This is a genomic window from Lentzea kristufekii, from assembly GCF_033949925.1.
Taxonomy (GTDB): Bacteria; Actinomycetota; Actinomycetes; order Mycobacteriales; family Pseudonocardiaceae; genus Lentzea; species Lentzea kristufekii.
The window spans coordinates 113,357-171,027 of sequence record NZ_JAXAVV010000017.1 but is presented as its reverse complement, the minus strand read 5'-3'; the positions used below and the strand labels follow the sequence as shown (position 1 = coordinate 171,027).

The following is a 57,671-nucleotide window of genomic DNA, read 5'->3' as shown; positions in this document are numbered from 1 at the left end:
TTTGGGCGGTGTCCAACGAGCTGTCCAGCGCTCTGCAACCGCTCAGTCCAATCAGGCCAGCACTCTTCGATCCAGAGGGGACAACCAGGGGGTCAAGGGGGCGCAATGGGAGAAGCAGACTGGGTCAGGGTGCCGATAGGTGTCGGCGCGGAACGCTGGGTCACCCTGGCTGGGTTGCGCACGGTGCTCGTCGTCGTGCACACCCTGCCGAGCGGCCAGCGGCTGCTCGACGTAGTCGAACACATCGAAACCGATCAACGCATTCAGGTGGTCTTCACACCGGCGCCGGACGTGTTCGACTCCGGCGTCATCGACTGGCTGAGGTCACTGGGAGCCCTTGTCGTTCCGTGGCAGCAAGCTACCCGGCAACGCTTCGACCTCGCCATCACCGCGTCCTACGGCGGGCTCAGTGAGATCCACGCGCCGCGGATCGTGCTTCCGCACGGCGCCGGCTACGGCAAGCTCGCACCACAAGCGACTGGAAAGGGTTCGCGTGCCCGTCGCCAGGTGTACGGATTGGACGCTCAGCGCCTCACGCGAGACGGCCGCGTACTCGCCGATGTCCTTGTCCTGTCTACTAATGCGCACAAGTCGATCCTTCGAGCCCAGTGCCCGGAAGCTCTGAGCTCGGCCCTTGTCGCCGGGGATCCTTGCTACGACAAGCTTCTCGCGAGCATGCATCTGCGCAAGCTGTACCGCGAGGCGCTGTGCGTCGAGGACGACCAGCGACTCGTGCTCATCGCCTCTACGTGGGGAGCGCAGTCATTGTTCGCGCATAGCGCCGAACTGATGCCGCGACTGTTGCAGCAACTGGACAATCGCAAGTTTCGCATCGCAGCTTTGCTGCATCCTGGCGTGTGGTTCGGGCACGGCAAACGCCAAGTCCTGGCCTGGCTGTCGGAGTACCGGCGAGCCGGGCTGACAGTGCTGACACCCGAGGTCGATTGGCGTGCCGCCGTGATCGGCGCCGACATCGTGATCGGGGACCACGGCTCCATCCCGGTCTACGCGGCATGCGCTCGCGTGCCCGTTCTCACCGTCGACGGCCTGGACACGGACGTAGCGCCGTTGTCCGCCAACGCTCTGCTCGCGGACCGCGCTCCACGGCTGCGGCTCACAGACCCCATCGAGCCGCAGCTCCACTCTGCGGCCGATCACTTCGACGACGACGACTACGCCGCGATCACGGCAGCGGTGACCTCGAAACCAGATCAAGCGGTCCGCCTGCTCCGCGACGCGATCTACTGCCAGCTCGACCTCCCCGAGCCGGGACGGCATCGCCAGCTCGAACCTGTCGCGATGCCGCAGAGGCAAGTCTGAGGATCGCGGTTCGGCTCGTCACCCGACGGCCCACCTCCGTCCTCATCTTGCTGGCCGTCTTGCCGGCGTGACAACGCCGTCACGCCACCACATTCGCCTTCATCCATCTCGTGCGCACGGTCACCACGGCCAGTGCGGTACGCACCGTCGACACCACAGGAGTTGATGCCATGCCCCGCATCGCCGTCGCAGGCATCGTGAACGTCCGCCTCGCCGTCCCCGTGGACGAGTTTCCGATTCCGCTCACATCGAGCCGCCGCCTTCCCGGACAGATCGCGTTGCGCTTGTCCGGTGTCGGCTGGACCATCGCCAACACATTGCAGGCCTTGGGAAGCGACGTTCTGTTCGCCACCTACATCGGCCGCGACCCCGCGGGGCAGCTAGCCGAAGCAGGACTACGCAGCGCAGGACTTCTCGGGCCTGCCACCCAGGTGTGCGACGCTCAACCGCGCGCCGTCGTGCACTACGACCGCGCCGGTACGCGCAGCGGAGCCACCGACCTACGCGACGCCGTGAACCGCCGCTACCCAGCTGAGGTCTTTATCCACGCGCTGGATGCGGCCGGGGGCGCCGACCTCGCGATACTGTCTAACATCAACTTCACCCGGTCGCTGATCAGCGCCGCGGCCGATCGAGCGATACCGATCATCACCGATCTGCACGTCATCGACACCGTCCAGTCCCGGCACAACGAGGAGTGGATGCGAGCCGCGCACGTGCTCTCGTGCTCACACGAGAAACTACCGTGTCCGCCTAGCGACTGGATCCGGCGACTGTGGTCGCTCTACCGCACGCCGGTCGTCATCGTCGGCATGGGCGCCGCAGGAGCACTTGTCGGGCTCCGCTACCACCGTGCTGTGTGGCACGTGCCTGCTACCACGCCCCGGCTGGTCCGCTATACCAGCGGTGCTGGTGACACGCTGCTCGCCACGTTCGCCCACCACTACGCGCTCAGTGGCAATCCGGTAGACGCCCTGCGTCACGGATGCCTCGCCGCGGGCTGGAAGGTTGGAGCCGGGCCCGACGAAGATGTCCGCGACGCCGGAACCATGCTTCCCCGCCTTGTTCGCAGCCATGGGTTGCCGACCGTGCACAGGGTCTAGAAGCGTTGTTCTGTATGAAGATCAGCCGTCCATACTCTCGATCTTGTCTGTGATGCGGTCCGCCTGCACGGACCCCAAGGTGCGCAAGAGAGTGGCTGCCGTCGTCAGATGCTGACGCGCCCCCAGGACGTCGTCGCGAGCCAGATCCAGGTCGGCCAGCGCGTCGTGGACCAGCGCCTGTTCAAACCGCGAGCCGAGCCTCGCCAGCACGGCGAGCGCCGCTGCCAGAAGCGGCGCCGCGACCTCAAGATCGCCGAGGGCGGCACGTGCCTGGCCAAGCTGTGCGCGCGCCCGCGCCAGGTTGTACTCGTCGGGCGGATCAAGATCGCTCAGCAACTCGACCGATGACTCCAGAAACGGCACCGCCTCAGCAGGTTTGCGCAACGCCAGCAGCACCGAGCCCAAGGTGATCTCAGTCGTGGCGCGGCTGCGAATCCTCCCCAGCCCACGATAGGAGTCCACGATTTCCCGCAGCCGGCTCTCCGCCTCGGCATACTGGCCCTGATCGACCAGAAGCAGCGTCAACGCCTTGCGGGCGCTCGTGGTCCCGCGTGAGTCCTGATCGGCTTCGGCAAGCCGCAACGCCTCCCGCGCGTACCTGTCTGCCTGCGCGTAGTCACCAAGCTCGCTGTAGGACCGGGCGAGCCGTTTGAGCATGCTCCGCTCAGCATGCCCCTCACCCCACGCCCGTGCCGCGGCCAAGCCCTCGCGCTCCACCTCTTGAGCGAGCTGGAAATCCTTGCGGACGCGCAGGAACGGCCGCGTCACATCCGCGAGATGCCAGGCCAGCTCGGGGCGCCCTGCGCTGCTCGCCGACTTCATCGAGGCCACGATGTTGCCCTGTTCCACATCGAGCCACGCCCAACTTCCGTCTACCGACTCCAACTCCCTGGGCAGTGCGAACGCGGGCGCCGTCGTGGTGAACGTGTACTTCTTGCGACGCCGCGACCCTGTCGCGGTCAACACCGCCGCTCGGGCCGCTCGCAGGTACCACTCGCAAATCCGTGTTCGCACCGTCGAACCGGAATCGGCCTCGCCCGCTGCCTCGGCCTGTTCGTGAGCGTGCTGCCGAACAAGATCATGAAACTGATAGCGGTCTTCGCTCGTTTCCTGCAGCAGGTTCGCATCCACCAGGACATCGATTAGCCGCGTCACCACGGGGAGCGGAGTGTCGGTCAGGACCGCCGCCGCGTGAGAGCTGAAGGCGTCCCCAGGGTGCAGGCTGGCCAGCCGGTACAACCGAGCCGGCTCGGCGGGCAGGTCGTGGTAGGACGAGTCGAAAACCGCGCGCACCGAGAGCTCCTCACCTCGCGAAAGCGCGGTCAGCGTCGAGCCCCGCCGTGACAGGTCGCGTACCGCCCCCTGGATCGACCGCACCGGTCGCGACGACAGCTGCGCAGCCGCGACGCACACCGCGATCGGCAGACCACCGCACAAACTCACCAACCGCCGAGCCTGATCAGGCTCACGTTCAACGCGAGGTCCCCCGATCGACCGACGCAGCAACTCAAGTCCTGACCGCAAATCCAGCGGCACCACCTCGATAGTCCGCGCACCACATTGCGCCAGGCCCGCCAATCGTTTCCTGCTGGTCACCAGCACCACACTCGCAGCCGAACCGGGGATCAACCCACGCACCTGCGCCGCAGAGTGGGCATTGTCGAGAACCACCAACACCGCCCGCTGAGCTGTCCACGAACGCCACAACGCCGCGCGCTCCGACTCATCGGTCGGGATCTGATGCGGCGGGAAGCCCGCCGACCGCAGGAACGCGCCGAGCGTGCGTGACACCGACGCCGGTTCCACCACGACGACACTCGCCAGATCGGCGAACAGCTGTCCACCTGTGAACCGATCGCGATGCGCCGCGGCCCACCGCAACGTCAACGCCGTCTTGCCGACACCGGCAGAACCCGTCACCACGACAACCTCAGGCGCCCACCGCGCTGCAACCGGATCCAGTATCGAATCCAGCGCCGTCAACTCGGCTTCCCTGTTGGTGAAGTGGGTAGGTGGCGGCGGAAGCTGCTGCGGCACAGGAGGTTCAAAGCCAGGGCCAGCGTCGAGATTGATGTCTCCATGGATGATGCCGGCCTGGACGACGCCCCCGCTGACAGATGATCCCGCCAGCTCGTTGCCTACCTTGACCTTTGGTGATCGCCCGGACTGGTCACCCGACTCGACATCCGCCATTTGCGTCTTCACCGCCCCGCACAGCGCTCTGCGGTACGACCGTACGGTATTCCTGCTCGTCGAAGCACTCATTTGGATACGTCTCACCCGGCTGACCTATCAGCCTCAGGCATCGTGAGCTGGTGTTAGTCCACGGAGCCACAGCCAGTAGGTGCTACTCGCGGATCCGCGCGAGCATCCAGGTGCGATCCGGGCCCACCGTTCGGCCAGCCGTGCGCCGTGAAGCAGCGCATCGCCCAGCTAGCGGCTGAGCCGGGCTTGTTGGTGGGCTGAAGGCGCATCAGTTGCGCGCTTGCAGACAGTCGGACACTGCGCGGAGACCAGGGGCTCTCGCCGCTCACGAAGGCTCTCGACGGCACCGCCTATCTCCGCGGCCGGAGAGCCCGAAAGTGACAAGTAGTGCTCATCAGAGCCGCGACTCGGACCCGTGGTCGTACGCGGCAGCCAAGTTGATCACGGTCTCGGCGGCCAGAGTCACGGCCAGCGCGTTCGGATCGTCGTCGAGCAGTCCAGGTTCGCCATACCTGCTCAGGTCTCGATCGCCGATGACTTCCTTGGTCTTGTGCAAGGTCATGCGGTCTGTGGTCGTCCGCCGCACCGCGTAGACCGGTGCGTTCCACGCTGCGAACCTGGCGTGCCCCGCACTTCGAAACTCGCCGATCTGCACGCCGTCGACCACCACGTGATGATCAACGGCCTTCCACATGATCGGCGTCGCTTCTTCCGCCGCGCGTTCAGTCAGCACGATCGCCGTGTAGATCTCGCCGATCAACGCGTGAATGTCATGCACCGTCAACGGGTCTCACCATCGCTAGAGGACAACTTCTGGCACGTAAGCCATGCCAGACTCTGACGTGCACCTTTGCGCTGCTTGGGGGACGAGCGCTGCTGAATGCCTATCGCGCACTCGGTGACGAGGCTCCCACACCGCCGCGCCGGACCGGCAGGCGACATCAGCCAGCACCCTTGGCTTGCTCAGGCCGGGTGACGCTCCTCCAAGGCCCTACGGGCGCCGCGACCGCGCTCTGGTTCGGCAGAGCGGCGTTCGGTCTGGTGTGTTCACAACCGCATGACTGGTTGTTCAGGTTGGCGCAGCGATACGCAAAGTGCCTGGGCGGAGACCCGCGTCGAGTCGAGCAGGCTCTGCCGTAGAGATCCCGGTATCGCTCCAGTTCCCAGGCCGGAGGCGGTCAGCAGGTCGGTGAGCGCTACGCGCTGACCCTCGGGCACTGCGGCTCGTATGTCGTGGTGTCGCAAAACTTCCCGAGCGGCGTAGCCGTCGCCTGACGCGATCGCCTCGTCGGCCACCTGGACGAGCACCCGGCTGGATGCCTCGGGGTAGACCGTGTCGGCGAGAGCGGCCACGCAGAGCCCGAGTTGCACGCGGAAGAAGGCGTAGCCAGGCATCGGCTGATGTTCGATGAACCGCATGATCATCGCGGTGACGTCATGCGGCTTTGACGTGCTGTCCGGATTGGCGCACATCACCTTCAGACAGGACGTGACCTGGAGTTCCCAGGGCTGCGTCGGGGTGCATTCAGCCAGTGCCGCCTGCGCTTTCGGCAAGTTGCCGCTGATGAGGTGGGCCATGATCGCGGCTTGGCGTCCCTCCATGAGGTGCAAGCCGATCCCACGGTGGGCTTGGGCGTGGACGACCGCGTCGTCCCATCGTCCGGCGAGTGTCAGGGCGCGGACGCCGTCGCTGATCAGGTGTAGCCAAACCCATTCGTGTAGCTTGTGCCGCTCGTCGCGGTCTCCGGTGAGTCCGGTCAGTGGCAGGGTGCGCTCCTCGATGACGAGATCTGTTCCAGAGCGGACGGCGCGGTGGATCGCTGTGAGCATCCGCAGTGCCTCGTCGCCGTCATGGGCGCGCAGTTGCAGGCGAACGAGGTTGATGACGGGTTCGAGCATGTAGCGCGCGTGGAGCACGGTGAGCGGGCGGGTGGCGAGGTAGAGGTCGATGTGCTGCCAGCACAGTTCGCGGGCCAGGTCTGGCAGGCCGCAGTCGCTGGCGATCAGCGCCGCCTTGTTCAGGGCGTGGGCGCCTTCGGACAACTGGTCGGCACCGTCGTGCCCGGCGGCGCGGGCGATGTCGGCGATCTGCTCGACGCGTTGGGGCAAGGACGGGCAGGAGGGTCGGGGACGGCCCACCAGCGGGAAGCGGCGGACCACAGCGGACAGCGTGGCCGAATTCGGCGTAGTGGTCATGGTCAGCTCCGGGGAAGCAGGGCGGTGGCCGCCGCGCGGGCGAGGATGCCCTGGCTGGTGGCTGATAGGCCGAACCGGTTCCAGTGGAAGATCACCACGTGGGTGAGGATTGCCCGCAGGCCGCGGTTCAGGAGGCCCTTTCCGGCGTCATGACCGAGTTGCTGGCCAGCTGACCGCAGCGCCGCGAGCCACGGTGCGGCGTGCGCTACCGGCCCACCAGATGTGAACAGGTCGCTGTCGATCAGGTTGGGGATCGACAAGAGCACTCGCACGTTGTCGACCAGATTGCCGATGCGGGCTGTGTCGGTGTCTGCGGTTGCGGGGCGCATCTGGGCGACCCGGTCGAACACGTCGCCGCACTCGAAGGTGTCGAGCCCGGCGGCGCGCATGAGCCCGGTCAGCAGCAGGACGGATAGTTCCCGACGGCCGAGTCCAGGGCTGTCCTGGCACAGGTAGTCGAGAACGCCCGCGCTGTCGGCGCAGAACAGATCGTGGACGGTGTCCATGCCGATCGTGCCGGCGAAGGCGGCGGTCTCCGGCTCGTACACCGTCGACCACCAACGTTCGATGGCTCCGGCGCAAACCAGTTCGTCGAGAACGTGGTCGACTGCCGTGGTGTCCGCGTGGGACAGCCGCAGTCGCCAGCAGGGGTATTTGCGCAGAAACCACCATCCGGCCATCGTTCCTTCGGCACGGAGGCGGTCCAGGGCCGGTTTGAGTGCCGTGGTTGCTATCGCCTCGGCGGCCGACCAGTCGGCGAACTGGATGCGCACTTGGTACCAGGAGTTTTCGTGCTGCCGTTCCAGCGCCGCGAGTCCGGCAGCCTGGTAGACGCGTGTGGCGTCGTCGAGGTCGTCTGGGTTCAGATCGTGCTGTGCCGTGACTGTTTGCGGGTCGGCACCGGCGAGAACCGCCAGCACGGCGGTCACGAACACTGCGGGCCCTGGGGTCGGGCTGGTGGTGTTCAGGCGATCAGCAGGCATGCGTCCCATCCCGTGTGAGGCGGCGTGCCACGCCGCGCGGTCTCGAGTGCCAGTTCCACTCCGGCGCGTCCGGTCAGCAGCCCACCTGCGTCTGCCTGGTCGTCGTTCTGGTCGCCGGCCGGTGGTGCGAACTGGGTGAGCCGATCGGCCAGCGCGGGGAGCCGTCTGGCGAGGCCGGGACCGGAGGCGTCGAGGGAGGCGCGGTAGGTGGTCTGGTAGATCCCGGCGATGCCGTGGCACAGGCCCGGCTCGGTGATCCGGTCGAGCTGGGTGTCGGTCAGGCTCGCGGCCAGCGCGTCTTCTGCGGCGTGCTGGCGTTGCGGATCGTCGGTGGCAAGGGCGGCCAGTTGCAGGGCGCGGGCGATGCCGACGGTGCCGTAGCACCAGGAAGAGCGACCGGAATGCGTGCGGGCCGGGCGGCCCGCACGTAGTTCTTCGCGGGTGATCCACTGCGGCCACCACGGTCCGTCCGGACCGTCTTGGCGCCACCGGTCGAACCACTGCGTCAGCTCGGTGATTGCCTCGCGCTGCCCGTCGACTACACGACCGTCCACAGTGGCCAGAGCCAGGAAGGACAGCAACCCGGCCGTGCCGTGGGCCATGCCGAAGTTCGCGTGCCCGCCGGGAGTGGGCACGATCTTGTCTGGGTCGTGCGCCGCCCACCAGCCCGGCAGTTCGACGCCGTCCTCATTGTGTGGCTGGGTGACCAGCGTGACCAGGTACCGCAGGATTGCGACCAGTTCGTCGCTGCGCGGGTGGTAGCGCAGCAGCAAAGCGCCGATGCCGGTGAGCCCGCGGAACAGGTCGTACTCGGCGAACGCGGCAGGCTTGCCGCGTTCGATCCGGGCGGTGGCACTGTCCAAGCGACGTCGGATCAGGCGCAGCACGTGCTCGTCCATTGTCTGGCTGGCCGCGCGGTAACGAGGATGGCGGTCGGCGGCGGCCTGCAGGAGGAATGCCACGGCGGGCGCCCCGTAGTACAGGCCGGTGTCGTCGTCGGCATCGACGTTGCCGGAGGCGACACGGCGGAGGTGGGCCTGCGCAGTTGACCAGTCGCCGCACCCGGTCCAGGCGCGCTCGATGTGCAGCAGCGCGGTCCCGGCTGCGCCTCGGGCCAGGGACTGGCGGGCCACGTCGTCGGCGGTCAGCGTCACCGCGGCGCCCAGGGGACCGGGGTTCGTGCCCGGCGTCACCGGTCACCGGCCGTGGCGAGCAGGCGCAGTGCGACCGCGCGGGCGAGGCGTCCGGTCTCTTTCTCGAACATCGGATCGACGCCGACTGCGCGAACGTGATGTTCGTGCAGCAGCGTGCGCAGCACCCCAGCCGGCTCTCGCCCCTGCTGGCGCAGAACATCGCGATAGGTGCTCAGCGCGGTGTCTCGGGCCCGCCAGGCGGCGGCGACCGCGTCACCGCCTGGTAGTGCGCGAACGCCCCGGTGCTGCTGGTCGGGGTCGGCGAGGGTGAGAGCGTGGTCGCGCAGCGTCCGGTCCAGCGGGCCGTGTTCCTGCGGCAGGCAGTCCAGCAGCGTCCGGTAGCCGGCCGCCGGATCGGATACGAAGGCCGCAGCCAGATGCGCCATCGAGGCTGCGGCCAAGGCCTGGGAGGGAATCCCGGTCTCCTGCGCGGCGGTGAGCTGGGCGATGGCGGCCGCAGTGTCGGTGGTGAACACCCGCTCGGCCGCCGTCAGCGCGGGACCGTCGCCGTAGCGGGCGGGATGCTGCGGTGAGGGCGCGAGGGTGAGGTGTCCGGGAAATCCTCGCGCGTCCAGATCGGTCGCGAACCTGGCCAGCCTGGCGGCGATGGCTCCGTAGTGCTGCGTGTTGTTCATGCGCAGGAACACGGCGAGGTGTTGATCGGTCTCGGGCCGGAGCATGTCGCGGTGCCGCCGAACCCACCAGGCCTCGACCTGGTTGTCCGGGTCGTGTGGGTCGTGTAGTTCGGCGAGGAACCGGGGCAGGTGCGCGGTGAGGATCTCGTCGAATCGGGCCGGGTTGCCCACCAGTTGCGCGTGCAGCACAGCGGAATCGCCAGGCTGAAGGGCCGGACCGGGTGCCGCGGTTGCGGGCAGAGGCCGTGCGGCCGGGGTGATCGCGGTCATCGGGATCAGCAGCTCCGCCGGTCGCCCGATCCAGCCTTGTCCGTCGGGCGGGCCGTCCTCGTGCAGTTCGACCCGGTCGGCTCGCCGCAGGCCGGCGTGTAGCAGGGCTCGGTCGAGTTCTTGGTCGAGGTCCAGCGGCAGGCGCAGCTCGCCGTGGACCAGCACGACCCGTGCCGGTATCCGCGATCGCTGCTGCCAGGCCCGCAACGCCTTCTGCTCGTCGTGGGCTCCGGGCCGGACGGCGAGGTCTGCGGCGGTGAGGATCCAGCGGGCGGCGCAGAGCACCGTGCGCCCGTAACGAATGCGTGGCACATAGGGCAGGACGCGTGCGGCGCCGAGGTCGAAGCCGCGGTACACCGCGCTGCGCGCGTCGGCGACCTCGGCGAGGAACCGGGCCAGCGGCGGGCTCTGCACGGCGGTGTCCAGCGCGTGCGGAATCCGGGGGATCACTCGCCGGCCGGTGGAGACCTGTACCAGGTACATCTGTTCGGCATCGGCGGTGACCGCCAGGTCGTCCACCCCGACGACGGTGAGGTCCTGGCGCGCTGGGTCGGGATGCTCGGCCAGCAAGACGACGTTGCCGAGCAGCGGCGGCACCCGCATCACGTTCTCGTTGTGGGGACGGCGCGGCGGGAAGGACAGCTGGACCGCCATCACGTCCGCTACCGCTGTGCCCGCCCTGTTATGGCTGGACGCGGGCTGCGCGGATCCTGCGGCGTAGGTTGCGGCCAGCCGAGCCTGGTCGTGCTCGTCGAGCAGGTGGGCGAACCGTCCGGCCATGCTGGTGCAGGACCGTGGCGAGGCGGTGACCCGCAGGCCGAACTCACCGCGGTCGATAGCGGCGACCGACGCGGCGTGCACCTCGACGCCCAGCTCGACCCGTTGGGGTGCAACGACATCGGCGGGCTCCCCCACCGTCAGCGCCTCGACATCGGTGTCGGTCAGCTCGATCTCTGGCGCCCCGGTCATCGTGGCGTGCTGGATCAACGCCAGCAGGGCCGCGTCGCGATCGGTCAGCACCCGCCACACGGGCCGGGCGCGGGGCGCGCCGAGGAAGCCGGTGGGATAGCCGAGACCGGAGTCGGCGACCAGGTCCTGCACCGGCACCAGCGCGCCGGGACCGTAGCGGGCGCGGAACCGGGCGTGATAGTCCAGCCACGCCGCCGTTCCGAAGGGTTGCGTGGTGGTGCGCAACAGCACGGAGGCGGCACGCGCCGCCTCGTCGAGCACCCGCTCGGGAACGGTGATCGTCGCGTCGATGCGCACGTCGGTAGCCAGCGCGTAGCTGGCTGCGGGGACAAGAGCGTTCATCCGGTCGGCGAGCGCCGCCCGGATCTCCCTCGCCTGATCGGGGTCGGCGATGTCGTTGTGCCGGGCGAGGTCGGTGGCGATCGCGTCGAGCTCGCGCAGGTAGTCAGCGACATCGTCGAGGGTGTCCGCTCCGGCCGCACGCAGGAGGCCGACCACGTGGGCCAGGCCGTCACCGTTGGTCATCGACGGCCGCAGGCTCGTGATCAGCACACCGGCGTCGATCAGGCCGTGCAGCAGCGCTTCGATCTTGGCTGGGGGCGTGGACGGGAACGCGGCGGCCAACTCGCCGGCCAGCACGTCGAAGTGGACCGGCGAACCCGCGCTGTCCAGAACGAGCCGCACAGGCCGGGTGAGCCGCACCGAGGACTCCCGTAGCGGTCCGGGAGTGGAGGCGCCGACCTCGGCTCGCCGATGGACGATCACGCGCCCGTCGCGCAGAAATCTCGCGTCGTCCACCACCACCGTCAGCCGCGAGCGCAGTTCGTGGTGGCGTTCGAGCCGGTCGATCACCGTAGACAGCCACTCGCCGTCCACCCGCGTCACGGCCCGGTGCCTTGTGCCCACCGTGGCCATCGCGGGGCCGACACCGGCGACCCCGACCCCGGCGAAGTCGCCGAACGGTGTGGCCCGGCGCTGCCAGCGCAGCACGTAGGACGCCACGGACAGCACGGCGCGGCGTAGCTCCTTGGCGGTGTGCCCGGTGGCGCCGTCGCCCAGGATCTGGTCGAGACGAGCGCCGAGGACGGGGCTGGCCAGCGTCAGTGCTCCGCGTACCTCCGGGCGGGCCCACATTTTCGCCAGCCACGCACGGCCTTCCTGCTGCACCGCCGCGGGGTCGTCCAGGCGCAGATGCGCCGGCGGGTCGAGATCACCGGGATCGGTGGTGACGCGGGCCAGGACGAGGCCTGTGTGCTGGTAGCGCGGGGACACGGTCATGGCGTTCGGCTCTCCTCACCCGGTGGTCAGGGCAGCGTCTGCCGCCGGCGCCTCAGGCAAACCGGGGCACCGACGGCAGACGGGTTGGATCAGAACGGGTCGTTGGAGCCCGAGGCGCACGCGCTGGTGTTGCAGGTGTCGCCGCACCCGTCGCTCGTGTCGCAGGACATGGTCACGAGCCTCGTGGTGGACTCCACCACGCGCATGTCCAGTTCGAACTCCCCGTCATCAACGGTTTCCGGGTTCTCCAGGGCCTCCGTGAGCGGGGCCAGTGCTGCCGACATTCGTGTTCACTCCTCGTTTTCCGGGTTACTGCAAGGCGCCCTGGTCGTCGGAGGCGTTCGCCGTGGACGGCCAGGAGATCGTGGCGATGCCGTGCGTCTTGGGCAGCACGGCCGTGTTCTCGCCGAACTCGGGAACCTGGGAGCCGGTCGGCCAGTAGGCGAAGGTGGGCTCGGTGTTGCGGCCGTGGCGGTCCCATGCCTGGATCTGTTCGGCCATCGCGGTCGCGGCGTCCTCGCCGTGCGTTCCGTAGGCACGGGCGCCGAATTCCACCGCACCGCCTTCGGGGACGGTGCGAACAACCAGGTAGACGAACGAGTCGCCGTGCACGGCGGCGAAGGGGAACCAGCCCTTGCGTTCGGCGGCCATGTCGGTGCCCTCATCTGCGGCGATCTTGCAGAAGCCGGGCAGGAACGCGGCGAACCACAGGTGCAGGTCGGCGAAGGACACGCCGTGCTTGATCGTGACGCTGGTCCACACGTCGGTGCGTTCGGTCGCCAGCGCCCCGTCCAGCAGGCTCATGTCCTGCGGCACGTCCTCGTCGAAGCGCAGCTTGACGTGGTGACCGTCGCGGTCGGGCAGCTGGAAGACCCGCTCGTCACGGGCGCCCTCGCCCTGCATCGGGACGAACCCGGCCACCTCGACCGAGGTGCTCATCAGGTGGTCGCCCTCGCGGCGGAAGGCAATGACGCGCGTGATCCCGTTCATCCGCAACGGGACGACGATCCTGCCGCCCTCGGCCAGGTGCTCCAGCCAGGCCGGCGCGAGGTCCCAGGCGCCGACCGTCACCAGGATCGCGTCCACCGGCGCGTCCAGGACCGGCAGCGGGTTCTCGGCGTCGGCCTGCACGACGGTGACCCGGCTGCCGTAGCCGGTCGCGTCCAGTAGTTCCCGTGCCCGGCCGGTCACTTCCGGGTCGATGTCCACACTGACCACCCGGCCGTCCGGGCCGACGACCTCGGCCAGCAGGGCAGCGTTGAAGCCGCCGGATCCGATCTCCAGCACGCTCATGCCCGCGGTGAGCTCAGCCTGTTCGATCATCCGGGCCTGGATGTAGGCCGCGCTGGTGGAGGAGATGATCACACCGTCCGGGGCGTGCTTGATCGCGACCGAGTTGTCGACGCTGTAGGTGACGTCCAACGGTGTGCCCTCGGCGACGAACAGGTGCCGGGGCACCGTGCGGAAGGCCCGCTCCACCTCCGGTGACGTGATCTTCTTCTTGGCGATGAGCGTGTCCACCAGGGCATTGCGGAACTCTGCGGCGCTGGCATCGTCGTGTCGGAGTGTGTTCACCTGGTCACTCTTTCAAAGGCGTTGTTCTTGAATGCGGGCTTGTTGCCGGTCAGCGGACCAGGGGCGCACCGCGGTCGGGGCCGCGTCGCGCCCCTGGTCATGAAGCCGCCAGCACGACGACGGTCGACCGGTCGGCGACGCAGCCGTGCCTGCCGGTGCGATGTGCGGGAGGACCGTCAGCGGAGATCAGGTGCTGGTGGGCGGTGGTCCAGACGGTGCAGGGGTGACGGTGGGGTCGGCGCCACGCGGAGCAGTGCGGGCAGCGGCCCTGCCCGTCAGGAGCATGCAGGTCGAGCAGAACGCGCCACGCACTGGTCAGCCTGGTGATCTCGGTTTCGGCGAGGGCGGCGCGGGACGGTTCGTCGCCGTCGACGGCGAGGCTGTCGAGGTAGTCCAGGCATTCAGGCACGGCGGTCCACAGCGTTGAGGCCAGGTGCTCATCAATGACGGGACTCCTCGTCGAACCAGGTACCGGGTGACAGGGTGGACTGCGGCGGCGAGGGCTGGGGCACGTCTTGGGACTGTTCGGGCGGCGGCCACAGCCGGGGATGCAGATCCAGCGGCACGAACTCGGCCAGCCGCAACCGCGCGCCGATGACCTTCTGCGCGGCGGCATCGAACCCGGCGCAGGGCCAGCACTCGGTGCGGCACAACGAACATCCCCACTGCTGCGCCGGAGGCGGGAGGTGCGCGGCCAGGTCGTCGAGAACATCGGCGACCCGTCCGGCCGGGCTGTCTGCCGCGAGGACGACGGCGACGACCTCCCGTATGGCGATCTCGCGTGACCCGCCCATCGGGTCACGCCACCGCGTCCGGGGTGGTGATCGCCTGGTAGACGGGCAGCGACCGCCGCCCGCTCTGCAGGTCGGTGATCAGGTCGTCGTAGGCGCGACACAGCTCGGTGAGCTGGTGCAGCGCAAGGGTGATCCCGGGATCGGCCGGCTCGTCGTCGGAGAGCAGCCGCCAGCGCGTCCACACGCCGCAGAGCCGGTTGATCAGCCGCCCGAGCGTTTCGGTGTGCAGCATCGCGGTCCTCGGCTCGGCGAGCACGGTGGCCGCCCAGATATCGATCTGTTCGGCCAGCACCGCACAGCCGGTGTCGCGCGCCGCGATAGTGCGGGTGGCGCAGGCCAGCACGTGGTCGTCGGCGTGCGGGTCGTGCACGAGCCGGTGGGCCTCGGCGCGCATCCCGTGTTCGCCCGCGAGCTTCGCCGCGGCGACGAGCACCGGGTGCAGGGCGGTGACCTCAGCGGGGTGGCTGAAGGCCCGCACGACCGTCGAGGACCGCGGCAAGGCGGCGGGGGTGTCCGGGATCGCCGTGTCGTGTCCCGGCGCGGCGGGAGCCAAGGTGGTCATGCCTTCGACCATTGCCTGGAATCGGGCCGCGCGGATCGTCGGGAAGCGGGGATGTCAAGGGGAGGGTTCGGGGATGGTTAGAACCATCCCCGCCCAGCGGCCGGTACTGGTCCGGTCACGTCTCGTGTAACGATGACGCCCGTCACATACGGGAAAGGCCAGGACAGTGCCGACGGCGAACGATCAACTGCGGAACGCGCGGGAACGCACCGAGTCCCCTTCGCACCCTGGTGAGCGCCTGTCCCGCCAAGAGCTCGCCGAGCTGGTCAACGCCCACATCTGGCAACAGCACCGCAAGACGGTGGAGATCGACGCCAACTACGTCGGCAAGCTCGAACGAGGCGTCATCCGCTGGCCCGATCCGCTGTACCGGGAGGCGCTGCGCGCGATCCTCGGGTCATCCAACGACGCTGCCCTCGGGTTCAGCAACCGGCGCCGCGCGGTGGTAAAGCTGGCAGATGTGGACCGCAAGCAGTTTCTGCGCACCGCCGCCCTAGGGGTCAGCTCGCTCGCGCTGGCTCCCGTCGCCGCCCTGCTGGAGGGTGCCGAACCCACCCCTGTCCCCGCCCGCATCGGGCAGACCGAGATCGAGCAGATCCATACCGCCGCCAGAGTCTTCGCCGGGTGGGACCACACCTACGGCGGCGGGCTGGCTCGTGAAGCCGTGATCGCCCAGCTCCGGTTCTCCGCGGGGCTGCTGGAGGCCGACTGTCCGGCACGGCTGCGCGGCGCGCTGCACAGCGCGGTCGGCTATCTCGGCCACACCTGCGCGTTCATGGCCTTCGACGCCTACGCCCACGACGACGCCCGCCGCGCTTTCCGCTTCGCACTCGCCTGCGCAGAACAAGCGCAGGACTGGCATCTGCGGGCCAAGATCCTGTCCTCCATGGCACGCCAGGCCATCTGGGTCGGCCAGCCCGACGAAGGACTGACGCTAACCGAACACGCCCTGGTCAGGGCCGACCGGCTGACCGCGACCGAACGCGCGATGCTGCACACCGCCCACGCCCGCGCCCTGGCCAAGATGGGCCGCATGCGGGAAACGCTGATCGCGGTCGGCACCGCCGACGACCAGTTCGCGCGCAGCACGCCCGCCAACGACCCCTCCTGGATGGCGTACTACGACGCCGCCCAGCACGCCGGCGACACCGGGCACGCTCTGTTCGACCTTGCGGTGCACGGCCGTTCCCCGGCGGAGGCCACGGCCCGGCTGTCGGCCGCGGTCGCTGGGCACACCGCAGCATTCGCCCGATCCCGCGCGATCTCGCAGATCAAGCTCTCCTCGCTGACGATGGCCACCGGCGACCCCCGAGAGGCAGCCGCGATCGGCACCGCGGCCCTCGACGCCGCTGGCACCATCCGGTCCCGCCGGGCCGCCGACGACCTGCGCGAACTCGCGCGCATCGGTACACGGCACCAGACGGTGCCCGAGGTCGGCGCGCTGCGACACCGCATCACCTCGCTCCTGCTGGCCTCATGAGCATCGGCGTCGACCAGCAGCAGCACCGTGTCCTGGTCGAGGCCTGTGCGGTAGCCGGTCTCGATCCGGGCGGGGCCGAGCCCATCAGGCTGGGCGAGAATGCGATCTTCCGGCTGCCCGGCGGGGTCGTCGCCCGCATTGCCCGTCCCGGCCAACTCGCCGCGGCCCGCAAAGAGGTCCGCGTCGCCCGCTGGCTGGCCGAGCAGCAGGTGCCCGCCGTCCGCGCAATCGACATCGCCAACCAGCCTGTGCTGGTCGGCGAACGGGCCGTGACGTTCTGGGAGGAGCTGCCCGCCCACCGCCACGGCACTCCGGCGGAGGTCGCAGAAGCGATCCGCCGGCTGCACGATCTTCCTGTCCCGGCCGAGGTGCCGCTCGACGAGCTCGATCCGTTCGTCCGGCTCGCGGAGCGGATCGACACGGCCACCACCCTGCCTGCCGACGACCGGACATGGCTGCACAGCCACCTCGACGACCTGCGCACCGGGTACGCCGAACTACCGAAAGGGTTGCCGTCGTGCGTTGTGCACGGCGACGCATGGGTCGGCAACGTCGTCGCCACGGCACGCGATGAGGTCGTCCTGCTCGACCTGGAACGGTGCGCGGTCGGCCCGCCGGAGTGGGACTTGATCAGCACCGCTATTAAGCGCACCAGCTTCGGATGGATAACCACCACCGACTACCAGGACTTCTGCCGCCGCTACGGCCACGACGTCACCACCTGGCCCGGCTTCGCGCTGCTGCGCGACATCCGCGAGTTCCGTATGACCTGCTACATCGCCCAACGCGCCGCCGAACACGCCGAGGCACAAGCCGAAGCCCAGGTGCGTGTGGACTGCCTACGCGGCCGGGCGGGCCCCCGCCCGTGGGCCTGGACACCGGCGTTGTGAGCGACTTCCCTTGAACCACAACACCGACTGGCCGAGCTGGGAGCAAGTTCGCGGCGTCCGCCGCTGCACGCGTACCGACACCGCGACCAGTGAGTCGGCCGATCTCCCTCCGAACACCGTGCATCGGTCCCGGCGCGGCGGCTCAGTCCGTCGCCGCGCGCTGGAACCATGAGCAACCATGAGGGCAGGCGTGTCCGGCTCGACCCGATCCGCAGCCGGGTCGAGCCGGACAGGTCAGAACTCGGCCGCTTCCGATCGAGGTCCGTTCACCCAGGACCTGAACTGCCCCCACGCGATTGTCCCGAAAGCTAGCTGGCCTCCGCTGGGAGCCTTGGAGTCACGCACACCTGCCTGGTCAGCTCCAAACCTGACCTCGACGCAGTTGCTCTCCTTGGGCTGGCTGTAGGAGGACTTGAACCATGGCGTGAACGCGATATCGGGTCGTGCTGATGGCCCGTTCATCTCGTGAGCCGTTCCTTCCGCTGTTGCCGTCACCAACCGTCACAACGGCAGCGGCCCGCCCACGAAGTTGAGGAAGCTCAGCGCTTGATCCGACTCAAGTGCGATCTTCTCCTGCACGCGCCAGAGGTCCAGGTACCTCTTCACGATCTTCGGGTCATGAAGGACCGCCTGCTCGTCGTACCGTTCAGCGTAGACGAGGTGCAGCTTCGGTTCAGCTTGATATGTGGCGAGCTGGTAGTCGGCTTCCTGGCCTTCGTAGAAGCCGTGGCTGAACGGTATAAACCGGAGACTCACGTTCGGCAACACCGCAACCTCGGCAAGGCGGGTGAGCTGACCTGCCCAGATCCCGGTGGTGTCCGAGATCGGGCTGACCCGAGCCAGCGCTGCCTGGTCAATGATGAACTCGAAGCGCTGGCTTGTGTTGGCGAGTACGTCTTGGCGGCGAACACGAAGGTCGACCAGACGATCGATCTCTTCAGCGGCGAGCCCAGCCGCTTCCATGAGGTAGCGCATCAGCTCGGGCGTCTGGAGCACACCCGGAATCAGCATGCTCGCCTTGCTGCGGATCAAGGTTGCGGTGCGGTCCATGTCGACCAGCTTGCGCATCGCCTCGGACTTGAACTTCCAGCGCAGGTCGGACTTCTTCGCCTGGGCGGCGCCGAGTTCGGCGTGATGCGCGATCTGCGTCCAGGTCGCCGCTTCGCCACCCAGAACGGATCGAAGCTTCTGCAGGAGTTCGGTCGTGAAGTTCTTCTGACCGCGTTCCAGTTCGGCTTGCGTCGGCTGACTCCATCCGCATGCCGTTGCGACTTCGCGTTGCGTGCGTTCGCCACGCAGCGTTTCGAGCAGTCGACCGCACTGGATGTTGTGGATGAAGGCCGGCATCTCCGCGGACGCCATGCGTGTACCTCCTGAACAGAGCATCGGGCCCGACACGGGCACTACGGACAGTAGCAGGGCAACCATCACCGTATTGGGGCATTATCGGATTCCGATATCGGATCATAGACTGCTGATGTCGGAAATTTAGCTGGGTCTACGTGCCGGGAGGTGGCGGATGATCTCCAATATCGAAAATTCTGGCTCGGATCCGCTGTGTCACGGTGGCTGGACCCTTCCAGGGCGCTCGCTGGTTGAGCGGCACGCTGGGAACCGGGCCTTGTTGCCGGCCCCTGTTCCCTCCGCGCATGGCGTTGCCGCTATCCGATCCCGGCGAGCGGGGCGCGCCACGGCATGGGTTTCCCCGGCCCGGCCGTGGCGCTGCCTCAACGACGAGTGGAGGCGCGCGCATGGCGGGACCAACGGGAACGGTTTGCGTGGTCGTGAAGCTGACCTTCGCGCAAGCCTCAGTGCTTGCACGCGCGGCGGTAGTCGTGACGTCGGCCTTGGAGTGCAAGGAGATCAACGCTGCGGATCAAGGCCTGCGTGCGTTTCGTTGCGCAGTGGCCCTGGCTCTGTCGCAAGACGTTGTCTGCGAAGCGGGCAGCCGCAGCCACAACCCTGAGAACGGCTCAGGCCTTCGGGCCAGTTAGTCCTAGAGGGAGGTCACGGATGAGCAACCACGTCTTGTTCGGAGGACTTCGTCGGGACCTCGATGATCACCTCGAGCGAGTGTTGCGGGTCGCTGTCGACGGTGACGCTGGGACGGCGCTGGCCGTAATGCGGCACGACGTTCCGGGCATCGTCGCCGCGTTGCGAGCACTTGCAGAGGGGCATCAGGCGGACGAGAACGGCTATTGCGAGAAGTGTCGGAGCGGACCGTTCTGGCGTCGGGTAGCGGCGCCGTGTCGGATGCTGGTCGACGTGCACCTCGCGGTCACGGTGGCGGCGACAGCGCGCAAGTGTTCTAGCCCGCAGAGCCACAGACTCCGCTCATCCTCATAGGACTGATATTCCTACCAGCGTAAGGGAATGACATGCCAAGAAGGGTCTCCACCACACGCGGGCGCGAGTTCGGTGAGGGTGTACGCGCGGTGGTTGCGGGCTCAGGACTGAGTTCGCGTCAGGTTGCCGAGCTGGTCGACTGCGATGAGAGCAAGGTCTCGGAAGTGTTGAACGGCAAGGTGTACCTCAGCAGACTCGAAGTCGCGGTGTTGCTGAGCGTATGCCGCCCAGAGGCCGCTGAGCGCAATCGGCTGCTCGCGTTGTACCCGACCCGGCACGTGCTGGGGTGGTGGCAGCAGTACGGGAAGTCCGCGCCGATCCGGCCAGGCACCGTGCTTGCTCACGTCGCAATGGCGAAAGAGCTGATCGACTGGCAACCGCACGCGTTGCCGGTGTTCCTGCGGACCGATGACTACGCGCGTGAGCTGATGATCGCTTCCGCCACCGTGCCGCAGGAGGAGATCGACGAACGGTTGCGTGTACAGGCCGAGACGAGGGACTTGCTCCGCGACCGCCTGGACTGCACCTTCTTCATCCACGAATTCGCTCTGCGGCTTCAAGTAGGTGAGCCTGCGGTACAGGCCGAGCAGATGCTTCACCTGACGATGATGGCGAACTGGGCGCACGTGAAGATCCGCGTTGTGCCTGCCTCGGCCGGCGCGCACGCCGGGATGACTGGGGCGTTCACGCAGTTGAAGTTCCCGAAGTACGAGCCTGTGGTCTGGCTGGAAGCCTTGAACTCGCACACCTTCGTGGAGATGAAGGATTCGATCGCAGGCTACGAAGCGGTTGCTGGCAAACTCGATGACGTGAGCCTGTGTGAGCAGGCATCACTCGACATGATCAACAGACTTCAGCGCTGGTGATCTCCTTATGCCGAAGGATTTCCGGGCCACGACGCTTGAACGTGCCATCGGGCGGCAGCTGGCCGGGTGGCGCGCCGGGCGCGACCTGAGCCTTGCCGAGGCTGGTCAGCGTGTGGGCTTCAGCAGCGCCAAGCTGTCCATGATGGAGAACGCGGTGCAGCCATCGGCGCCCGTGGACGTCATGGCGCTCGGCTACGTCTACCAGGTGCCGACCCCGGAATGGCAGGCAGTGTTGCTTCGCGTGCAGTACGCGGAACAAGCGCGCGCACGCGTGCAGGACAACGGCCTGGACTTCGATCCGGCGGAGGACTTCGCGAATCTGGTGTACGAGGCCACGTCGCTACGAGTGTTCACGACGGACCTTGTTCCGACGGTGCTTCAACTTCCCGGCTACACGAGCAGGGTTATGCAGAACGACGATCCGGTGCGGACAGCGCGGCTGGCGATGGTGCGCGAGGCCTGGGTGACGCGCTTGAATGACAGGGATCCGTTGACCGTCCACGCTGTCTTCCCGGAGGCGGTACTGCGGCACGCGATCGGCGGGCCGCGGGTGATGAAGGCGCAACTGCTGCACCTGATGGAGGTCAGTGACCACGAGGCGGTGAGCGTGCAGGTCGTGCCGCGCGACGCGGGAACGTATCCGGCGATGGGATCGCCGTTCACATTGCTGGGGTTTCCGCATCGGCAGCACAACGACGTGGCGTATCTGGAGACGTTCATCAAGGGCGAATACGTCGAGGAGCCGGTGCTGACCGAGCGGTGCGCGCAGCGGTTCGCGAGCCTGCAGGACGTCGCGTTGGGGGCGGGCGAGTCGCTCGAGCTCATCGCCCAAGCGACAGCTGAGTTGGAACAGGTTGTGCGTACCTGTTCATAGCGCAGTCGCATCAGCCGAACGCCAGTGGTCCACCCCTCGGAACAGGCGCAGACAATGTGGAGATCCGGCTCGGAGCTGACCGGGTCGGTGGTCGCGGCTCCTCAACCCCGCAGTAACGCAGCATGGCGTTTCACCTGGATGCCTGGGCCGCCTTCACGACTTGGGCGAGCGACAGCCGATCACGCTGACGATGATCATTCCACCCAGATAATTCACTCGGCGGCGTGAAAATGCCGCCGCTTCGTTGCCATCTTGGAGAGGCTCCAAGCGCTGCTTCCGCGGCGAAGATAGTGTGCCTGAGCAGGCCTATCTTCGACCGGGGACGAGGCGATGGCGGCTGACTGGCTGTTGGTCGAGACGTTCGGTGGTCTCCGGCGCGAGCCGACGGTGCTGGCGGCCGGTAGCAGCCCGAAGAACATGGTGTCGATTCGGTCGGTTCTCGGTCGCGGCCCGTTCCTGCCCGATGCCCAGGGTGTGATCGCGCGCGTAGTGCAGAGCCGCGAGGCGATTGAGGCTCGAACGACAGTCGGCAAGCGGCGGGTGATCGCCCACCCGCTGCAGACCTACGGTGGCGTGGTTCACGGCGTGCACGTGTGGGTGGGGCCGCTCGACGAGGATCCTCCTGTACGTGATGCGGCAGGTGCCTGGCACATCAACCTCAGCCGGCATGTCAGCAGCAGGTCGGATGATCTGCTTCGGTTGTATGGGACGAGTGCGGACAAGTGGCGCAACGAGCACGACCTGGCTGAGCTCTTCGCCTATCAGCGACTGCAGACGAATTCGGACGAGGCCAAGGCGTTGGCGCTCATCGTCAATGCGAAAGCGGGTGCGGAGCACCTGGCCACCTGGACGGTGAACCGAGACGACGGTGTTCGGCGTGCGGTGCACTTCGCCTGCCGGTGCGTCGAGGTGAAGGCGCCCAGCGGCCGGGTTGAGCTCATCGTCCGGGGGATCACCCACGACATCGGCCCGGCGGAGAGCGTGCCGGCCGCGCCTCCGCCCATTCCGGTCCTTCTCGCGCAGCAGGTACTCGCGGCGGAAGCGACGCCTGGGCGTTGGCGTGCGATCGTCGACCTGCGCACGATGCGGTTGCTGAAATGGCTCGACAACCCCATGCCGGGCGTGGCTTGGACGCTCGGTGCACCACATCGCCCAGCTGTTCATCGAGCTGATCTGCGTAGAGCGGTCGGCCTCTCCAACGACCTCGCGGTGAGCGGACGCGCCGAAGGCGTCTTGCGGGTTCGCTCCGAGGACGGAGGGTGGATGAAGGTCGCCGTCTCCGCTGCGCTCATGGCGCTTGATCAACACACCACCGCAGCGCTGGTCACCCTGACCGAGCCTGAACGTGGAATGGTCGGCTGAGTTGCCGGCCGCGGGAAAGGTGCTTGGTTCGTGAGCAGCTTCGAGGGCAAGGTCGCGGTGATCACCGGGGCCGGTGCGGGCATCGGGCGAGCGCTGGCGATTGAGCTCGCGCGACGGGGCGCGCGGCTCTCACTGCTCGATCGCGATGCTGCCGCTTTGGAAGGCGCGGTCGCACGCTGCGAAGCGCACGGCGCACGAGTGCTGGCACAGGTCATCGATGTGACGGACTGGGGCGAGATGCGGGCCGCCGCGAGCGCGGTCAACTCCGAGCTCGGCGGCGTCGACTCCGTGTTCGCGGCCGCCGGCATCATTCACCGTGGCAGCCTGCTCGACTCCGACGTGGCGGACATCGAGCACGTGATGGCGGTGAACTGGCGGGGATCGATGTACACCGTCAAGGCCCATCTCCCGTTCGTCGCCGGTTCGGAGGGTGGCCGGATAGTCACGTTCTCCAGTGCGTTCGGTCTGGTGGCGACCTCGAAATACACCGCCTACAACTCATCCAAATTCGCTGTTCGCGGCTTCAGTGAGGCGCTGCGCCAAGAACTCGCCGCGGCTGGCAGCGACGTGTCGGTGACGTGCGTCTTCCCGGGAGGCGTCCGAACCTCGATCGTGCGCAACGGCCTTTTTGCGGCAGGGGAGAACCGTGAGGCTGTGATCCGAGGCTTCGAGAAGCACGTCGCGCGTACCGACCCCGAGAAGGCGGCGGTGACCATCCTCAGCGGAGCCGAACGCCGTCGGGCGCGCGTCTTCGTCGGGACGGACGCACGTCTGGTAGCTGTCCTTGCACGCCTGCTCGGCGGCCACTACCAGGACTTGCTGCCTGCACTGGAACGACTGCGTGGGCGGATGCGACCCCGGCGGCGATGACCTGGGAATCGTGGTTCCGGTTGACGTGATCGGCACCATTGCCTACGCTACTCCAATCGGACTATTCCGATTGGGTTGGCTTTGTCGCTATCGAGCTGATCCCTAGAACGCAGCAGTGAGGCAGTCGTGGGCTGCCCTCGAACGCGATCGGGGATCGACATGGCTCGGCGAACATCCTCTGTGAAGGCTTTCCCGCTGCCAGTGCGGCGTCGCCTGATGCTGCTGGCTGCCGCACCTCCCTGTGACGCGCTTCGGGGTTCCGCCGGGGGAGGAGCGTCTCGATGAGCGGAAGCCGGCATGCGAATCCACAGACGTTCGGGCAGGGACTGCGCACGCTTCGCGCGGAGCAGCAGAAGTCCTTGGCAGCGCTCAGCGCGGACTCGAACGTGAGCAGGAGCTATCTCGGCAACCTGGAGCATGACCGAAGCGTGCCGGGACCGGAGATCGCCGCCGCGATCGATGCCGCCTTGAGCGCAGGCGGTCGACTCATCAAACTGGCCGCACCCAAGCCACGCACTCGACCGGCACGAGATCGCGTGCGTCCAGACCAGCTGCCCGTGGCAATCCGCGGATTCACCCCTCGAGCCGAGCTGCTCAAAGAAGCCGAGGAGGCGCTGGCGACGCACGCGGGTGTGATCGCATTCGACGGTCCGGCGGGTGTCGGTAAGACCGCGTTCGCGGTGACCTGGGCGCACTCGATCGCCGACGCTTTCCCCGACGGTGTCCTGTTCGCCGACCTGCGAGGCTATGCAGCCGACCCGCCCGACGCCCCGGCCTTCGTCCTCCGCGGGTTCCTGCGCTCGCTGGGTATCGCGCCGTCGGACATACCGAGCGACCTGGCAGAACGCGCCGCGCTGTACCGAACCCTTCTCGCGGGCACCCGAACGCTGGTGGTGCTGGACAACGCCGTTGACGACGAACAGGTCAGGCAGCTTCTGCCGGGTTCAGCGTCGTGCTTGGCGGTGATCACGAGCCGTAACCGCTTGTCCGGTGTGGTGGTGCGAGAGGGCGCCGTGCGCATCACCGTGCAACCCATGACCGCCGACGAAGCGCATGAACTTCTCCGGTCGGTTGTCGGGCCCCGCATCGACACCGACCTCGACGCGGCACAGGTGATCGCGGATCGAGCCGGACGGCTTCCCCTCGCACTCCGGATCGCAGCGGAACGGGCAAGCCGCTGGCTCAACACACCCCTGCGGGCACTCGCCAACGAGCTTGCTCGGCGCCAGCCGCTGGACGTGTTCGCGGTCAACGACACCCTCGCAGTGCGGACCGTCCTGTCGTACTCGCATGACGCGTTGCCCGCGAAGATGTCCAATACCTTCCGGTTGCTGGGCCTGCATCCAGGCGGACCGGTTCGAATCGAAGCCGCAGCGGCTCTCATGGACCAGCCGCCTTCCCAGGCACTGGGCCACCTGTCCGCGCTGGCCAGCATCCACCTGCTCGACCAGACCACGGAGGACAGGTTCGTGATGCACGACCTTGTCCACTCGTACGCTCTCGAGCTCGCGCGGGAACACAACTCGCACCAGGACAACGCCGCAGCCCTGGAGCGACTGGTCCGCTTTTATCTGACCACCGGTGCCGCTGCCACCCGGATTCTCTGGCCGTCGCGTCCGAGAAGCGGGCTCAGTCTGCCCAAGAACGACCTGACAACACTGATGTTCCGCGACCCGGCGCAAGCGCTCAACTGGTTCGAAGAGGAGCTGCGTCTTCTGGTCCAGCTGGTGCGCTGCGGAGCCCGATGGAATGTCACCTCTGTTGCCTACCTGCCTGTTGTGATCAGCGAGATGCTGTGTCATCGGCGTGCATGGTCCTGGTGGATGCCCGCGCTTTGGGAGGCGCTCGCGATGGCTCGCCAAGGTGGCCACCGAGACGCCGAAGCCTGGATCTTGGAAACGCTGGGCGACGCGAGCATCGACGCCGACGACAAAGCGGCTTCGATGAATCTCTACCGGGAGGCCATGGCCATCCGCGCCGAGCTGGATGACTGCGGAGGGCTCGCTATCGGGCACGTGGGGCTCGCCAAGGCATTCTCCAAGGTTGGCGCCTACGACGCCGCGATCGCTCACTGCGAAAACGCGCGGAAGATCAGCGTCGAAGTCGACGACATGTGGCAGTACTCGGTAGCGACCGCGCATCTCGCCATGGCGCGCGCTGCTCTCGGATTGGTTGTAGAGGCACGCGATCTGCTCAGCGCGACGCGAGTAGCGCTAGACGACGCCGGGGATCTCATGTCGTCGGGACGTGTGGCGATGTTGCAGGCAAAACTTGCTGAGACGGCCGGTGAACATGGCCTGGCCGTTCAGCACCTGGACGATGCGCTGAGGATCTTCGGCCGCGTCGGCGACGTGTGGAGCCAGACGCACATCCACAGCCGCCTCGGTGCTCTGCATGCGAACTGCGGAGATCATCGGGCGGCACGCCGCGCGCGGGTTACGGGCGCCGAGTTGCTCACCGGCGACATCGAGCCCGCCGCCACGCGCTACGCGAGCAGGTGATCAGCAGCTTGGAAGAGGAGCGGTAGGGGACTTTCGCTCAGATGGGCCGCGAGCGGCGATGGCGGATGGGTGCGATGCGACGGCGGTAGCCGCCGAACCACGGTTCATCAACAAGTGTTGGCGTAGCTGGAAGATTGAGTCCTATCACGACTTGTTGTGGAGTGAGGGGCGCGCCGCGGACTAGGTGCGCGGCGCGCCTGTTCTCACGCTCGTGGTTGACCGGTGGAACACATCTGGTTGCCGGGCGGGCCGCTGAGGTTCGGTCGTGTGGGGACGTAGTAGGCGTTGACGATCTTGTGCGGTCCATCCTTGAAAAACGGACGGCTGCCCCAGGGCGGGATGCAGGACGTCCCGGTGGTTCCTGTGCTCCAGTGGAACTTGATGAGGATGAAGCCGTCGCCGCAGTGCACGTAGCCACCGGTCTGTTCGCCCTGCGGCAGGTCGAGCGAATAGAAGCCGCAGGGTCGAGGAGAGATCGCGGATGCGGTGTTGCTGGGGGTGTCGATCATGCCGACGGCTGTCGCGGCGAGAAGCATGCCTGCTGCGGTGAAAGCGCGGGCGATGTTCGCGTTCACGGGGACTCCCTTGCGTTGAAGTGGTTGATTCAACTCAGTTTTGGGAGTCCACAGTGAACAGACAAGGTGTCTTCTGTATCGTGGTGAACGCGAGACAGAAGACGGTCTACGGCAGCGGATCGAGATAGAGCCGTCCGCCCGCCTGGAGAGTCTTGGTGACGAGAACGTCGTTTGCCGTGTGCATCGCGGCCACGACCTGAGGGGCGCCCGCTGGTGCGTAGCGCAGCGCCGCGACAAGGAAGACGATGTCGTCGTGGGGCAGCATGAGCCGTGGTGTGGTGATGCGGTCGGTGCGCAGCGGATAGGCGAGAACAAGGCCGAAGTCGCTGTACAGGTCGGCGCCGAGGTCATTTTCGGTGTGGCGCAGCAGCTCTTCCGCGGCCGTGTCCGGCACGAGCAGGTTGCACCACGGGTGCGGCGACTCCCACAGCCCGGCGCTGCGCAGGAGGGGTTCGCCGTCGGCGAGCCGGTTGACGAAGTCCCAGTAGCTCGCGGTCCTGGTGTCGGCGTCGCGGAAGCCGAGACCGTCGAGTCGGCCGTGGCCGGCGGAGACGCCGGTGAACGTGACCGCTTCCAACTCGGCGACACGCTGCCCGTCACGGAGCTTGAGCTGTCCTTCGACGTAGTCGAAGGCGCCGGTGGTGACAAGGTGCTGCTGGCCGGCGATGAGCTGGTCGACGGTGTCGTAGTGGAGTTTGTGCCATGTCACGGTGTCCGGAGCGGGCACAAGGCGCAGGGTGGCGCGGGTGATGATGCCGCTGCGGCCCCGGCCGGCGCGCACCGCGTCGAACACCTCCCGGTTGTCGTCCGGACCGCAGGAGACGATGGCGCCGCTGGACGTGACGACGTCGAGACTGAGGAGGTTGTCGGTCTGCGCGCCGTGGTGGTGGCTCGCGCCGCCGAGGCCGCCGACCGACAGGGTGCCGCCGACGGTCAGTTCCAGGTAGTCGGTGAGCACCGGAGGGGTCAGTCCGTGAGGCAGCGTCGCTCGGAGCACATCGCTCCACCGCGCACCCGCATCGACGTCCACGCGGTCGGGCCGGACGTCGTGAACGCCGTTGAGCTGGTTCATGTCGATCACCACGCCACCTGGCGCCTGCGCCTGGCCGCCGGTGGAGTGGCCCTGCCCGCGGGGCACGACCTGCAGGCCGTGCTCGCGGGCGTACCGGACCACGATGCTGATGTCGGCTGCGGAGGCGGTGCGTAGTACCGCTGCGGGTAGGTGGTGGACTGTGCCGCCGTAGTCGTGCGCGGCCCAGCGCAGCGCGTCCTGGTCGGTGTCGAGCGTGCCGGCCAGTTGGGGAAGGGCCGCAAACGCTGGGGCCACTACTGGTCCTCCTTCAAGCTGTTGATCATCTGCTGGCGTAGTCGCGTCGCGGTGGGCTCGATGTTGCCGTTGAGCAGCTCCGCCGCGGCCGACCACGCTTTGTGGGCGGCGTGCTGATCGCCGCGCTCGGCCTGTAGGTCGCCGATGCGACTGTGGACGTGGGCCTGGCTCCAGACGTCACCGACGTGGCTGAATGTTTCCAGAGCGTCGTCGAGGTGCCGCAGGGCGCGGTCGTACTCGGCCGTCGACTCGGCCAGGCCGGCGAGCAGGGTCGACGCGCATCCCGACGACATGAAGTCCTCGGTCTCGTCGAGGCTCTTTCTGACGGAGTCGAGCAGGTCATGTGCTTCGGTAGTGGCGCCGAGGGCGGCCCGTGCCATGGCGAGGTGCGCGGTCGCGACCGCGTGCTCCCAGCTGTCGCCTGCGTCGTCGCTGATCTGGCGGGCGGTCTCGCATTGCTTGATCGCGGTGTCGTAGTCGCCGAGCTGGCAGTAGGCCCGTCCGAGGCCGACATGGCCGGCGGCGATGCCGCTGCGGTCGTCCAGCTCGGCGCGGATGCTCATCGCCTCTCGGTAGAGCTCGATCGACGAGGCGGCGTTGCCCGCGTCGATGCCGGCATCGGCCAGCGTTTCCAGCATCCACGCCTCAGCGTCACGGTGCCCACCTCGGCGCGCCATCGCGAGCGCGTCGCGCAACGCGGGTACCCACCAGGACCAGGCGCGCCGGTGGAACAGCATCTCGTTGATCACCACCGGCAGGTAGGCCACGGCGGTGATGTTCCACTGCGCTCCGTACCGGACCAGCCGGACGAGCAACCGCAGCTCCTCCTCGAACCAGCGGATGGCGTCCGCCGGTCGCCGGAATGTCAACGTTGTCAGGTTGTGGCTGGGCAGGTCTGGTGGGCGTCGGGGCCGGGATGGCCAGAGCAGTCGTGTCGCCGCCGCTCCGGTACGCAGGTAGGAGTCGATGAGCCGCTCGAGGGCGGCGACGTTGGCTTCGTGCGGATTGTGCTCCAGTGCGAGTTCCTGGGCGTAGGAGTGGACGAGGTCGTGCATCACGAACTGATCCTTGGCGGTCAGCTCGATCAGGTGCACGCTGGCCAACGCTGATAGGTGGCCCAGCGCGAACTCCGGTGGGAGTTCGGTGAGCGCCGCTGCGGCCTCGATGCGGATCGGCCCACCGGGATGCAGCCCCAGCAGCCGGAACGTCGTTGCCATCTTTGCGGGCAGCGCGTCGTGGGAGTAGGACAGCACGGTCCGCACGGCCAGGGTGTCGTCGACAGCGAACACGTCGAGCGGCTGGCGCCGCGTGAGTTCGTCGGCCAGCGCGCTCAGCGGGGTGTTGCGCGTCAAGTTGGCGCGTTCCGCCGCGATGCGCAGGGCGAGCGGGAGTCGCCCGGCCCGGTCGGCGATAGCCCGCGCCGCAGCGGGGTCGACGTCAAGCCGCGGCCCGACCACCGACCTGAGAAGCTCGTGCGCTTCGCTCGCGCTCATCGGCTGGACGGTGAGGCGGACCGCGCCTTGGTGCACGACCGCACCCGACAAGCGGCTGCGGCTGGTGATCAACGCGAGCGACGTTGCCGAGCCTGGCAACAGCGGGCGGATCTGCTCGGCGTCGAACGCGTTGTCCAGCACCACCAGCGTTCGGGTGCCCTCCAGCAGGGTGCGGTACAGGGCCGCCCGCCCGCCGAGGTCGCTGGGGATCTCCGACGGGGTAGCACCGAGTGAGAGCAGGAACGCGCCGAGCACGACCGCGGGGTCTTCAGGCGGGCCGGCGGCGTAGCCGCGCAGGTCGGTGAACAGCACACCGTCCGGGAAGTCCCCGGCGATCTCGTGCGCCCAGGTGACCGTGAACGCGGTCTTGCCCACGCCGGCCGGGCCGTCGATGGCGATCACGCCCTCGTGCACGGCCAAGGCTGCCTCGGCCTCCTCGAGCACCTCCCGGCGCGCTACGAAGCCGCGTACCGCCGCCGGAAGCTGAGCGGGGCGCACGCGCTCGCGCGTCGCCCTGGAACGGGGCTTGGGCACGACAAGCTCGGCGAGCCGACCGCTGGCGCCGAGCGCATCGTCGATCGCTGCGGCGACCTCGGGGCTGGGCACGCTGCGGTCGTGTTCGAGGTTGCTGAGATAGCCCCGGCTCACGCTGGACTCAGCACTGAGCAGGGTCAGCGACTTTTTCTGCGCATCACGCAACTCACGCATTCGCCGACCGAACGTCTGGCAATTCGTTTGGATATGTTCATTCTTCGACCCCCCGGTCGTGTGGATAGCTGTCTTCTGTCTCTTGTTCATCGCGATACAGCTCCCCCCTAGCGGTTCCCCCTTGAACCTGCCAACACTGAACGTTGTCAACTGACCACAAGCAGTGGAAATAGCAGGTCCGAGGAGGTGAGGGTATGCAGACGACTCGTTGCTCCGTCACGTATTCCACGCAACCACGCGTACGAAGTCACCCGGTCGAACGACAACTTTCGTCGGTCATCCGAAACGAATTCGCATTCTGCGCTCGTCACGGGAGGCGCAATGTCGCTCTGGCTGACCTATGGCCTTCTCGGCGCGGTAGCGGGCCCCGTCGTCACCGTTGTTGGCCGTTGTGTGGCGCTGCGCGAACCGCTGTCGTGGAGTTCGGCTGTCCGAAGCGAATGGGCGGCGATACTCGCGGCAAGCGCGCTGCTGAGCCTCGCGCTGGTCGAGGTGGCCGAGCGACAGCCCGCAGCGGCGGGCGCGGTCTCGTGGCTTGCGATCATGGGCTTGCTGCTCGCGTCGATCGACTGGGCGTGTCACCGGCTTCCCCAGATCCTGGTCGGCACGCTGCTCGGCGGTGGCGTCATCCAGCTCGGTCTCGCCGCTCTTGTCCAGCACGACGGTGCCGGACGCGTGCTGCGGGCCAGCGGTGCTCTTGCGGCGGTCTTCGCGGTCACGGTGACGATGGCGTTGGTGTCACCGCAGGGATGGGGTGCCGGCGACGTCACCCTGTCCGCCACGGTCGCGTTCTTCCTCGGCTGGTTCAGCTGGTGGCACGTGGCCATCGGGCTCGGCCTGGCGCTCGCACTCGGCGCGGTCACCTTCGGTGTGCTGCGCGCGAGAAGGGCCTACTGGCAAGGACTGCAGATTCCCCTTGGACCAGCGCTGGTCTTCGCACCGGTCTGCACGATCCTGCTGATGTAGCGGGGGCCTCCTGATGTGCCTGCTGTTCAGCAAATGCGATCCCGTGGTCCCGCACGGGGCACTACCGACGCTGTTGCACGCGATCGCGCTGTTCGCCCTCATCGTGCTCGCCGCTCTCGCCAACGACTTGCGCCCGGACACCGGCTTCACGCCGGGCGCGCCGGTCGAGGTGGACCCCATCCCCCCTTCGGGGTCCACCTCGGCACCACTGTTCACATTCCCGGTTGGAGGCCGCGGTGAACCTTACGAAGATGCCCCTGGTCGTAGCAGGCACGGTGATCATGCTCAGTGCATGTAACGGCGCACCGGTCGCCACGACGACCAGTACGCCCGCACCAGCCCCGCCGCCTTCCTCCACAGCTTCGTCAGCCGACGTCGCTCGCGACAAGGCCACTGCCGCATACGAAGGGATGTGGGGTGACTTCGCCGCCGCTGGCAAGACCTCGGACTGGCAATCTCCCCGCTTGCGTCAGCACGCAACTGGCATCGCCTTGGACAAGCTCTCCCAGAGTCTCTACGGCGACAACTACAAAGGTCTTGTCACCAAAGGTGAGCCGGTCCTTCGCCCGTCTGTGTCCACTGTGGAGCCTGAGGGCGATCCGCGAAAGATCGTTGTCACGGACTGTGGTGACTCCTCGAACGCGCTGAAGTACCGAGCCGACAATGGTCAGCTGGCCGACGACAAACCGGGTGGCCGCCATCTCATCAACGCCGTAGTGGAGAAACAAGCGGACGGATCGTGGAAGGTCTCCGACTTCGGTGTCCATGAGGTCGGGTCATGCTGACCATCAGATACGTCGCCGCCCTCGTGTCCGCCGCACTCATAGGAGCAGCGCTCGCAGCCCCGCCTGTACGGGCGGACAACATCTTCGGCGACGTCAACTGCGGCCAGACGCCCTCACCCGCGTGCCAGCTCACTGCCGGCACTCGGCCGGACCGGCCGACCGCCAACGGCAAGCCCACGACCGGGACACATGACGACAGCAGTGCCGCTGACAGCGAGTTCGGCTGCCGGTACGTGCCGGTGGACTATCCCGCGCCGAGCGGGCCTTCGCCGGAGCCAGGCGGCTGGTTCATGGTGTTGTGCAGTCCCGACGGCAAGGACCCTGACTCACACGGCCCGGTGTGGGTTCCTGCGGGTGCGAGCACGCCGCCGACGTTGAGTCCGGAGCAGGTCGCGCAGATGGCGCGCAAGCAGTTGCGGTTGCCCGCTCCGGCCATCACGGCCAGTCCATCCGGGACGCAACTGGTGCACTTGCCCACGTGGCTGTGGCTGTCCGCGGGGTGGACGGATTCGGCCGCAACCGCATCGGTGCCGGGTGTGTCGGTGACCGCGACCGCGACGCCGGTGACGGTCAGCTGGTCGATGGGGGACGGCACCATCGTGACGTGCACCGGGCCCGGTACCCGGTATCAGGCCGATGCCGACCCGAAAGCAAGCTCGCCGGACTGCGGGCACACCTATCGCCGATCCTCCGCTCATGAGCCAGGACAGGCGTTCGCCGTGTCCGCCACCGTGCACTGGACCGTCACCTGGTCCGGCGCCGGCCAAAGCGGCACGTTCCCGGACCTGACCACCACGAACTCAACGACGTTCCGGGTCGCTGAGTCACACGCCCTGAACAACGGGTCCCGCTGACCTTCAACTGAACCACCTTCCCTCAACCGCTCGCTGATGCTCATTCGCGACGCGGCGCACTACTCCCATGCCTTTTGGAGGGCGACATGAATACCTTCGTCACCGACAGCCAAGCCGTCACGAGTCAATCCACATCAGACAGTGGAATGTGGATGAGCAGCAAGCAGCGCAACGTCTCACGCTTGCGCGGCAGGCGACGAAACCGTCCCTACCTGGTGCTCGGCTTGTTGCTCCCAGGTCTGTGCGCGGGAGCGTTCCTGTGGATCTCGCTCGCCACCGACGATCAGCGGCCGGTGCTGGCGCTCGCCCGCGAGGTGACCGTCGGACATGTGGTGGTGGAACAGGATTTGCGCCGCGTCAAGGTCGCGGTCGATGCGGGCGTGCTGGTCGTGGACGCCGGGCAGGCGGCCGGCGTGGTGGGCAAGACGATGTCGGTGAGCCTGCCCGCGGGTGCCTTGCTCACCCCGCACGCGGTGGACTCCTCCGCGGTTCCCGTGGCGGGGCAGGCGATCGTGTCCTTGGCGCTGAAGTCCGGCCAGTTCCCCACCGAGGTCGGATCGGGAGCACGGGTGACCGTGGTGATCGTGTCCAGTGGCACGAGCGGCCCCGCGCCGCGCATTCCCTCGGCGGAGGGCGGCGGCACGTGGTCGGGTGTGGTGACGAGCGTGGCGACGCCGCCCAACGAGCAGGTCACGGTGGTGTCGGTGCAACTCACGGAAGACGCGGCCGGTCAGGTCGCCGCGGTGCCGGTCGGCCAGCTGTCACTCGTGCTCGTAGCGGGAGGTGGCCGGTGATGCTGGTCGCCGTTGTCAGCCTCAAAGGCTCACCAGGCGTGACGACCTTTTCTGTCGCGCTGGCCGCCCGCTGGCCGGTTCCCACGCAGCCGGTGCTCGTCGAAGCGGATCCGTCCGGAGGCGACGTCGCGACGCGGTTCCGCCTGCCTTCCTCGCCCGGCCTGCTCAGCCTTGCCGCGGCCGCACGGGGCAGCGCCGACCCAGGGTTGCTGTGGCAGCACACCCAAGCGCTACCAGGAGGCCTGCTCGCGGTCACCGCGCCGCCGGACGCAGATCTCACCCGCGGCGCCTTGCTCACCCTCACCACAGACTCACCCTCCGGCGCGGGTCTAATCCGGGCCAGTGCGCACAGGCCCGGTGTCGTCGTGATCGCCGACTGCGGCCGGATCGATCAGGCCTCTGCGGCGATGAACATCGTCCGCGAGGCCGACGCCTTGGTGCTGCTCACCCGCGCCCATGCCGACGATCTCGCGCACCTGGCCCGCAGACTGCCCACCGCCGCGCGCTGGACACCCCGGCCGATGCTGCTGCTGGTCGGGGGCGGCTACGCCACCACCGATGTCGGCCGCGAGCTCGGCGTGATGCCGCTGGGCCGCATCCCGCACGACCCACGCGGTGCCGCTGTCCTGTGTGGACGGCAACCACGATCACGGTGGCCCCGTAGCCGGCCGTCGCAGTCCGCGCTGGGACGGTTCGCTCACAAGGTCGCCGCCGAGCTGGCCCCGAGGGTCGTGATGGCGCCCACCCTCAGTCTCGTCAACGGCACCGGCCCAGCCCAGGAACTCCCTGTGACCCCACGGCTTCCCGCAGACAACCAGACCGGCGGGCAGGAGCACTCTTGGAGAGGAGTCTTGTCATGACTCAACCCGTGAACGGGCATCTCAGGTCGGTGCCACCGCTGCCCCGCCAGGAGCCGTGGTCACCGCCCCAACAGCCCGGCACCAGCCCTACCTACGGCGGTATGTGGAACGCCACGGCGGGCGGCAGTCCGCCCACCGTGCCACGCGACGATGCCGGCGAGGACATCGATCGTGCCGCGCGCGACGGGCTCCGGCAGCACTTGCGCGTCGTCCTGGCCGACGAACTGCCCAGCCAGGTAGACGCCCACGAGAAACGCAGCGGCGCCGCGATGATCCCGTCGGCCCGCCGATCGCTGGGTGAGGCGATCCTGGCGGACGCGGCGCGCCGCCACAGCGAGCGGGAACTCATGGCCAACCGACCCCTCGTCGCGCCTGACGTCGAGCGCCAGGTGGTCGTCGAGGTGCTCAACGAGATGTTCGGCATGGCGGGCCTGCAGCCGCTGCTGGACGACCCGACGATCGAGACGATCAACGCCAACCGCTTCGATCGCGTGATCGTGCAGCACACCGACGGCCGCCGCGAACCGGTCGCGCCGATCGCCGCGTCCAACGACGAACTCACCGATCTGGTCCGGCTGCTCGCCGCGCGGGCGTCCAGCCAGGAACGGCGGTTCGATCACGGTTCCCCCGCGGTCAACCTTCAGCTGCCCGGTGGTGAGCGGTTGTTCGCGGTGATGGGGTTGACCGCGGACGGGGTGACCTCGCTGTCGATCCGCCGGCACGGCTATCTCACCGCCACGCTGCCTCAGCTGCGTGAGCGCGGCACGATCGACACCGGTCTGCGGGAGTTCTTGCGCGCGCTCGTGCGCGCCCGCAAGAACATCCTGATCACCGGCGGTGCCGCGGCGGGGAAGACGACCATGTTGCGGGCGTTGGCCTCGGAGATGGATCCGCTGGAGCGGATCATCACGATCGAGGACGCGTTCGAGCTTGGGCTGGAGCGTGATCCGAACATCCACGCCGATGTGACGGCGCTGCAGTCACGCGAGCCGAACGTGGAGGGTGAGGGAGCGGTCTCCCAGGCCGAGTTGGTGCGGTGGGGCCTGCGGATGTCGCCGGACCGGGTCATTGTCGGCGAGATCCGCGGGCCCGAGGTCATCCCGATGTGCAACGCGATGTCGCAGGGCAACGACGGATCCATGGCCACCCTGCACGCTTCCAGCTCCCGCATTGCCTTCACCCGCCTTGCCTCCTACGCCGCGCAAGGCGCCGAGCGGCTGTCGCTGGAGGCCACCGCGCTGCTGGTCGCGAGCGCGGTGCATTTCGTGGTGCACCTGGGCCGCGGCAGCGACCGGACCACCAGGGTCGTGTCGTCGATCCGCGAGATCGTCGACGCCGACGGGGCACTGGTGGTCTCCAACGAGGTCTACCGGCCCGGTCGCGACGGCCGGGCTCGCCCGGTGGCCGGCGCGCTGCGCACCGACACCCTCGACGAGCTGGCCGCCGCCGGACTCGACCCTGTCGTGCTCGACCAGCCCGACGGGTGGTGGCCACGATGAACGTCTCCCTCGGCACCGCCCAAGGACTTGCCGTCCTGCTGGGCCTCGGTACAGGGCTGGGAGTGCTGCTGTTCGTCATCGGCTGGCACGGCGTCGAACCACGCCCTCGCCTGTGGCGCGCGCGACCGCGCAGTGGCGAACAACGTCAGCGCATCGGAATCCGGTTCGGTGTCGCGCTCACGGTCGGTGTAGCGGCCGGCGTGGCGACGGGCTGGGTTGTCGGCGCGGTCCTGGCCGCGATGGCCTGCTGGGCGCTGCCGCGGGTGCTGGGCCGCGACCCGGAGCACGCGCACCGGGTCGCGAAGGTCGAGGCGATCGCCACCTGGACCGAGATGCTGCGCGACACCCTGTCGGCCGCATCCGGTCTGGAACAAGCGATCCTCGCCACCGCGCCCCTGGCCCCTGCCCCGATCCGCGGCCAGGTCGCCGGCCTGGCGCGTCGCCTCGAGAACGGGCAACGGCTCGCGCCGTCGCTGCGGGGGCTGGCCGACGAGCTCGCGGACCCGACCGGCGATCTGGTGATCGCCGCGCTGGTGAAAGCCGCAGAGCAGCAGGCCCGCCAGCTCGGCGAGCTGCTCGGCGCGCTCGCCCAGACCGCGCGGGAACAGGTGTCGATGCGGATGCGGGTGGAGGCCGGTCGAGCGCGCACGCGCACGTCGGTGCGGGTGATCGTGGGGACCACGCTGGTGTTCGCGGTGGCCGTGGTGCTGCTCAACCGCCCCTACTTGTCGGCCTACGACTCCGCGACAGGGCAAGCGGTGCTGCTGGGTATCGGGTTGCTGTTCGCGGTGGGATTCGCCTGGCTGGCACGGATTACCCGCATCGCGCAGTCGCCGCGGCTGCTGGCCTCCGCCCAGGCGCCGATGGGGGAGCGTCCCCGTCCGGTCGCCGAGAGGCAGGTGTGACGTGGCTGCCGTGGTGACCGCGCTGGTTCTGGGCGCTGGATTCGGTCTTGGCCTATGGGCCTTGGCGTTCGCGGTGTTTCCGCCTCGGCCGGCGCTGGGCGCGGTGCTGGCGCGGGTCACCGCCGCGCCAGCACCACCGCCGATCGTGCTCGTCGGCGAGACGGGGTGGGCCGCGCGGCTGGGCAGTCGCGCGGTCGCGCCGCTGCGCGCGCTGGGACTGCCCGGCGAACGGCTGCGTCGCGACCTCGTGGTCATCGGACGGCCGATCAGCGCCCACCTGGCGGAGAAGGCCAGTTTCGCTCTCGCCGGACTGGTCGTGCCCGCGCTCCTGCTGCTGGGACTGTCCGTCCTCGGGCTGCCGATCGGCTGGCAGTTCCCGATCATCGCCGGGCTCGTCCTGGCCGCCATCGGATTCGAGCTGCCCGATCTGCGCGCACGTGCCGAAGCGGCGAGGCTGCGCACCGGGTTCCGGCACGCTCTCTCGGTGTTCCTGGACCTGGTGTGGATCACGCTGGCGGGTGGCGCGGGCGTCGACAGCGCCCTCAACGACTCGGCGGCGGTCGGTCACGGCTGGGCATTCACCCACATCCAGCGCGCCTTGTCCGCCGCGCGACTGACCCGCACGACCCCGTGGGCCACGCTGCGGCAGCTCGGCGACGAGCTCGACATCCCGGAGCTGGTCGAGCTGGCCGCCTCGGTCAGCCTGGCCGGCACCGAAGGCGCCAAGGTCCGCGCGAGCCTGGCCTCGAAAGCCACGGCCTTGCGGACGCGCCAGCTCACCGACGCCGAAGCCGAGGCCCACTCCGCGACCGAACGCATGGCGCTACCGGTCATGTGCCTGTTCCTCGGCTTCCTCGGCTATGTCGCCTACCCGGCACTGACACAAGTGATCAACGGCCTCTGAGTCGAGGCGCAAGTTCCGTTTTTCGTTACAAGACAAGGAGAAGAAAATGACGATCACTCAGTTGAGCATGGTGTGGACGATGGTGCGGGCACGCATCGACCTGCTGCGACGCAACCCCAGCGCGGGCTACGTGAGCGAGACGACGCTGATCACAGCCCTGCTCATCTCCGCGGGAGTCCTCGTGCTCGGAATCATCGTGGCCAAGGTGATCGCCAAGGCCACGAGCATCGAACTGTGAGCACCCGATGGCACACTTGACCGCTCCCGTCCGGGACTCGCACGGCTGCTGGAAACGGCGCAGCCGTCGGCTTGGCGTCTGGCATCGCCGCTTCCTGCAGCCGATTCTGCAGGACGATCGCGGCTCGGCCAGCGCGAATCTCGTGCTCTTCACACCGCTACTGCTACTGGTGCTGCTGACGATCGTGCAGTTCGTGTTGTGGTCGCACGCTACCCACATCGCGCAAGCCGCCGCCTCACAAGGGCTCGCTGTCACCCGAGCACAAAACGGAACTGCCGCGGCGGGCACGGCGAGCGCGCGGCAGCTGCTCGATCAGCTCGCACGAGGCCCGCTGACCGGCGCGAGCGTCGCTGCGGAACGCAGCACCGCGTCGGCATCCGTGCGGATCACCGGTACCGCGAGAGCCGTTGTCCCGTTCCTGCAGCTACCGGTTCATGCCGAAGCATTAGGTCCCGTCGAACGGTTCGTGACAGAAGTCAACGGATTCGCGAGTCCCTGAAACGCCCGACCCCGGATCCAGCGGGTTCCCCCACACCAGAACGGACACCCGCGCGCAACCGATCGACCTATCACATGTCCACAAAGGATCAAACAGCGTGGCGCTGTGAGAGGACTGGAGTGTCTGATGAACGAATCTCCTGTGCGGTACGGGAGCTTCAGTTCCGGTACCGAACCGGTGCTGTGGCGTCCTGGTCTGGCCCGTGAGCGGCTGCGTCGCCGTGCGGTGTGGTGTTGCCTGCTGCCTGATGCCGGGCTGTATGCACTCGGCGGGGTGCTGACGCTGCTCGTCGGCGTGGCCAACCGGCCCGTACTTGTTCTTGTTGTCGCGGCGGGCGCGGTGCTGGTCGTGGTCGCGGTGCTGATCGCACGCTACGACTACCTGCGGTTCGGTCATGATCTGTCGGCTCGAACGGCTGCCTGGCGTACCGATCGCGGGCGAGGTGAATGGTTCTTCCGTGGCGCCGATTTCCTTGATCGGGGACCGGTGGCTGCGGCAGCCCTGGCCGCGCAGGTCATCGACGCGGTGCACCTGAGTCATTCGGGGCCCGCCGCGCCGTGGATCGGCCAAGGCCACTTGGACGCTGTTCACCGGCTGGCGTGGGACATGCTGCTCGCGCTGTACCAGGCGCCCACGGCACACGAGGACCTGCAGCCGGCCATAGCCCGGCTCGCCTTTGCGACCGCCCACATCCGCGAAGCCAACCGGCGGCTGCACCACGCCGCGGCCACGGCCCGGACCGACGACCTGCTCGCGCACCTGACCGCACTGCACGACGTTCTACCCGCAGCGGTGACGCCATGACCGCCGCACGGACAACGCCGTGCCGCAGGTCGTGGTGGCGGGAGGACCGGGGCTCTGCGAGCAGCGAGATCGTTCTGGTCACGCCGCTTCTGGTGATGCTGCTGGTCTTCGTCGCTGTGGTCGTGCACCGCGGTGTCGACGCACGGCTGCGGATCAATGACGTGGCGCACCAGGCGGCGAGAGCGGCCAGTCTCGAACGCACCACTGCCCGCGCCGCCGACCAGGCACGCTCGACCGCGACCGCCGCGCTGGCCTCGGCGGGCGTCACCTGCCGAGCCGTGGCCGTGGACATCGCTACCGCAGGCCTGCGGCCGGGCGGCTCCGTGACCGTGACCGTCAGCTGCGACGTCGACCTCGGTGACGCCCTGATGCTCGGCGCAGGCCAGAAGCGCTTGTCCGCCACGGCGATCGAGCCGGTGGACACATACAGGTCCGGCGCCATCGTGGCTGCTGGGAGGAGCGGCAGATGACCTCGGTGATTCAGCTGGCACGGCGGGTGCGGTCGTGTGCGGACGACGGGCAGGTGAGCGCGTTCGTCGTGACGATCACCCTCGCGCTCCTGGCGCTCGCCGGGCTCGGCCTCGACGGTGGCCTGGCGCTCGCGGCCAAGGTCAAGGCCAACGGCCACGCCGAGGCCGCCGCCCGCGCCGGCGCGCAAGCCCTTGACCTCGCCCAGTACCGCGCCAGCGGCCAGCTTCACCTGAACCCGGCGCAAGCGGCGGCCAAGGCCCGCTCCTACCTCGGCAGCGTCGGCGCGTCCGGCACCGTCACCGTGTCCGGCAACACCGTGACCGTCACGGTCACGGCATCTCAGCCGACCCAGCTACTCGGACTCATCGGCGTGTCCCGCCTGCAGGTTCACGGCGAGGGCAGCGCGCATCCTCAGCGCGGCGTCACGACCGCCGAACCCTGACCCACCCCCGTAGCCCAGGGCTTCATCGCTCGCACCGCAGCATCAGCACAGAAGGGGAGACCATGATGGCCACGACCGATATCGCGACAGCGCAGGAGATCAGGCGCCGAGTCGAGGAAGCCGACACTGCTCGGCGGGAGCGGCGAGCCGTTGCGGCGCAACAGGTCGGTGAGCTCGCGCGGCAACGGGCGATCCACGCCGGCAAGGTCGAGGAGTTCGACCGGCAACTTGCAGAGGTCATCGCCGGCTCGCGGGACGTGATGGACATCGACGAGCTGTCGCGGTTCACCAGCATCCGGCCGGCTGTCCTGACGGGATGGCTCAACGTCTCCAAACCGGCTCGTACGAAAAAGAAGCCGCTCACCGCTAGCAGGCCCGACGACCCGAGCCGCGAGCCGTCCGCTGCGAGCACAACGACCAACGGCCAGGCAGTCCCGCCACCGCAACTGGTCACGGCGGACGTGACATGACGGCCTCCGAACCGGTCGAGCTGGGGTGATCCCAGCCAGGCCGGTGCTCACCCGCAGGACAGGACGCATCGGGCCGCACAAGGCCTGTACAGCCAAGGAAACGAGTCAGCCGTGACCTCCAAGCCGCACCACACCCGCAGAGGGGCAGCTCTGTCGCCCACGCCGGGCCGGCGTGCCCGGCGGGGACTGGTCGGCACAATCCGTGTCGCCTGCCGTGTGCTGCGCGGTCTGGTCGCCGCCACAGCGCTACTGGCCTTGACGGCGGGTGTGCCGTGGGCGCTGTGGCATTACGTCGGCTGGCCGCTGCCTGACCACGTTCTGACCTGGACCGAACTGCAGGTCGTGTTGCTCAGCCCGATCACGGCCGAGTTCGTGCTGGATGTCATCGCCTGCGCGTGCTGGATCTGGTGGGCGGCGTTCGCTCTCGACGTCGTGGCCTGCATCGTGGATGCGGCCCGGCGCGGGTTCGACGCGGCCCGGTCCGTTCATTTCTCCGCCGCTGGCCCGACGCAGGCGCTGGCGGGTGCGCTGGTCGGCTCGATTCTGATGGCGGTACTGGGCAACCGGCTCACACTGGCGGCGTCCGCCCCGCTGTCGGCCGCGCTCGGGACCGGAGCCCCGGTCGTGGCGACCGCCCCAGCGTGGCATCACCCCACACCCGGCACCGAGGCGCTGGAAGGCCGCCCCTCGGTAGCGCCCGCTGGCGGCGCGGGTGATGTTTCCACGCGGCCGGAGTCGGTGGTCGTGCTGGCACCGCATGCCGGAGTCCACGACTCGTTGTGGCGCATCGCGCAACGCACCCTCGGCGACGGCGCCCGCTGGCCGGAGATCTTCGAGCTCAACAAAGGAAAACCGCAACCGAACGGGCACGCCTTCACCCAGCCCAGCCTGATCTTCCCCGGCGAGGAGCTCACACTGCCACGCGAGGCGCACGCATCCACGCCGCCGCCGGCCGATCAGGCCCCGAACTCTCCCGCCCCGCCATCGACCTCCTCTACGCCCTCGACCAGCCTTCAGCCGTCCACACCCGTGTCACCCGCGCCGTCTATGCCTCAGGCCCCACCGTCTGCGAGGAGCCTCAGCCCAGCACCGCAGGCGGCGGACGAACCCGGCTTCCGGTGGGGCGACGAGCTGTTCGTCGGTCTCGGGCTGGCCGCCGCTGTCAGCGCGACGCTGATGCTCGCCCGCCGCCGCCATCGCAGCCGATACCGGCCCGGCAGCGGTGACCGCGACGACCTGTTCGTCGCCCCGGTCGTCTACCAGCTGCGCCTGGCACACCTGCGCACCGAGGCACACAACGACATCGACCTCGACGAGGACGAGGCGGACGACGAACGCCCGCGGCCTGGCCCGCCCGTGCCGCCCTTGATGGTGGGCGCACACGAGGCCGGTGCAGGCGGCACCGCGGCCCTCACGCCAGGAATCGGTGTCCGCGATGGCCGTGAGATCGCCCTCGACCTCGCCGCCACTCGCGGCCTCGGACTGGTCGGCGCCGGCGCCCCCGCCGCGGCCCGCGCCCTGCTGATCACGGCACTCACCACCTCACCACGCCACCCGGCGACGTCGGCGGGGACGGTCGTCATCGTCCCCGCCGGCGACCTGGTCTCGATGCTCGGACGAGACGCGCGCCACCTGCACCTGCCGTCAACAGTGCGAGTCGTCCGAGACCTGGACAGCGCGCTGGACGCGGTCGAGGCCGAAATCCTGGTGCGCGCCACCACCAGCCGTGAAACCGGCGCCGGGCACAGGAGGTGCCCGCCGCTGGTGCTGGTCGCACAGCCACCAGCACCGCACCCGCGGCTACAGGCGGTCCTGGACACCGGCACGCCGTTCGGTGTCACCGGGCTGCTGCTGGGCCAGTGGCAACCCGGCGTCACCTGCTACGTCCGCGCCGATGGCACGATCTCGGCCACCGGCCCCGGCCTGGGCGAAGCCCTGCGCGGCACCCAGGTGTTCCGCCTCGGCGGCGACGACACCACCCAGCTCCTTAATCTGCTGCACCAAGCCGAACCCCAGCCCGACCCGCCGGACACCAGCTACCTTCCCGACCTGCCACCGGCACCACACACGCCCGTCGCGGCCACGCCACCGGCCAGCAACGATCACACGTTGCCGAGCGCGGAAGGCGCGCTCGAGACCCGCCCCTCCGGTACGAGTGAGATCGAGCTGAAGGTCACGGCCTCGGCTACGCAACCCGCACCCTCAGACACCCAGCCGGAGATCCTCGATCCCAGCCCAGCGCAGGGCCTGCGGGAGCGACAGCACAAACCGGACCGCGCGGACGTCGCTGGTGCGGAGAAGGAACATCCACAGCCGGGCGCGCTCACCGATGATCCGGCGCCCGCGGACGGACACACCGAACCCGTGGCCGCAACACCGCCGGCCTTCGCCACCCACCACGAGGACGACACGGACGCCGCACAGATCATGGTCACCGTGCTCGGTGGCCTGCGTGTGCACTGGCACCCCGAGCCTCACCCGGCCACGAGTTCCCTGGAGATCACCGGGACCTTGCAGCCCAGAACCCAAGAACTGCTGGTGTTTCTCGCGCTGCACCCTGACGGCGTCACCCGCGACCCGCTCGTCTCGGCGCTGTGGAGCCACGACCCGCCGGCCCGACCGACCAACGCCCTGCACACCGCGCTGGCACGGATGCGCACCGCACTGGCCGCCGCCACCGACGGAGCGGTGACCGACATCGTCTCGACGAGCAACGGCCGCTACCAACTCGACCCCGCGGTGGTGAGCGTCGACTACCGGCGCTTCGCTCACGCTGTCGCCGCACGCCGCGCCGCCGCCACCGACCAAGCCCGAATCGACGCCCTCTGGGACGTGGTCAACGCCTACGGCGGAACACTGGCAGAAGACATGTCGAACGAGTGGATCGAGTCCGTACGCGAGGCGATCCGCCGCGACGCCGTTGACGCCGTCGCCGCACTGGCCCGCGCGCTGGTCGACACCGACCCGCAACAGACCCTGGACCTGCTGGAGGTCGCGCGGGCATTCGACCCGCACAACGAGCCGCTCTACCGCGACATCATGCGCCTGCAGGAACGGCTCGGGCAGATCGACGCCATCCCGCGGACACTGACCCTGCTGACCGCCCGGCTGGCCGAACTCGACGCCGCACCGACCCCACAGGCTCGCGGCCTGGCAGCCCAGCTGGGACAACGCCACGAGGACAAGCCGGCCGGCCCAGCGAGTTCACACGCTCAGGGCACACGTGATCGCAGCACGGCCAGTTGACATGGCGCCAGGACGGTACGGGCCTAACGACCACAGCCAGGACCGAGCTCGTGCCCGCAGGCCTGCCCTGTTCGCCGGCCTCGCCGTCGCTGAGACCGAGTTCGTCCAACTCGGCAATTCCGGTAAGTGCGACTACCTTGCCGCCAATCCGGCAGCGGTACGCCTGAGCGTGCGCGATAAGTTCCAGGTGCGCGCCAAGCGGGACGACCAGAGCTTCGGCCAGCGTCAAGAACTCCAGTGCTTCGACCTTCAACGAGTACGTGACCGTGCCCGGAAAAGACTTTGCGCGCAGGTCGCGCAACAAAGTTACTTCGATAATCATCTTTTTCGGTGTGCGGCCAGGAATGCTATTCTGCAGGTCGGGATGTTTGTCCGGAGATTCTTTGTCGATGGAATACGAGCTGGCCGTGGAAAGAATTCCTTCTCGTCATACGAGGTCACCCGAGGTCGTCGTGACCAGTGTGGCCTGTTCCCGCTTGCCCCGACGCGGCGCCTCGGGGCATGGACATCCCGAAGAAACCCTCACCCCTCATCGTCGCACTCACATGCGCACCAGTGCCGACCGAGTCCTCGCGCCGTACCCGTCGCCCTCTCGTTCAGCGACACAATCCCTACGGCTCCTATTCGAGTGCCGGCCTCTGCTCAGTGCTACCGCAGGAGTCGACCCTGGCCTCCCACTCGCCCCGGAGCAACAAGCTTCTCGTCGTCCGGCAGGGCGCCGGAATCGGCCCTCCGTATTCCGGCTCACGTCACAGAGTGTCACGCCAAGTAGCGGCAGGGAAGATCATCTGCACGCACAGTGCCTTCCATTGGGGGTTCATACGGGGGGTTATGACGGGGTTCATACGGGGGATCAGGTTAGAGGACCACCCTCTACGGCCTGCGGAGATGCTGGTCATCGATGCCGCAGGGGGATCCGCTGGTATCCCAGACTCGCTTGCCCGCAAGCCGGTAGACACATCGGCGCGGGCTGCATGGCCGCTGTCTCGGTCGCTACTTCGTGATCAGCCCTCTACCTTGTCTTACCTTCACTGCTATCCACCTTCCTCATTCTTTTATTTCACTTATTTACCCTTAATTTCGCTCCCTGTGTGTCGCCCGACCATCTCCGTCCGCGGCAGCCGGCGCGCACTCGACATTGCTGACCTGCGGAAATCGGCGCAAGACGTTCGGAATTGTGACCGTACGGACGGTTTTATATTGCACCACAATGCGGGCGGCAATCATCACCCAAAAGGGTTCCCGAAAAGACGGCTAGCGCTATTGCGTGCGGCACGTGGCAGAGTAATAATTGAATTACCGCCGGGGGAGCCGGAAACAAACCGAATACCACACCCGGCGCGAGTCATGTCCAATGAACGGGAGTCGATCATGTGCGACACCGAAATCGAAACCGAAATCGACGGCACGGTCACCGCGTTTTGCTACTGCGGGTGGGCCGAATACGGCCACAACACGGAAACCGCCAACGCCGCCGCCCACGCCCACGAGAACGCGCTCGACGTCATCGACGCCGACGCGTTCACCGCCGCCGCCGTCTGACGTTCCCGCCGCTCGCACTAGATCGAAAGGACCCACCCGCGATGACCACGCCAGCCGCGCCGACGACCGCCCCGGCGGCATCCGGCACGACGACCACCGCCCCGGCGGGTGGGCGGTTGCCCAACGGCGAACTCCGCCGACAGGTGGCGCAAGTCCTGACCGATCAGGCGGGCGCCGAACTGACCCCGCGCAACATCGCCGCCGCACTCGGCGGGAAGTCATCGGGCGCGATCGGCAACGCGCTCGCCGCGCTGACCGCCGGGGGCTACGCCGAGCAGACCTCGACCAAACCGGTCCGCTACCGGTCGACACCGACCACCGCCGACGCCGCCGCCGCGCCCGTGGCGGTCCCGTCCGGCGCACTCCGCCGCACCCGCACACCTCGCACGACGACACCACCCGCGACGACCACGCCCGCTACCCCAACGGCTCCGGCCGTGACCGGTCCGGTTACGCGCCCGAACGGGCAGCTTTACCACCCGCGCAAGCTGTCCGGGCTGCCGGATGTGACCGCGCTACAGAAGTTGCGTGACGCCGGGGTCGCCGCCCTGTTGTACGGGCCGCCCGGAACCGGGAAGACCTCGGTGGTCGAGGCCGCTTTCGGTGACCTGGTCACGGTTCAGGGTGACGGGGACACCACGGTCGCCGACATCGTGGGGGAGTACACCCAGACCCCGGACGGGAAGTTCGTGTTCGTGCACGGTCCGCTGGTCCGCGCGATGCGCGAAGGCCGGACCCTGTTCATCGACGACGCGACCCTCATTCCGCCGACCGTGCTCGCCGTGGTCTACCCCGCGATGGACGGCCGCCGCCAGATCATGATCAAGGCCAACGGCGGCGAGGTCATCGACGCCGCTCCCGGTTTCTACGTGGTGGCCGGACACAACCCCGGCGTGCACGGCCGCGGTGTTGTCGGATGCGTTGGCGTCGCGGTTTTCCGTGCAGATCCAGGTGTCCACCGACTACGACCTCGCCACGCAACTCAAGATCGACACGCGTGCCGTGTCCGTGGCGCGGAACCTGTCCACGCGACAGGCGGGCGGCGAGGTCCGGTGGGCACCGCAACTGCGCGAACTGCTGGCATTCCAGAAGATCGCCGACGTGTTGGGCACCGACGCCGCCGCCGGGAACCTGATCGGCACCGCCCCGGAAGAGGACCGCGACATCGTGGCCACCGTTGTCAAGACCGCCTTCGGTAAAACCGTTGCCCCGCTGGCACTCGGTGCCCGTATCTGACCAACCGCCACTCGCGCCCGAACCGTCCGGAAAGGACACCCGCGATGACCGCGCACATGATCGCCGACCCCGCCGCCACCGGTTCGGCCGTGTTCCCCGCCGCCGCCGGATGGGACGCGCTCTCGGCCGCGTTGACCGCCGAAGTCCCCGCGATCGCCGGACGGGACGACCTGCTGGTCACCATCGCGCCCGGTGCCGGACACGGTGCCCCGGCGTGTTTCCTGCCCGCCACCGCCATGATCGAAGTCGACGGTACGCACCTGCACCCGGTAGACCCCGCCACCGCCCGACCGCATCGGATGAGCGACCGGAAACGGTACGCCCCCACCTGGGGTGCGCTGACCCATGAATGCGCGCACAGCAAGCACACCGCCTGGCTCGCCGCCGTGCCCGCCGACGCCGACCCCGGCGCGGTCGAGGCCGCCCTGTTGCTGGAAGAGCCCCGGATCGAACGGGCGCAGATCCGCCGCCGCCCCGACGACCGGCATTGGTTGCGCGCGTGTGTGAAGACCATCGTCACGGGCGGCATGAAACTCGACGATCCCGCCTTCGCCCCGAAAATGACCCCGCGCGACGCTGCCCACACCGCCGCCCTGTTCCTGGGACGCACCGACGGCGGCATCCTCACCCGCGCCGAAACCGCCCCCGTCGCGCGCGCCGTGCAAGACGTACTCGGCGCGGAGAAGCTCGGGAAGCTTCGGGCGGTGTGGCGCAAGGCGTTCCGCACCGCCGACGATGACACCGCCGCCATGATCGAACTCGGCCGCCAGTGGTGCGAGATCATCGGACCCGACCCCGACACCACCCCGCCGCACCTCGCCGACCCGTCCGCCACCCCGGACCCGTCCGGCACCCCGTCGCCGTCCCCGCTGGCGGATGCGATCGGCAAGGCACTGGGCAAGGTGACGCGCGCGGTAGCGCGGGCGAAGCTGCCCGAGGACCCCGCCGAGATCGCCGCCCGCAACAAGGCCGCTGCCGACGCCGCCACGACGAAGGCCGATGACGCCGCCCGCACCGTGTTCACGGTCGGCGGTCCCCGTGACGGGCTCACCGACACGACCGGTACCCGCCCGCCGACCACGGGCGAACGCACCGCCGCGCGGGTACTCGGGCGCGCGCTGACCACCGCCGGGGTCCGTGACCGGGTGGCGACCAGGACGACCTCGCCGATTCCGCCCGGACGCCTGCGGATGCGCGGTGCGCTGGCGCGCGAGGCGCAACTCGCCGCCGGGGCGATGCCGACCGCCGAGCCGTTCACCCGCACCACCCGCACCACGGTCGCGACCCCGCCGCTACGGCTGGGCATCGCGTGCGACGTGTCCGGGTCCATGGGCAGCTTCGCGAAACCGGTCGCCTCGACCGCGTGGATTCTGGCCAACGCCGCCGGGCAGAGTCCGGTGCCCGCCGACACCGCCACCGTGATCTTCGGCCACCACGTCCGCCCGATCACCCGCCCCGGCAAAGCCCCCGTCGCCGTGACCGACTTTGCCACCCGCGACAACTGGGAAGCCATCGACACCGCGATCGACGCCCTCGACGGCGCACTCGGACTGTCCCGCCCCGGTGCCGCGCGGTTGCTGGTCATCGTGTCCGACGGCAAATTCCGCGACGGACCCCGCCGCAACGGGCAACGACTCCTCGACCGGTTGCGCGCCACCGGATGCGCCGTGTTGTGGATCGCCCCGGACGTCCCAGGGCGCACACCGCTGACCGGGGCGACCGTGCACGTGATGACCGACCCCACCACCACCGCGCAGGCCATCGGCCGCGCCGCCACGGCCGCCCTGCGCGCCACCCACTGACCGCCAGCCCGGTCCGGGGCGCGCACCGCCCCGGACCCACCCGGAGGTGTTCACCATGTACGACTGCCCCATCACGACCGTGGGTGAATTGCGCGAGGCGCTCGAACCCTACGACCCAACCGCCCCGCTACAGCTCGCCACACAACCCGGCTACCCGCTCGCACACACCCTCACCTGCGTCGTGAGCACCGTGCAGGACACCGACGACGACGCACCGCCCACCCACGCATACGTCGTGTGGCTCGGCGCGGGGGAACAGGTCGGTTACCTCCCGACGGTCGCGGTCAGCGCGCTGGGGTGGTCGTCATGACCACCACCGCGCCCGCACTGACCGCCGGACTGGCTGAGGGAGACGCCGACCGTCACCGTGCGCGCCGTTGCATGTGGACGGCTGCTGCTCGACGCGACCGACCCGCTCACCTACGCCGACGCCGTGACCGACCTGCCGACACCACCCAACGGAGCACCTCATGAGCACCCGTACGCCAGACGGAATCATCGGACTTGCCGGACGCGCGGTGCGAGTCGCACGCGCACATCGCGCAGCCGACCGTGACGGGTTCCTGTGCCGCAACAACTCCGCCGGGCAATGGAACAGGTGGGCGCGCCGTGCTCGCGTGGCCAGGACCATCGCGTCCGCGCTTCAGATGCCCGTGGACAGCGTCATCATCACCGACGACCCCCAACGCGAGTACCGCACCCGCGACGGCACGGTCCCCGGTGACCTGATCACGGTCACCGAGCACCTCACTGGACGCTTGTGGCGTTTCATCCCCGACAACACCACCCCCGGCACCGCCTGGCTGCTGCTCGACTCGTGCCCCGACTGCGGGGCCGAGATCCCCGTCGTCCACGTCGCCGGCCTTGCCGACCTCGGCGATTACCTCGACCCTGGCGGCGACCTCTCGCCCATCGCCGAGGCCCGCGACGACTCCCTGCACGCGCCCGGCTGCACCTTCGCGCCGTCAGCGATCGAGGAACCGTCTGTGACACCCCATTCCGCACAACCGCCTTACACAGGAGGAGATCACCGTGTCACTACATGAGGCTGTCGAGACGATCGTCCGGACCTTCCACGAGAACGGATGCCGGGTGGCCTCCGTCATCGCCGATCCCGCCGACGCGCAGCAAGTTCTCTACGGCACCGTCAGTCGCGATGGCGTCCTGATCGGCAGCTACTACTGCACCGACCAAGCACGCCAGTCAGGGTGGCGCGTGGTCGCCGCGAACGGCGAGCACGTGACCTACAACGGCACAGCCGTGAGCTTCGCCGACCACGGCGACGCACTCTATCTGCTGACTGCACTGATTCCCGGCGACGACTCCGACGAGGTCGAACGTCACATCCGAAGGCTCGCCGTCCTCAACCAGGCAACCGGGTTCGACGAGTACCACAGCTGACTTCCACGACGATGCGGACCAAGCATCGTTTCATGTGGACGACTCTTGTCGGTCGCCCACAGCCGGGTGTGGATCACGGTCGGGCGTGCGTGGCTAGGTGTCCAACAGCGATCCCACCTGTCACGTCCAGCCGCGCCGGATTCGCGTGAGCGTGTCCCCGGCCTCGTCCCCAACCGCCCAGACACAACCGTGCACCGCCGACCCCACCGGCCCCTCTGATCGGACCACACCAACGACGACGCGAACTGGAGGCGGACATGACCGCCGCAGACTTCTACATCGGACGAGGCCCCTCGGCCGTGTGGGTGGGATCGCTGAGCCACAACGCCGGGCCCGAGATCGTGCACTGGACCCCGGCCGGCTGCGAGGTGCTCGGCGCCGTCACCGCACGCGACTACGCCCGCGGGCTCGACACGCTGCTGTCGCTGCCCAGCGACGAACGCCGCAACTGGGCACATCGCGTGGCCGACGGGTGGCCGTGGTGCTGGCAGGACAGCTCTCTCACCGGCTGGTGCTACGCGTTCGACGCCGGACGCGTGTGGATCAGCTACTTCGGACGCGCGTGGTTCCCGTGTCCCACCACAGACCAACTGGAGTCCGGTGCCGTCCTCGACCGCGTGCGCCGCTCGAGCGCCACCGGGCCGCATCCAGCCTTCCCTGCGCTCGGCCGCGCCCCTGGCTGCGCTGAGCACCACAGCATAGGCACCGCCGAGCCTCACGTGGTCGGTTTCTGGGAGTTGCTCGGTCTGATGGCACACGCCGCCCGCGAGACCGGCGACCTCGACGTCGCGTTCGAGACGACCGAGGAATCAACGCGGCTGTTCTCCGGAGATGAGCCGGAATCGTTGCTGGGCGCGGTACTGCTCCGGCTTGGTGTACCGGCTGCCGGAGTACACGCGAGCGAACTCAACACTGAACCGCCCAGCTACGTGTTCCCGCGCTTCGGGTTCCAGCTCACCGCCAAAGCCAGCCAACTGGCCGACGACTTCCAGATCTGGGAGGCACACGGAGAACCGGTGGCGGACCTGCTCGCCGACTTCGAACAATCGGCGAACCCCTACGACCCCGACCCCGACGCCGACGCACTCACCGCACCGTCACCACCCCACTGGTGACGAGGAGACCGGAAAACGTGCACCTCGACTTCCTGTCCCGTCGTTGAACGTTAAGCGGATGTTGATCACAACGTCGAGAAGGTCGCTCGCTCACGTGCTGTAGACCCATGTCGCTCACTCGGCTGAAAATCCGTCCCCATCCAGCGGAAGTGCCCTGTGACGCCGTCGTGCCTGCGAGGTATCGGCACTACGCACGGGGTGCACTGGCCGACGTATGGACCCGCACGGGCGCGTCCTTCACCTGGGGAGCATCTGAGATGCCTGGACTTGCCGCTGTCCTCGTCGCCGCGGCCTTGGGGATCGCAGTCGCGTCCGTGCCCTCGATGGCTGCCGCGTCGGCCACTGCCACGGCCGTGCCGCTGCGCGAGGCGGTCGCCGCGCTTCCGGTCGCCGAGGAGAGCCGTGACGGCTACCAGCGCGACAAGTTCCGACATTGGACGGACGCCGATCGCGATGGATGCAGCACCCGAGCGGAGGTGCTGATCGACGAGGCAGCGGTCGCACCCGAGGTGGGCCCGAAATGCGCCCTCGCCGGCGGACTCTGGTACTCGTCCTACGACGACGAGTACGTCTCCGACGCTCGCGGCGTCGACATCGACCACATGGTGCCGCTGGCCGAGGCATGGGACAGTGGTGCTTCCGCATGGACGGCGAACCGACGCGAGGCTTACGCCAACGACCTCGACTCGCCTCAAACGTTGATCGCGGTAACCGCGCGCTCGAACAGGTCCAAAGCGGACCAGGACCCGAGTACCTGGCTTCCGTCTTACGCCGCAGCACAATGCGGCTACATCACCGCCTGGGTGAGCGTGAAGACCCGCTGGGGCTTGACCGTGGACAACAACGAAAAGGCCGTCCTCGTGGAGAAGGCCGCGCGCTGTCCCAACGTCCCGATCGCGGTCGGCATCGCCTGAACCGGGACCACCGAGACGGCGAAGGTGGCACGGCGTGACCAGGTGGCCCGCCGGAGCGACCCACGGTGACCAGGCGTGGCCTTGCCCCCTGTCTGTCCCCCCAACGCGGCGTGTGGGACGTTCCAATTTTCACGGGGCCGGCGTTCCCCCTGCGCCGCAGCTTCTCGCGGCAGTGAGCCACGACAGGATCTCCTCGACGTGCGCTCGCTCAAGCCCACGCCCTGGATGCGGCTGGACGATCAGGGTCGGGATGTCGTCGTCGCGCCGCTCCTCGGCCCACCCCGGCTCTTTGCCGCCCAGCTGATCGTCGATCCAGGCGAGCGGCCGGTCGCCGACCCACCGCTGGATCGGGCCGATCTTGGACGACCAGCCGAAGGCAGGCCCGCGACGGGGGACCTCGATGACCGGGAACTCGGGCAACCCCAGCCGAGGCGCGATCCACGTGACAGCGACCCGTCCCCAACTCGTGCCCCAGACCAACTCGGCACCCCGATCACGCAGCTCCCGCAACCAGGCTCCGTGTTCCGGCTTGAGCCACACCGTGCCGCGCGCAGGTGAACCATCCGGCCCGAGTCCGTCGAACTCGTGCGCCTGGTATCCCAGCTCCCGCACGGCCACCTGACCTCCCGGTAGCGCGTCCGGGTCGACAGCAAGCACCCCATCGACATCGAGGACTACAACGGGGCAGCTCATCCGAGACCGCCTTTCTTCCCTTGTGCTCCACGGCCAGACGCGGATCCGGTGATACGGGTCGGGCCTGCATCGGCTTCTGTTCCGTTCGTCCAACCACGCCGTTCGCGTGAAAGCGCGGATGTGGCTGTGTCCCGACGGATCCCAAGGGACCATGGTCGGGACACGAGCCGGTCGGGCACGAACACTCGGGCTAGCTCGTTGGCGCGGGGGCAGGCGCCTGTTGCGTCGAGGCGAGGGCGAAACGCCTCGGTTTGTCGTTGGTCTTCATGGCAGTACCGGCGTCGGCCAGCTTGTCCAGCGCGTTGCTCACCGCACCCGACGACTTCCCGCCCAGTGCCTTCGCGATCGCGGTCGGCCCGAACTCCTCGCCAGGATGGTCACCCAGGAAGTCCTCGACCATCCCCCGCAACGCGCCGGACGGCAGCCGTGGTGTCTTCTCGCCCGCCGCGTCCGCACCGCCCCTGGTCGTTGCCTGGTTGTCGTGGGTCGCGGCGCAGCCAGCGGATGCGGGTTCCGTGTCGGCCACGACGAGTCCGGCCTGCACGGCGCCAGTCTCATCGTCGACCGTGTCCGGTGTGCCCTCAACCGGGGCGACCGTCGACTCCGTGTCGACCGGGTCGGTGTCGACAGGCTGCGTGTCGACCGGGTCGGTCGAGTTGTTCTCGGCAGCCGTGGTGTCGTCACCGTCATCGGTGACCGGTACGGCGGGTGCGTCGGGTTCGGTGTCCGCGATGCCCGTCAGGTCCTGGTCGGCCGCCGCAGGGGCCTCGGCCGGAGCGGGGTCGTTCTGGGTGGTGTCGACGTTGGCGATTGCCCACAGGTCGGCGGCGCGCCGACCACCCTGCGCGATCCCGGTGATGCGGGTGACGCTGGCGTCATCGGCCCATTTGGCGAGGATCTTCTGCGCGGTCGATTTCCCGATCTTCGCCGCCACGGCCAAGTCGGCGGCGGTGCTGTTCGGGCTGGTGTGCAACGCTTCCCACAGCTTGTCTTCGGCGTCCGTGCGATCCGTCGCGGCGGTGGCCTGGTCGGGAACCGACCGCAGCGTCCGGGCGGATCCGATTGGCTGGGTGGCAGGGTTGGCTGTGCGGGTGCGGGTCTTGCTGGACATGACAGTCCCTCGATTCGCGTGGCTGATCGGTGGTGGTCATGCCCCGGCCGGAGCGGGTGTGGCCCCCGGTGCGCTACCGGTGTGTTCGGACTACACGAACTATGAACGCTTCCTTCGCCCCATGAAGTCAAGCGGTCCAACAAAACAAGACGACCGTCTCGTGTGGACAGTTACGCGCGACCACCCGACATGCCTGTCACTTGCCGCGACAACTGTCACCGACCGGGTTTGGCTGTTGTCGATGACCGCGGCGCTCGTGTCGACGACGTGCGGCCGAGAATGATGCCGCCGGGCTGCACGTAAGCGTGCGGGGCCGCCCCTGGGGAGCCGGTTGCAGCTATCAACAGTTGTTGCCACGACGCCAGATGACGTTCTCCCGGCGACGGATAAGCCGGCGACGGACTCGCCCACCGCTCTTGCCGTTGTGGGCACGGCCGTATCCACGCTTGAACCCGTAAGCCCGGCAGTAGCCATCATCAAAATGATCACCATCCACCTTGTGCACGCCACAGTTACGACGACAGGCGCTCATACCCGGCATTGCACTTCCCCTTCTCCGGCGAGCCACCCGGCCAACGGGCTTCCCAATTTGCGAAGCGTCTGCCGGCCGGATCGGGCCAAGGTTCTCCGACTTGAGATCGACCACACCCAGACCAGCTTTCCGGTGCAACGCCTCGCCTGCAGAGGCTCGCGAAGTTCAGGTGGCTGGGCTCGTGCTTGCCACCATTGATGCTTCCGTCAGCCGGCGACGTCAAGTCAGTGGATCCACGAGGGCGCGGATCAAATGTGGATAGCGCGGTGCCCAGCGCCAAGCAGGACCCGCACGCGGCGTCCGCCACCGCTGGCACCGTCACGCAAAAACCTGAACTCACAACAACAGCAACAACTTCGTGGTGACAAATGTCGCTTGTGGTCACATTCGCGTTGACGTCCCGCTTGGCGCTGTTGGGTAACCCAATCCGGTCCTCTGCGTCACGCCGCTTGACAGGCACCGATGTATCGAGCGTGGATGGGCATGTACACGACAGCGCATCGGACCGTGCATCCACAATTCCCTTACAAGGCAAGGGGATTGTGGATGCGCCTGACATGAAGGAAGCCGCTATGAGCACCGACACCGCTACCACGAACCGTGGACGGCTGACCGGCGACCACCACGCCGACACCGCCGACCTGACCCTCGAGGAAATCGCCGCCCGGCTGACCGAGGATCTGCGCAGCGTGCAGGGCGACGGCATGCTGCCCGCCGACGCCGAGTTCCGGGTCACCGCCGATGACACCGGGGATGAGCCGGTGCTGCGGGTCACCCTCACCTGCGACACCGACATCAGCGACGCCATCTCGGGAATCGCCGCGCACCTCGTCGCACAGGTGTTCCAGCTCGCCAGCCACTACAACGAGATCGACCTCGACCAGCCCGGCGATCCCCGGTTCCTGCAGCACATTCACGTGAAGTGCGGGGACAGCGCGGAGGCCACCCTCGTCGGCGCGATGGTGCAGACCGCGTGACGGGTCATTGACCCGGCCCGGTCCGGCCACCGTCGGACCGGGCCGCTTCCCAAGCGGATCGAACCAGCACGGCGGTGTACACGACCCTGCCGACTCATCCGGCGACATCACATCCGGACCACACCAGGAGGCGTGACATGACATCCACCTTCCACAACGAGATCACGCTCGGCGATATCAACTACAGACTCGCCACAACCGTGGACTCCGAAGAGTCTCTGGTGCTCGACCTGCTCGGAACGACGGAGTCAGGCGAGGTCGTGGCCGATGGCCGTCTTCGCCTGCCAGTCGAAGGCGGCGGCACGGTCGGCAAGCTCCTCACCCGCGTCCTCAGCGCGCACGCGCGCCTGCGAAGCCGACCGAACCGTCACGCGAACGCCAACCGTCCCTGGACCCAATCCCTCGACGACGAACTGCGGGAGGCTTGGCTGCAGCCGGGCGGCGGAAGCGCGTTGGACCGCATCGACAGTCTCGCCAAGCACATGGAACGGTCCAAGACCGCCATCAGGGCTCGCCTTCCGAGGGTGGGCTGCGACCCGGACGTGGTAGGCCGCGAACTGTCGGATACAGCCGCCGCCGTGCTGGGCGTAGAACCACCGGCCGTGAAGGGAAACACCTGATTCGCCAGCGTTCGCGCCGACTCCAATCACCACCTGTGGACCACGCGCGCTACGCGGCCGTGATGGCCGCTCAACGTTTTCCCCCCGGCCCGTGATGGTTGCCAGAGCCCTCTGACCTGTCACCGATCGACCCGGCCCCGCGACAGACCGGTTCTATCCCTTGGCGGCAAATGAAACCACTTCACGTCGTCCGGGTGATTCGCGCACCGACACCACCCTCGCGTTGACAGATCGGCACCACCCGTACGTCCTCAACACAGTCCTCAACCAGAACGGAAACGAAGGGGCACAGTCACAATGTCCACATCTCATGACGCCATCACATCCATCCCGACGCGACAAGATCTGTCCGATGTGGCCGCCTTGCGGAAGCAGGAAGGACTCGGCGAGGACGCGGCGATCCTCATCGCGCCGTTTCACGTCGACCCGCCGATGCGGATGCCCGACGACACGTGCGCGCTGCTCGTCGTCGCGGTCGACGTCACCATCGACGCGGAGCCGCAGTTGTTCGCCGGAGACTGGCTGCCCGAGATGCGTCCCGCCGACAAGGCCGATGGCGACCTCGTCCTACAGCTCACTCAACACCACCGCGACGAGGCAGCGGTTGACGTCGAGATGCTGCTGGCCTGTCACGGGCGCTGGACACGTGCGGGCATCTGGCACGGCCTGAGTGTCGAGTGGCCCCAGGTGATCGCCTCGACGGCGCACACCGTGATGGGGCTGCACACCGATTCCGTGGAGGCAGCTGTCCCGAGCGACACGGTATGTGCGTGGCGCCCGGCTGGCGAGGCCGGGGCCACCTACCGCGACGACGCGGCGACTTCTCCTTGTGCGCAATGACGAGCACGCATCGGACCTCCTGTTCGCCGACACAGTCACGGTCGCCCACCGTGACCACCCGGCCGCGCCGCGCTCACCCATGCCGTGACGCGGCCGTTTCTGACATCAAACAACTCCCAGCCACCTGACACGAGGAAGAATTCCGATGACGAACAACCCGACCAGCACGTCAGAATCGGCTGCACAGCGGTGGCGGCCGCTACTGGCCCATGTCGTGATCGCCGCGATAGTCATGGCCGCCACCATCGTGGCGATCCGCGAGCCCTTCATACCGCACACCATTACCGAGGCCTCCGCTCCGGAAACAGTGCTCGCCCTGCTGATCGGCTGGCAGTTCGTGTGGTTCACGCTGTTCACTGGCCCGCGGTTGGCCTCTCGGCGTCCGCTTCCGGTCGGCACAGCGATCGCACGGGCTGTACTCAGCGTGATAGGCGCGGTCTTTCCTGCAGTAGTGCTGTTTCTCCTGCTCCCCTGGGGGTGGACTGTCGTGGTCGGGACCCTGGTCGTCACGGCCGCCATCGCTGTCCGGCAGATCATCCGCTGGCCCAAGCGCACTCCAGCGGCTGACCCGGACCGTGGCCAGGACGCCGCCGACGTCTCGTAGCCCCAGCCGCCTTCGATCGGACACCCTGCCTGACCAGACGATGTCGCCACGGGCAGCCCAGACAACAGGATCAACATGACCAAGACATGGGTCAGGTTGTGCAGCGCCCGCTCGCCGATTCCCGGCAGGACACCCGCCCGGAGCCAGCGATTCGTATGTCTTCGACCGTGTC

General features: G+C 68.2%; 55 protein-coding genes and 1 pseudogene. 37 read left to right on the top strand and 19 right to left on the bottom strand.

Annotated features, from left to right (window positions below; translation table 11 throughout):
* Positions 1–174: 174 nt before the first annotated feature.
* Together SK571_RS31020 and SK571_RS31015 are read left to right on the top strand one after the other, a co-directional pair.
* The gene (locus SK571_RS31020) at positions 175–1,320 is read left to right on the top strand and encodes a hypothetical protein (protein WP_319987623.1); all 1,146 of its coding nucleotides are present in this window, start codon (positions 175–177) and stop codon (positions 1,318–1,320) included.
* Positions 1,321–1,430: 110 nt separating this feature from the next.
* On the top strand, positions 1,431–2,423 hold the full coding sequence (locus tag SK571_RS31015; RefSeq protein ID WP_319987622.1) for a carbohydrate kinase family protein: 993 nt from the start codon (positions 1,431–1,433) through the stop codon (positions 2,421–2,423).
* Positions 2,424–2,444: 21 nt separating this feature from the next.
* Here SK571_RS31015 and SK571_RS31010 read toward each other — a convergent pair whose 3' ends face one another.
* From SK571_RS31010 to SK571_RS30960, 11 genes are all read right to left on the bottom strand, one after another.
* Positions 2,445–4,616: an ATP-binding protein gene (locus tag SK571_RS31010; RefSeq protein ID WP_319987621.1), complete on the bottom strand. Its 2,172-nt coding sequence runs from the start codon at positions 4,614–4,616 to the stop codon at positions 2,445–2,447.
* A 406-nt stretch (positions 4,617–5,022) separates the two neighbouring features.
* A complete protein-coding gene (locus SK571_RS31005) occupies positions 5,023–5,412 on the bottom strand; it encodes a hypothetical protein (protein ID WP_319987620.1) in 390 nt (129 codons plus the stop codon).
* A gap of 263 nt (positions 5,413–5,675) precedes the next feature.
* Positions 5,676–6,824: a hypothetical protein gene (locus tag SK571_RS31000; RefSeq protein ID WP_319987619.1), complete on the bottom strand. Its 1,149-nt coding sequence runs from the start codon at positions 6,822–6,824 to the stop codon at positions 5,676–5,678.
* A gap of 2 nt (positions 6,825–6,826) precedes the next feature.
* Positions 6,827–7,753 carry a thiopeptide-type bacteriocin biosynthesis protein gene (locus SK571_RS30995; protein WP_319987618.1) on the bottom strand — a complete coding sequence of 309 codons (927 nt, stop codon included), beginning with the start codon at positions 7,751–7,753 and terminating at the stop codon, positions 6,827–6,829.
* Positions 7,754–7,788: 35 nt separating this feature from the next.
* Positions 7,789–9,000, bottom strand: a complete 1,212-nt coding sequence (locus SK571_RS30990) for a lanthionine synthetase C family protein (RefSeq protein WP_319987617.1) — start codon at positions 8,998–9,000, stop codon at positions 7,789–7,791.
* On the bottom strand, positions 8,997–12,152 hold the full coding sequence (locus SK571_RS30985; protein WP_319987616.1) for a lantibiotic dehydratase: 3,156 nt from the start codon (positions 12,150–12,152) through the stop codon (positions 8,997–8,999). Before SK571_RS30985 ends, SK571_RS30990 begins: the two co-directional genes overlap by 4 nt.
* 89 nt (positions 12,153–12,241) lie before the next feature.
* On the bottom strand, positions 12,242–12,436 hold the full coding sequence (locus SK571_RS30980; RefSeq protein ID WP_319987615.1) for an FxLD family lanthipeptide: 195 nt from the start codon (positions 12,434–12,436) through the stop codon (positions 12,242–12,244).
* Positions 12,437–12,461: 25 nt separating this feature from the next.
* Positions 12,462–13,727, bottom strand: a complete 1,266-nt coding sequence (fxlM, locus tag SK571_RS30975; RefSeq protein ID WP_319987614.1) for a methyltransferase, FxLD system — start codon at positions 13,725–13,727, stop codon at positions 12,462–12,464.
* 97 nt (positions 13,728–13,824) lie between these two features.
* Positions 13,825–14,136 carry a hypothetical protein gene (locus tag SK571_RS30970; protein ID WP_319987613.1) on the bottom strand — a complete coding sequence of 104 codons (312 nt, stop codon included), beginning with the start codon at positions 14,134–14,136 and terminating at the stop codon, positions 13,825–13,827.
* 31 nt (positions 14,137–14,167) lie between these two features.
* Positions 14,168–14,521, bottom strand: coding sequence for a hypothetical protein (locus SK571_RS30965; protein WP_319987612.1), 354 nt, complete (start codon positions 14,519–14,521; stop codon positions 14,168–14,170).
* Positions 14,522–14,525: 4 nt separating this feature from the next.
* Positions 14,526–15,083 (bottom strand): DUF4254 domain-containing protein, encoded by a 558-nt coding sequence (locus tag SK571_RS30960; protein ID WP_319987611.1) that lies wholly within the window; start codon positions 15,081–15,083, stop codon positions 14,526–14,528.
* 166 nt (positions 15,084–15,249) lie between these two features.
* Between SK571_RS30960 and SK571_RS30955 the strand changes: the two genes are divergently transcribed.
* On the top strand, positions 15,250–16,563 hold the full coding sequence (locus SK571_RS30955) for a helix-turn-helix domain-containing protein (RefSeq protein ID WP_319987610.1): 1,314 nt from the start codon (positions 15,250–15,252) through the stop codon (positions 16,561–16,563).
* Positions 16,560–17,453, top strand: a complete 894-nt coding sequence (locus SK571_RS30950) for an aminoglycoside phosphotransferase family protein (protein WP_319987609.1) — start codon at positions 16,560–16,562, stop codon at positions 17,451–17,453. Before SK571_RS30955 ends, SK571_RS30950 begins: the two co-directional genes overlap by 4 nt.
* Before the next feature lie 234 nt (positions 17,454–17,687).
* Here SK571_RS30950 and SK571_RS30945 read toward each other — a convergent pair whose 3' ends face one another.
* From SK571_RS30945 to SK571_RS30935, 3 genes are all read right to left on the bottom strand, one after another.
* Positions 17,688–17,915: a DUF397 domain-containing protein gene (locus SK571_RS30945; protein ID WP_319987654.1), complete on the bottom strand. Its 228-nt coding sequence runs from the start codon at positions 17,913–17,915 to the stop codon at positions 17,688–17,690.
* A gap of 39 nt (positions 17,916–17,954) precedes the next feature.
* Positions 17,955–18,815, bottom strand: a complete 861-nt coding sequence (locus tag SK571_RS30940) for a helix-turn-helix domain-containing protein (protein ID WP_319987608.1) — start codon at positions 18,813–18,815, stop codon at positions 17,955–17,957.
* 645 nt (positions 18,816–19,460) lie between these two features.
* A complete protein-coding gene (locus tag SK571_RS30935) occupies positions 19,461–19,631 on the bottom strand; it encodes a hypothetical protein (RefSeq protein ID WP_319987607.1) in 171 nt (56 codons plus the stop codon).
* 200 nt (positions 19,632–19,831) lie between these two features.
* Here SK571_RS30935 and SK571_RS30930 point away from each other — a divergent pair, with 200 nt between their 5' ends.
* The 5 genes from SK571_RS30930 to SK571_RS30910 all read left to right on the top strand — a co-directional run bounded on the left by SK571_RS30930 (position 19,832) and on the right by SK571_RS30910 (position 26,272).
* Complete coding sequence (locus SK571_RS30930; protein ID WP_319987606.1) at positions 19,832–20,665, top strand: helix-turn-helix domain-containing protein; 834 nt, start codon at positions 19,832–19,834, stop codon at positions 20,663–20,665.
* A 7-nt stretch (positions 20,666–20,672) separates the two neighbouring features.
* Positions 20,673–21,539 carry a helix-turn-helix domain-containing protein gene (locus SK571_RS30925; RefSeq protein WP_319987605.1) on the top strand — a complete coding sequence of 289 codons (867 nt, stop codon included), beginning with the start codon at positions 20,673–20,675 and terminating at the stop codon, positions 21,537–21,539.
* A gap of 330 nt (positions 21,540–21,869) precedes the next feature.
* Positions 21,870–22,901: a GAF domain-containing protein gene (locus SK571_RS30920; RefSeq protein ID WP_319987604.1), complete on the top strand. Its 1,032-nt coding sequence runs from the start codon at positions 21,870–21,872 to the stop codon at positions 22,899–22,901.
* A gap of 30 nt (positions 22,902–22,931) precedes the next feature.
* Entirely contained in the window at positions 22,932–23,771 is an 840-nt protein-coding gene (locus SK571_RS30915) for an SDR family NAD(P)-dependent oxidoreductase (protein ID WP_319987603.1), read from the top strand.
* A 281-nt stretch (positions 23,772–24,052) separates the two neighbouring features.
* A complete protein-coding gene (locus SK571_RS30910; RefSeq protein ID WP_319987602.1) occupies positions 24,053–26,272 on the top strand; it encodes an NB-ARC domain-containing protein in 2,220 nt (739 codons plus the stop codon).
* A gap of 203 nt (positions 26,273–26,475) precedes the next feature.
* Here SK571_RS30910 and SK571_RS30905 read toward each other — a convergent pair whose 3' ends face one another.
* The 3 genes from SK571_RS30905 to SK571_RS30895 form a co-directional block, all read right to left on the bottom strand.
* On the bottom strand, positions 26,476–26,847 hold the full coding sequence (locus SK571_RS30905) for a DUF6355 family natural product biosynthesis protein (RefSeq protein ID WP_319987601.1): 372 nt from the start codon (positions 26,845–26,847) through the stop codon (positions 26,476–26,478).
* A gap of 106 nt (positions 26,848–26,953) precedes the next feature.
* Positions 26,954–28,174 (bottom strand): FAD-binding protein, encoded by a 1,221-nt coding sequence (locus tag SK571_RS30900; protein WP_319987600.1) that lies wholly within the window; start codon positions 28,172–28,174, stop codon positions 26,954–26,956.
* Positions 28,174–30,525, bottom strand: a complete 2,352-nt coding sequence (locus tag SK571_RS30895; RefSeq protein ID WP_319987599.1) for an ATP-binding protein — start codon at positions 30,523–30,525, stop codon at positions 28,174–28,176. The genes SK571_RS30900 and SK571_RS30895 overlap by 1 nt, the downstream gene beginning before the upstream one ends.
* Before the next feature lie 171 nt (positions 30,526–30,696).
* On the opposite strand from SK571_RS30895, the gene SK571_RS30890 reads away from it, so the two are divergent.
* The 24 genes and pseudogenes from SK571_RS30890 (at position 30,697) to SK571_RS30775 (ending at position 52,122) form a co-directional block, all read left to right on the top strand.
* Positions 30,697–31,341, top strand: a complete 645-nt coding sequence (locus SK571_RS30890; protein WP_319987598.1) for an A24 family peptidase — start codon at positions 30,697–30,699, stop codon at positions 31,339–31,341.
* 251 nt (positions 31,342–31,592) lie between these two features.
* A complete protein-coding gene (locus SK571_RS30885; RefSeq protein WP_319987597.1) occupies positions 31,593–32,126 on the top strand; it encodes a hypothetical protein in 534 nt (177 codons plus the stop codon).
* Entirely contained in the window at positions 32,120–32,980 is an 861-nt protein-coding gene (locus tag SK571_RS30880) for a hypothetical protein (RefSeq protein ID WP_319987596.1), read from the top strand. Before SK571_RS30885 ends, SK571_RS30880 begins: the two co-directional genes overlap by 7 nt.
* Before the next feature lie 152 nt (positions 32,981–33,132).
* Positions 33,133–33,774 (top strand): hypothetical protein, encoded by a 642-nt coding sequence (locus SK571_RS30875; protein ID WP_319987595.1) that lies wholly within the window; start codon positions 33,133–33,135, stop codon positions 33,772–33,774.
* A gap of 38 nt (positions 33,775–33,812) precedes the next feature.
* Complete coding sequence (locus SK571_RS30870) at positions 33,813–34,634, top strand: MinD/ParA family ATP-binding protein (protein ID WP_319987594.1); 822 nt, start codon at positions 33,813–33,815, stop codon at positions 34,632–34,634.
* Positions 34,631–36,133: a CpaF family protein gene (locus tag SK571_RS30865; protein WP_319987593.1), complete on the top strand. Its 1,503-nt coding sequence runs from the start codon at positions 34,631–34,633 to the stop codon at positions 36,131–36,133. The genes SK571_RS30870 and SK571_RS30865 overlap by 4 nt, the downstream gene beginning before the upstream one ends.
* Positions 36,130–37,038 carry a type II secretion system F family protein gene (locus tag SK571_RS30860; protein ID WP_319987592.1) on the top strand — a complete coding sequence of 303 codons (909 nt, stop codon included), beginning with the start codon at positions 36,130–36,132 and terminating at the stop codon, positions 37,036–37,038. Before SK571_RS30865 ends, SK571_RS30860 begins: the two co-directional genes overlap by 4 nt.
* A gap of 10 nt (positions 37,039–37,048) precedes the next feature.
* Positions 37,049–37,942, top strand: coding sequence for a type II secretion system F family protein (locus tag SK571_RS30855; RefSeq protein ID WP_319987653.1), 894 nt, complete (start codon positions 37,049–37,051; stop codon positions 37,940–37,942).
* A gap of 46 nt (positions 37,943–37,988) precedes the next feature.
* Complete coding sequence (locus tag SK571_RS30850) at positions 37,989–38,180, top strand: hypothetical protein (protein WP_319987591.1); 192 nt, start codon at positions 37,989–37,991, stop codon at positions 38,178–38,180.
* A gap of 16 nt (positions 38,181–38,196) precedes the next feature.
* On the top strand, positions 38,197–38,679 hold the full coding sequence (locus tag SK571_RS30845; RefSeq protein WP_319987590.1) for a TadE/TadG family type IV pilus assembly protein: 483 nt from the start codon (positions 38,197–38,199) through the stop codon (positions 38,677–38,679).
* Between the two features lie 105 nt (positions 38,680–38,784).
* Positions 38,785–39,483 carry a hypothetical protein gene (locus SK571_RS30840; RefSeq protein ID WP_319987589.1) on the top strand — a complete coding sequence of 233 codons (699 nt, stop codon included), beginning with the start codon at positions 38,785–38,787 and terminating at the stop codon, positions 39,481–39,483.
* Entirely contained in the window at positions 39,480–39,953 is a 474-nt protein-coding gene (locus tag SK571_RS30835) for a TadE/TadG family type IV pilus assembly protein (RefSeq protein WP_319987588.1), read from the top strand. The genes SK571_RS30840 and SK571_RS30835 overlap by 4 nt, the downstream gene beginning before the upstream one ends.
* The gene (locus SK571_RS30830; protein ID WP_319987587.1) at positions 39,950–40,396 is read left to right on the top strand and encodes a pilus assembly protein TadG-related protein; all 447 of its coding nucleotides are present in this window, start codon (positions 39,950–39,952) and stop codon (positions 40,394–40,396) included. The genes SK571_RS30835 and SK571_RS30830 overlap by 4 nt, the downstream gene beginning before the upstream one ends.
* 65 nt (positions 40,397–40,461) lie before the next feature.
* Positions 40,462–40,866: a hypothetical protein gene (locus SK571_RS30825; protein ID WP_319987586.1), complete on the top strand. Its 405-nt coding sequence runs from the start codon at positions 40,462–40,464 to the stop codon at positions 40,864–40,866.
* A 111-nt stretch (positions 40,867–40,977) separates the two neighbouring features.
* Positions 40,978–44,112: a BTAD domain-containing putative transcriptional regulator gene (locus SK571_RS30820; protein ID WP_319987585.1), complete on the top strand. Its 3,135-nt coding sequence runs from the start codon at positions 40,978–40,980 to the stop codon at positions 44,110–44,112.
* 1,371 nt (positions 44,113–45,483) lie between these two features.
* Positions 45,484–45,654, top strand: coding sequence for a hypothetical protein (locus SK571_RS30815; RefSeq protein WP_319987584.1), 171 nt, complete (start codon positions 45,484–45,486; stop codon positions 45,652–45,654).
* Positions 45,655–46,091: 437 nt separating this feature from the next.
* A pseudogene (locus SK571_RS30810) lies at positions 46,092–46,487 on the top strand (AAA family ATPase); the annotation flags it as partial.
* 118 nt (positions 46,488–46,605) lie between these two features.
* Entirely contained in the window at positions 46,606–46,890 is a 285-nt protein-coding gene (locus tag SK571_RS30805) for a hypothetical protein (RefSeq protein ID WP_319987656.1), read from the top strand.
* Between the two features lie 44 nt (positions 46,891–46,934).
* Positions 46,935–48,692 carry a VWA domain-containing protein gene (locus SK571_RS30800; RefSeq protein ID WP_319987583.1) on the top strand — a complete coding sequence of 586 codons (1,758 nt, stop codon included), beginning with the start codon at positions 46,935–46,937 and terminating at the stop codon, positions 48,690–48,692.
* 55 nt (positions 48,693–48,747) lie between these two features.
* The gene (locus SK571_RS30795; protein WP_319987582.1) at positions 48,748–49,002 is read left to right on the top strand and encodes a hypothetical protein; all 255 of its coding nucleotides are present in this window, start codon (positions 48,748–48,750) and stop codon (positions 49,000–49,002) included.
* A 160-nt stretch (positions 49,003–49,162) separates the two neighbouring features.
* On the top strand, positions 49,163–49,738 hold the full coding sequence (locus SK571_RS30790) for a hypothetical protein (RefSeq protein ID WP_319987581.1): 576 nt from the start codon (positions 49,163–49,165) through the stop codon (positions 49,736–49,738).
* 46 nt (positions 49,739–49,784) lie between these two features.
* Positions 49,785–50,093, top strand: a complete 309-nt coding sequence (locus tag SK571_RS30785) for a hypothetical protein (protein WP_319987580.1) — start codon at positions 49,785–49,787, stop codon at positions 50,091–50,093.
* A gap of 257 nt (positions 50,094–50,350) precedes the next feature.
* Entirely contained in the window at positions 50,351–51,208 is an 858-nt protein-coding gene (locus SK571_RS30780) for a hypothetical protein (RefSeq protein ID WP_319987579.1), read from the top strand.
* 257 nt (positions 51,209–51,465) lie between these two features.
* Positions 51,466–52,122: an HNH endonuclease family protein gene (locus SK571_RS30775; RefSeq protein WP_319987578.1), complete on the top strand. Its 657-nt coding sequence runs from the start codon at positions 51,466–51,468 to the stop codon at positions 52,120–52,122.
* Positions 52,123–52,251: 129 nt separating this feature from the next.
* Here the strand turns inward: SK571_RS30775 and SK571_RS30770 are convergent, their stop codons facing one another.
* Positions 52,252–52,815: an HAD domain-containing protein gene (locus SK571_RS30770; protein WP_406602059.1), complete on the bottom strand. Its 564-nt coding sequence runs from the start codon at positions 52,813–52,815 to the stop codon at positions 52,252–52,254.
* 190 nt (positions 52,816–53,005) lie between these two features.
* Positions 53,006–53,926 (bottom strand): MarR family transcriptional regulator, encoded by a 921-nt coding sequence (locus SK571_RS30765; RefSeq protein WP_319987576.1) that lies wholly within the window; start codon positions 53,924–53,926, stop codon positions 53,006–53,008.
* 1,104 nt (positions 53,927–55,030) lie between these two features.
* Between SK571_RS30765 and SK571_RS30760 the strand changes: the two genes are divergently transcribed.
* The 4 genes from SK571_RS30760 (at position 55,031) to SK571_RS30745 (ending at position 57,499) form a co-directional block, all read left to right on the top strand.
* Positions 55,031–55,435 (top strand): hypothetical protein, encoded by a 405-nt coding sequence (locus SK571_RS30760; protein WP_319987575.1) that lies wholly within the window; start codon positions 55,031–55,033, stop codon positions 55,433–55,435.
* Between the two features lie 137 nt (positions 55,436–55,572).
* Positions 55,573–56,055 (top strand): hypothetical protein, encoded by a 483-nt coding sequence (locus SK571_RS30755; protein ID WP_090015177.1) that lies wholly within the window; start codon positions 55,573–55,575, stop codon positions 56,053–56,055.
* Between the two features lie 363 nt (positions 56,056–56,418).
* Positions 56,419–56,895: a hypothetical protein gene (locus SK571_RS30750; protein WP_319987574.1), complete on the top strand. Its 477-nt coding sequence runs from the start codon at positions 56,419–56,421 to the stop codon at positions 56,893–56,895.
* Positions 56,896–57,040: 145 nt separating this feature from the next.
* The gene (locus SK571_RS30745; protein ID WP_319987573.1) at positions 57,041–57,499 is read left to right on the top strand and encodes a hypothetical protein; all 459 of its coding nucleotides are present in this window, start codon (positions 57,041–57,043) and stop codon (positions 57,497–57,499) included.
* Positions 57,500–57,671: the final 172 nt, after the last annotated feature.

What these genes read in the sequence shown, in the direction of transcription:
- SK571_RS31010 (WP_319987621.1), bottom strand. Translation starts at nt 4,616, where the DNA reads ATGGCGGATGTCGAGTCGGGTGACCAGTCCGGGCGATCACCAAAGGTC.
- SK571_RS31000 (WP_319987619.1), bottom strand. Translation starts at nt 6,824, where the DNA reads ATGACCACTACGCCGAATTCGGCCACGCTGTCCGCTGTGGTCCGCCGC.
- SK571_RS30985 (WP_319987616.1), bottom strand. Translation starts at nt 12,152, where the DNA reads ATGACCGTGTCCCCGCGCTACCAGCACACAGGCCTCGTCCTGGCCCGC.
- SK571_RS30980 (WP_319987615.1), bottom strand. Translation starts at nt 12,436, where the DNA reads ATGTCGGCAGCACTGGCCCCGCTCACGGAGGCCCTGGAGAACCCGGAA.
- SK571_RS30965 (WP_319987612.1), bottom strand. Translation starts at nt 14,521, where the DNA reads ATGGGCGGGTCACGCGAGATCGCCATACGGGAGGTCGTCGCCGTCGTC.
- SK571_RS30960 (WP_319987611.1), bottom strand. Translation starts at nt 15,083, where the DNA reads ATGACCACCTTGGCTCCCGCCGCGCCGGGACACGACACGGCGATCCCG.
- SK571_RS30950 (WP_319987609.1), top strand. Translation starts at nt 16,560, where the DNA reads ATGAGCATCGGCGTCGACCAGCAGCAGCACCGTGTCCTGGTCGAGGCC.
- SK571_RS30945 (WP_319987654.1), bottom strand. Translation starts at nt 17,915, where the DNA reads ATGAACGGGCCATCAGCACGACCCGATATCGCGTTCACGCCATGGTTC.
- SK571_RS30940 (WP_319987608.1), bottom strand. Translation starts at nt 18,815, where the DNA reads ATGGCGTCCGCGGAGATGCCGGCCTTCATCCACAACATCCAGTGCGGT.
- SK571_RS30935 (WP_319987607.1), bottom strand. Translation starts at nt 19,631, where the DNA reads ATGCCCCTCTGCAAGTGCTCGCAACGCGGCGACGATGCCCGGAACGTC.
- SK571_RS30930 (WP_319987606.1), top strand. Translation starts at nt 19,832, where the DNA reads ATGCCAAGAAGGGTCTCCACCACACGCGGGCGCGAGTTCGGTGAGGGT.
- SK571_RS30925 (WP_319987605.1), top strand. Translation starts at nt 20,673, where the DNA reads ATGCCGAAGGATTTCCGGGCCACGACGCTTGAACGTGCCATCGGGCGG.
- SK571_RS30920 (WP_319987604.1), top strand. Translation starts at nt 21,870, where the DNA reads ATGGCGGCTGACTGGCTGTTGGTCGAGACGTTCGGTGGTCTCCGGCGC.
- SK571_RS30910 (WP_319987602.1), top strand. Translation starts at nt 24,053, where the DNA reads ATGAGCGGAAGCCGGCATGCGAATCCACAGACGTTCGGGCAGGGACTG.
- SK571_RS30890 (WP_319987598.1), top strand. Translation starts at nt 30,697, where the DNA reads ATGTCGCTCTGGCTGACCTATGGCCTTCTCGGCGCGGTAGCGGGCCCC.
- SK571_RS30885 (WP_319987597.1), top strand. Translation starts at nt 31,593, where the DNA reads ATGCCCCTGGTCGTAGCAGGCACGGTGATCATGCTCAGTGCATGTAAC.
- SK571_RS30880 (WP_319987596.1), top strand. Translation starts at nt 32,120, where the DNA reads ATGCTGACCATCAGATACGTCGCCGCCCTCGTGTCCGCCGCACTCATA.
- SK571_RS30875 (WP_319987595.1), top strand. Translation starts at nt 33,133, where the DNA reads ATGAGCAGCAAGCAGCGCAACGTCTCACGCTTGCGCGGCAGGCGACGA.
- SK571_RS30865 (WP_319987593.1), top strand. Translation starts at nt 34,631, where the DNA reads ATGACTCAACCCGTGAACGGGCATCTCAGGTCGGTGCCACCGCTGCCC.
- SK571_RS30860 (WP_319987592.1), top strand. Translation starts at nt 36,130, where the DNA reads ATGAACGTCTCCCTCGGCACCGCCCAAGGACTTGCCGTCCTGCTGGGC.
- SK571_RS30850 (WP_319987591.1), top strand. Translation starts at nt 37,989, where the DNA reads ATGACGATCACTCAGTTGAGCATGGTGTGGACGATGGTGCGGGCACGC.
- SK571_RS30835 (WP_319987588.1), top strand. Translation starts at nt 39,480, where the DNA reads ATGACCGCCGCACGGACAACGCCGTGCCGCAGGTCGTGGTGGCGGGAG.
- SK571_RS30830 (WP_319987587.1), top strand. Translation starts at nt 39,950, where the DNA reads ATGACCTCGGTGATTCAGCTGGCACGGCGGGTGCGGTCGTGTGCGGAC.
- SK571_RS30825 (WP_319987586.1), top strand. Translation starts at nt 40,462, where the DNA reads ATGGCCACGACCGATATCGCGACAGCGCAGGAGATCAGGCGCCGAGTC.
- SK571_RS30815 (WP_319987584.1), top strand. Translation starts at nt 45,484, where the DNA reads ATGTGCGACACCGAAATCGAAACCGAAATCGACGGCACGGTCACCGCG.
- SK571_RS30800 (WP_319987583.1), top strand. Translation starts at nt 46,935, where the DNA reads ATGACCGCGCACATGATCGCCGACCCCGCCGCCACCGGTTCGGCCGTG.
- SK571_RS30795 (WP_319987582.1), top strand. Translation starts at nt 48,748, where the DNA reads ATGTACGACTGCCCCATCACGACCGTGGGTGAATTGCGCGAGGCGCTC.
- SK571_RS30790 (WP_319987581.1), top strand. Translation starts at nt 49,163, where the DNA reads ATGAGCACCCGTACGCCAGACGGAATCATCGGACTTGCCGGACGCGCG.
- SK571_RS30780 (WP_319987579.1), top strand. Translation starts at nt 50,351, where the DNA reads ATGACCGCCGCAGACTTCTACATCGGACGAGGCCCCTCGGCCGTGTGG.
- SK571_RS30775 (WP_319987578.1), top strand. Translation starts at nt 51,466, where the DNA reads ATGCCTGGACTTGCCGCTGTCCTCGTCGCCGCGGCCTTGGGGATCGCA.
- SK571_RS30770 (WP_406602059.1), bottom strand. Translation starts at nt 52,815, where the DNA reads ATGAGCTGCCCCGTTGTAGTCCTCGATGTCGATGGGGTGCTTGCTGTC.
- SK571_RS30765 (WP_319987576.1), bottom strand. Translation starts at nt 53,926, where the DNA reads ATGTCCAGCAAGACCCGCACCCGCACAGCCAACCCTGCCACCCAGCCA.
- SK571_RS30760 (WP_319987575.1), top strand. Translation starts at nt 55,031, where the DNA reads ATGAGCACCGACACCGCTACCACGAACCGTGGACGGCTGACCGGCGAC.
- SK571_RS30755 (WP_090015177.1), top strand. Translation starts at nt 55,573, where the DNA reads ATGACATCCACCTTCCACAACGAGATCACGCTCGGCGATATCAACTAC.
- SK571_RS30745 (WP_319987573.1), top strand. Translation starts at nt 57,041, where the DNA reads ATGACGAACAACCCGACCAGCACGTCAGAATCGGCTGCACAGCGGTGG.